48 protein-coding genes (1 of these 48 running past the window's edge) are annotated in these 56936 nt (G+C 66.0%); 30 read left to right on the top strand and 18 right to left on the bottom strand.

Features of this window, described 5'->3' with window-relative positions; all coding sequences use genetic code 11:
* The 4 genes from HNP46_RS03005 to HNP46_RS02990 form a co-directional block, all read left to right on the top strand.
* Positions 1 to 392, top strand: the 3' portion of a protein-coding gene (locus HNP46_RS03005) for a ferritin-like domain-containing protein (RefSeq protein WP_184586039.1). The gene continues 43 nt to the left of window position 1, outside the view; only the last 392 of its 435 coding nucleotides appear in the window; its start codon lies off the left edge, out of view; the stop codon is at positions 390 to 392.
* A gap of 276 nt (positions 393 to 668) precedes the next feature.
* Positions 669 to 980, top strand: a complete 312-nt coding sequence (locus HNP46_RS03000) for a hypothetical protein (RefSeq protein ID WP_184586038.1) — start codon at positions 669 to 671, stop codon at positions 978 to 980.
* Between the two features lie 160 nt (positions 981 to 1140).
* Positions 1141 to 1302 (top strand): DUF1328 domain-containing protein, encoded by a 162-nt coding sequence (locus tag HNP46_RS02995; protein WP_184586037.1) that lies wholly within the window; start codon positions 1141 to 1143, stop codon positions 1300 to 1302.
* Positions 1303 to 1345: 43 nt separating this feature from the next.
* Complete coding sequence (locus HNP46_RS02990) at positions 1346 to 1816, top strand: inhibitor of vertebrate lysozyme family protein (protein WP_184586036.1); 471 nt, start codon at positions 1346 to 1348, stop codon at positions 1814 to 1816.
* A gap of 289 nt (positions 1817 to 2105) precedes the next feature.
* Here the strand turns inward: HNP46_RS02990 and HNP46_RS02985 are convergent, their stop codons facing one another.
* On the bottom strand, positions 2106 to 2765 hold the full coding sequence (locus HNP46_RS02985; protein WP_184586035.1) for a DUF3313 domain-containing protein: 660 nt from the start codon (positions 2763 to 2765) through the stop codon (positions 2106 to 2108).
* A 688-nt stretch (positions 2766 to 3453) separates the two neighbouring features.
* On the opposite strand from HNP46_RS02985, the gene gltP reads away from it, so the two are divergent.
* Positions 3454 to 4803, top strand: coding sequence for a glutamate/aspartate:proton symporter GltP (gene gltP, locus HNP46_RS02980; RefSeq protein ID WP_184586034.1), 1350 nt, complete (start codon positions 3454 to 3456; stop codon positions 4801 to 4803).
* Positions 4804 to 4911: 108 nt separating this feature from the next.
* Positions 4912 to 6141, top strand: a complete 1230-nt coding sequence (locus HNP46_RS02975; RefSeq protein WP_184586033.1) for a nucleoside recognition domain-containing protein — start codon at positions 4912 to 4914, stop codon at positions 6139 to 6141.
* Here HNP46_RS02975 and HNP46_RS02970 read toward each other — a convergent pair.
* Positions 6123 to 6782, bottom strand: coding sequence for a serine protease (locus tag HNP46_RS02970; RefSeq protein WP_409372394.1), 660 nt, complete (start codon positions 6780 to 6782; stop codon positions 6123 to 6125). The two genes, HNP46_RS02975 and HNP46_RS02970, sit on opposite strands and share 19 nt — an antisense overlap.
* Before the next feature lie 429 nt (positions 6783 to 7211).
* Here HNP46_RS02970 and HNP46_RS02965 point away from each other — a divergent pair, with 429 nt between their 5' ends.
* Together HNP46_RS02965 and HNP46_RS02960 are read left to right on the top strand one after the other, a co-directional pair.
* On the top strand, positions 7212 to 8504 hold the full coding sequence (locus HNP46_RS02965; RefSeq protein ID WP_184586032.1) for an MFS transporter: 1293 nt from the start codon (positions 7212 to 7214) through the stop codon (positions 8502 to 8504).
* Positions 8505 to 8630: 126 nt separating this feature from the next.
* Positions 8631 to 9182 carry a GNAT family N-acetyltransferase gene (locus HNP46_RS02960; RefSeq protein ID WP_184586031.1) on the top strand — a complete coding sequence of 184 codons (552 nt, stop codon included), beginning with the start codon at positions 8631 to 8633 and terminating at the stop codon, positions 9180 to 9182.
* 22 nt (positions 9183 to 9204) lie between these two features.
* On the opposite strand, the gene HNP46_RS02955 is transcribed toward HNP46_RS02960, so the two are convergent.
* Positions 9205 to 10578, bottom strand: coding sequence for a M16 family metallopeptidase (locus HNP46_RS02955; RefSeq protein ID WP_184586030.1), 1374 nt, complete (start codon positions 10576 to 10578; stop codon positions 9205 to 9207).
* A 208-nt stretch (positions 10579 to 10786) separates the two neighbouring features.
* Here HNP46_RS02955 and HNP46_RS02950 point away from each other — a divergent pair, with 208 nt between their 5' ends.
* A complete protein-coding gene (locus tag HNP46_RS02950) occupies positions 10787 to 11743 on the top strand; it encodes an NAD-dependent epimerase/dehydratase family protein (RefSeq protein ID WP_184586029.1) in 957 nt (318 codons plus the stop codon).
* A gap of 75 nt (positions 11744 to 11818) precedes the next feature.
* Here the strand turns inward: HNP46_RS02950 and HNP46_RS02945 are convergent, their stop codons facing one another.
* A complete protein-coding gene (locus HNP46_RS02945; RefSeq protein WP_184586028.1) occupies positions 11819 to 12853 on the bottom strand; it encodes an AraC family transcriptional regulator in 1035 nt (344 codons plus the stop codon).
* Positions 12854 to 12952: 99 nt separating this feature from the next.
* Positions 12953 to 14677: a Na/Pi cotransporter family protein gene (locus HNP46_RS02940; RefSeq protein WP_184586027.1), complete on the bottom strand. Its 1725-nt coding sequence runs from the start codon at positions 14675 to 14677 to the stop codon at positions 12953 to 12955.
* 325 nt (positions 14678 to 15002) lie between these two features.
* Here HNP46_RS02940 and HNP46_RS02935 point away from each other — a divergent pair, with 325 nt between their 5' ends.
* A complete protein-coding gene (locus HNP46_RS02935; protein WP_184586026.1) occupies positions 15003 to 16310 on the top strand; it encodes a PQQ-dependent sugar dehydrogenase in 1308 nt (435 codons plus the stop codon).
* Positions 16311 to 16330: 20 nt separating this feature from the next.
* A complete protein-coding gene (locus HNP46_RS02930; RefSeq protein WP_184586025.1) occupies positions 16331 to 16810 on the top strand; it encodes an LEA type 2 family protein in 480 nt (159 codons plus the stop codon).
* Positions 16811 to 16892: 82 nt separating this feature from the next.
* On the opposite strand, the gene HNP46_RS02925 is transcribed toward HNP46_RS02930, so the two are convergent.
* The 4 genes from HNP46_RS02925 to HNP46_RS02910 form a co-directional block, all read right to left on the bottom strand.
* The gene (locus HNP46_RS02925; RefSeq protein ID WP_184586024.1) at positions 16893 to 17651 is read right to left on the bottom strand and encodes a TerC family protein; all 759 of its coding nucleotides are present in this window, start codon (positions 17649 to 17651) and stop codon (positions 16893 to 16895) included.
* 32 nt (positions 17652 to 17683) lie between these two features.
* Positions 17684 to 18988 carry a CitMHS family transporter gene (locus HNP46_RS02920; RefSeq protein ID WP_184586023.1) on the bottom strand — a complete coding sequence of 435 codons (1305 nt, stop codon included), beginning with the start codon at positions 18986 to 18988 and terminating at the stop codon, positions 17684 to 17686.
* A 408-nt stretch (positions 18989 to 19396) separates the two neighbouring features.
* Positions 19397 to 20371 carry an AEC family transporter gene (locus HNP46_RS02915; RefSeq protein ID WP_184586022.1) on the bottom strand — a complete coding sequence of 325 codons (975 nt, stop codon included), beginning with the start codon at positions 20369 to 20371 and terminating at the stop codon, positions 19397 to 19399.
* A gap of 78 nt (positions 20372 to 20449) precedes the next feature.
* Positions 20450 to 22840 carry a carbohydrate-binding family V/XII gene (locus tag HNP46_RS02910; protein ID WP_184586021.1) on the bottom strand — a complete coding sequence of 797 codons (2391 nt, stop codon included), beginning with the start codon at positions 22838 to 22840 and terminating at the stop codon, positions 20450 to 20452.
* Positions 22841 to 23162: 322 nt separating this feature from the next.
* On the opposite strand from HNP46_RS02910, the gene HNP46_RS02905 reads away from it, so the two are divergent.
* The 4 genes from HNP46_RS02905 to HNP46_RS02890 all read left to right on the top strand — a co-directional run bounded on the left by HNP46_RS02905 (position 23163) and on the right by HNP46_RS02890 (position 27686).
* Positions 23163 to 24137, top strand: a complete 975-nt coding sequence (locus HNP46_RS02905; protein ID WP_045213838.1) for an ABC transporter substrate-binding protein — start codon at positions 23163 to 23165, stop codon at positions 24135 to 24137.
* Positions 24138 to 24192: 55 nt separating this feature from the next.
* Positions 24193 to 24999: an ABC transporter permease gene (locus tag HNP46_RS02900; protein WP_024764976.1), complete on the top strand. Its 807-nt coding sequence runs from the start codon at positions 24193 to 24195 to the stop codon at positions 24997 to 24999.
* The gene (locus HNP46_RS02895) at positions 24987 to 25820 is read left to right on the top strand and encodes an ABC transporter ATP-binding protein (protein ID WP_184586020.1); all 834 of its coding nucleotides are present in this window, start codon (positions 24987 to 24989) and stop codon (positions 25818 to 25820) included. The genes HNP46_RS02900 and HNP46_RS02895 overlap by 13 nt, the downstream gene beginning before the upstream one ends.
* A 237-nt stretch (positions 25821 to 26057) precedes the next feature.
* On the top strand, positions 26058 to 27686 hold the full coding sequence (locus HNP46_RS02890) for a GMC family oxidoreductase (RefSeq protein WP_184586019.1): 1629 nt from the start codon (positions 26058 to 26060) through the stop codon (positions 27684 to 27686).
* Between the two features lie 259 nt (positions 27687 to 27945).
* Here the strand turns inward: HNP46_RS02890 and HNP46_RS02885 are convergent, their stop codons facing one another.
* Positions 27946 to 28416 carry a DUF1348 family protein gene (locus tag HNP46_RS02885; protein WP_184586018.1) on the bottom strand — a complete coding sequence of 157 codons (471 nt, stop codon included), beginning with the start codon at positions 28414 to 28416 and terminating at the stop codon, positions 27946 to 27948.
* Between the two features lie 432 nt (positions 28417 to 28848).
* Positions 28849 to 29808 carry a GlxA family transcriptional regulator gene (locus tag HNP46_RS02880; RefSeq protein ID WP_184586017.1) on the bottom strand — a complete coding sequence of 320 codons (960 nt, stop codon included), beginning with the start codon at positions 29806 to 29808 and terminating at the stop codon, positions 28849 to 28851.
* Positions 29809 to 30028: 220 nt separating this feature from the next.
* Between HNP46_RS02880 and HNP46_RS02875 the strand changes: the two genes are divergently transcribed.
* From HNP46_RS02875 to HNP46_RS02850, 6 genes are all read left to right on the top strand, one after another.
* Positions 30029 to 30967, top strand: a complete 939-nt coding sequence (locus HNP46_RS02875) for a choline ABC transporter substrate-binding protein (protein WP_184586016.1) — start codon at positions 30029 to 30031, stop codon at positions 30965 to 30967.
* Positions 30968 to 31040: 73 nt separating this feature from the next.
* On the top strand, positions 31041 to 31925 hold the full coding sequence (locus tag HNP46_RS02870) for a 3-keto-5-aminohexanoate cleavage protein (RefSeq protein WP_184586015.1): 885 nt from the start codon (positions 31041 to 31043) through the stop codon (positions 31923 to 31925).
* Between the two features lie 294 nt (positions 31926 to 32219).
* Complete coding sequence (locus tag HNP46_RS02865) at positions 32220 to 33185, top strand: L-carnitine dehydrogenase (protein ID WP_184586014.1); 966 nt, start codon at positions 32220 to 32222, stop codon at positions 33183 to 33185.
* An 82-nt stretch (positions 33186 to 33267) separates the two neighbouring features.
* Entirely contained in the window at positions 33268 to 33741 is a 474-nt protein-coding gene (locus tag HNP46_RS02860; RefSeq protein WP_184586013.1) for a thioesterase family protein, read from the top strand.
* A gap of 7 nt (positions 33742 to 33748) precedes the next feature.
* A complete protein-coding gene (locus HNP46_RS02855) occupies positions 33749 to 34681 on the top strand; it encodes an alpha/beta hydrolase (RefSeq protein WP_184586012.1) in 933 nt (310 codons plus the stop codon).
* Between the two features lie 355 nt (positions 34682 to 35036).
* On the top strand, positions 35037 to 35285 hold the full coding sequence (locus HNP46_RS02850) for a hypothetical protein (RefSeq protein ID WP_184586011.1): 249 nt from the start codon (positions 35037 to 35039) through the stop codon (positions 35283 to 35285).
* Between the two features lie 238 nt (positions 35286 to 35523).
* Here HNP46_RS02850 and HNP46_RS02845 read toward each other — a convergent pair whose 3' ends face one another.
* The 3 genes from HNP46_RS02845 to HNP46_RS02835 form a co-directional block, all read right to left on the bottom strand.
* Positions 35524 to 36981, bottom strand: a complete 1458-nt coding sequence (locus tag HNP46_RS02845; RefSeq protein WP_184586010.1) for a hypothetical protein — start codon at positions 36979 to 36981, stop codon at positions 35524 to 35526.
* A 164-nt stretch (positions 36982 to 37145) separates the two neighbouring features.
* Complete coding sequence (locus HNP46_RS02840; protein WP_184586009.1) at positions 37146 to 38252, bottom strand: GlxA family transcriptional regulator; 1107 nt, start codon at positions 38250 to 38252, stop codon at positions 37146 to 37148.
* A gap of 386 nt (positions 38253 to 38638) precedes the next feature.
* Positions 38639 to 40015, bottom strand: a complete 1377-nt coding sequence (locus tag HNP46_RS02835) for an L-serine ammonia-lyase (RefSeq protein WP_184586008.1) — start codon at positions 40013 to 40015, stop codon at positions 38639 to 38641.
* A 350-nt stretch (positions 40016 to 40365) separates the two neighbouring features.
* On the opposite strand from HNP46_RS02835, the gene HNP46_RS02830 reads away from it, so the two are divergent.
* From HNP46_RS02830 to choV, 4 genes are all read left to right on the top strand, one after another.
* A complete protein-coding gene (locus HNP46_RS02830) occupies positions 40366 to 41304 on the top strand; it encodes a choline ABC transporter substrate-binding protein (protein ID WP_184586007.1) in 939 nt (312 codons plus the stop codon).
* Between the two features lie 238 nt (positions 41305 to 41542).
* Positions 41543 to 42484, top strand: coding sequence for a choline ABC transporter substrate-binding protein (locus HNP46_RS02825; protein ID WP_184586006.1), 942 nt, complete (start codon positions 41543 to 41545; stop codon positions 42482 to 42484).
* A 66-nt stretch (positions 42485 to 42550) separates the two neighbouring features.
* A complete protein-coding gene (choW, locus tag HNP46_RS02820) occupies positions 42551 to 43390 on the top strand; it encodes a choline ABC transporter permease subunit (protein ID WP_184586005.1) in 840 nt (279 codons plus the stop codon).
* A 5-nt stretch (positions 43391 to 43395) separates the two neighbouring features.
* Complete coding sequence (gene choV / locus HNP46_RS02815; protein ID WP_184586004.1) at positions 43396 to 44574, top strand: choline ABC transporter ATP-binding protein; 1179 nt, start codon at positions 43396 to 43398, stop codon at positions 44572 to 44574.
* A gap of 422 nt (positions 44575 to 44996) precedes the next feature.
* Here the strand turns inward: choV and HNP46_RS02810 are convergent, their stop codons facing one another.
* The 4 genes from HNP46_RS02810 to HNP46_RS02795 all read right to left on the bottom strand — a co-directional run bounded on the left by HNP46_RS02810 (position 44997) and on the right by HNP46_RS02795 (position 49973).
* Complete coding sequence (locus HNP46_RS02810) at positions 44997 to 46007, bottom strand: alpha/beta fold hydrolase (RefSeq protein WP_184586003.1); 1011 nt, start codon at positions 46005 to 46007, stop codon at positions 44997 to 44999.
* Positions 46008 to 46299: 292 nt separating this feature from the next.
* Positions 46300 to 47169: a helix-turn-helix transcriptional regulator gene (locus HNP46_RS02805; protein ID WP_184586002.1), complete on the bottom strand. Its 870-nt coding sequence runs from the start codon at positions 47167 to 47169 to the stop codon at positions 46300 to 46302.
* A gap of 53 nt (positions 47170 to 47222) precedes the next feature.
* Positions 47223 to 48641: an aminotransferase gene (locus HNP46_RS02800; RefSeq protein ID WP_184586001.1), complete on the bottom strand. Its 1419-nt coding sequence runs from the start codon at positions 48639 to 48641 to the stop codon at positions 47223 to 47225.
* Positions 48642 to 48869: 228 nt separating this feature from the next.
* Positions 48870 to 49973 (bottom strand): polyamine ABC transporter substrate-binding protein, encoded by a 1104-nt coding sequence (locus HNP46_RS02795; RefSeq protein WP_184586000.1) that lies wholly within the window; start codon positions 49971 to 49973, stop codon positions 48870 to 48872.
* A gap of 197 nt (positions 49974 to 50170) precedes the next feature.
* On the opposite strand from HNP46_RS02795, the gene HNP46_RS02790 reads away from it, so the two are divergent.
* From HNP46_RS02790 to HNP46_RS02770, 5 genes are all read left to right on the top strand, one after another.
* The gene (locus HNP46_RS02790; RefSeq protein ID WP_184585999.1) at positions 50171 to 50818 is read left to right on the top strand and encodes a TetR family transcriptional regulator C-terminal domain-containing protein; all 648 of its coding nucleotides are present in this window, start codon (positions 50171 to 50173) and stop codon (positions 50816 to 50818) included.
* A 110-nt stretch (positions 50819 to 50928) separates the two neighbouring features.
* Complete coding sequence (locus HNP46_RS02785; RefSeq protein WP_184586354.1) at positions 50929 to 51678, top strand: response regulator; 750 nt, start codon at positions 50929 to 50931, stop codon at positions 51676 to 51678.
* Positions 51679 to 51783: 105 nt separating this feature from the next.
* The gene (locus HNP46_RS02780) at positions 51784 to 52545 is read left to right on the top strand and encodes a substrate-binding periplasmic protein (protein WP_184586353.1); all 762 of its coding nucleotides are present in this window, start codon (positions 51784 to 51786) and stop codon (positions 52543 to 52545) included.
* Positions 52542 to 54785, top strand: coding sequence for an ATP-binding protein (locus tag HNP46_RS02775; protein ID WP_184585998.1), 2244 nt, complete (start codon positions 52542 to 52544; stop codon positions 54783 to 54785). The genes HNP46_RS02780 and HNP46_RS02775 overlap by 4 nt, the downstream gene beginning before the upstream one ends.
* Before the next feature lie 599 nt (positions 54786 to 55384).
* The gene (locus tag HNP46_RS02770; RefSeq protein WP_184585997.1) at positions 55385 to 56812 is read left to right on the top strand and encodes an amino acid permease; all 1428 of its coding nucleotides are present in this window, start codon (positions 55385 to 55387) and stop codon (positions 56810 to 56812) included.
* Positions 56813 to 56936 lie beyond the last annotated feature (124 nt).

Below are 56936 nucleotides of genomic sequence, written 5' to 3'. Positions count from 1 at the left end.
CCCGCGACGGCGAGCGCTTCTACCAGCACGCCATCCACGAAGTGAAGGATCCGCGCCTGCAGCAGCTGTTCCAGTCCACGGCCCAGGCCAAGACCGACGTGATCAATGCCCTGGCCGGCAAGGTCGCGGCCAACCACGACGATCCCGCCACCGGCGGCACCCTGCTCGGCAAGTTGCGCCAGGTGTATGCCGATACCCGCGCCAGCCTGGCCCACGACGAAGGCGCCACCTATGTCGCGCAACTGGAGGAGACCGAGGATCGCATCCTGCACGCCTTCGAGGACGCCCTGCAGAACGGCACGCCAGAGACCCAGGCGCTGTTGCGCGCCGAACTGCCCAAGGTGCGCGCCTGCCACGACCAGATGAGCGAGCTGAAACATTCGCTGAAGTGACGCAGTTCACGGTGGCGCAGGGACGCGCTGCGGGTCGGGATTGCAAAACGCACGGCCCGTCCCGGCCCATCGTGCAGGATGCGGTGAAGAGGGACTTTGGTACTATGTTCAAGTTATTGATTTTAAACGAGAAAAAAGAATTATCGAGACTGGCATGGGCCCTGCAATCTTCCAGGCAAAGCCAGTCAACAAACCACCCGCGGCGGCACCGGGCCAGGTCCTGAGAGAAGGACCCGAGGTTCGACAGAGCAACCACCGATGGGCAGGAGAGCGGAAATGGACAACGCCACCAACAGCCAAGTGCGAGTCGTACGGATCGATGCATGGAGCCGGATTTTCTTCGCCGCTGCCCTGCTGCTGCTGTTGATCAACCAGGTGCAGCTGCAGATGCAGGTCTCCCAGGCTGCCAGCGCATCGGTTGCCTATGTCCCGAGCGCAGCCAGCGCTCCAGGTCTGTACCGCGAAGCGTCGCGCTTCCCGCAGCCGGCGCAGAGCCAGGCTCGCGTCGCGCCGGCCCCGCAGGCACAGACCCAGGCCCAGGTCGAGGTCCAGCCGATGGCGCGGACCCAGGCGGGCTGGGTGTTCTGAATCGCCGGCGGGCCGCCGGTCCGCCCGATAGGTCCGTAGTGCCCGGAAGCGCCCGGGCGGACAAGCCTTGCGGAGACTGCCTTGCGATGACTCCGCCGGCTATCACTGGAGCAGGCACCTGGAGCGGTGCCGAACCGACAACGAGAAGAGGAGAGACCCCATGCTTAGCTGGGCACTGACATTTCTGATCATCGCCATCATCGCCGCGGTCCTGGGCTTCGGTGGTATCGCCGGCGCGGCTACCAGCATCGCCAAGATCCTGTTCGTGATTTTCCTGGTGTTGTTCGTCGTGTCCTTCTTCATGGGCCGTCGCCGAGGCTGACCTGGGTCGGATCGGCTGAAGAAGTGGAACAAGGAGCGTAGTGATGGGTGTGACCCGCAATCTGCTGCTGTCCTTCGTGCTGCTGGGCGCCGGGGTTCACGCCCTGGCAGCCGAGGCGGACAAGGACGCGCAATACCGCCTCAACGAGCTGATCGCCAGCGACGAGCAGTACCGCGACACCTGGCAGTCGGTGATCAAGGACGAGAGCCGCCTGCCGGACTGGGTGATGAACCTCAGCGGCACGGCGACGCCGATGCAGGCGGTGGACGAGCAGGGCGACAAATACCTGGTGGGTGAATTGTGCGAGCCGCACAACTGCAGCGCCCATCGGTTGTACGTGGCCTTCACCTGGGACAAGGACAAGGCCTATGCGCTGTACGTGCAGGTTCCCGAGAACCTGCCGGCGGACAAGTCGCCGAGCAAGCACGCCAGCTTCCGCTGGCTGGGCGAGCCGGACGATTCGGTCAAACGGATCCTCGATGACCAGCTCAAGAGCGATCCGAACTGGTACTGAGCACTCAGCTACCGAAATGAAGATTCAGAGATTCGCGTAGCCAGAAGGCGTACGCAGGACCAGGGGGCCGGGATGTTCGGGATGCGTCATGTCCTGAATGACCCAGGGGTACAGGGGGTACCTCCGCTTTGGCGGGCCGGGTCAGGCAAGGCCTTCGGAACCGGCGCGGTGACGCCGCGCCGGTTTCGGAGTGCCACATTTCCTTACAGAACACTGCCTTTCAGTACATTCCTTTCCGCTTCAACACTTACCGATTCAACATCCGCCTGCAGACGAAAAGCCTTCGGGATCAGGGCTTGAAGTTGGCCGCGTCCCGCGCCCAGCCATCGAGCACCGGTTTCAGGTCGTCCAGGGTCAGGTGCGTGCTGGTGTTCTCCAGCGTCTTGCCAGCGCCCTTGCGCACCACCTTGGCCACCGGCTTGCTGGTCGCGCCATCCAGCGCCTCGAACTCCACGAATACCTCGGTATCCTGATCGCGGGTGCCCATGGCCGTCGTGGTTGCCGCCACCACCAGTGCCACCGGGATGACTTCGTAGGCCTTCAGCCCTTCGGTGGAGATGTTCACCCCGGTAATGGCGGTGCGCAGTACCAGGGTGTCGCGGTCGGCCTGCTGGACGATGCGGTAGCGGTTACCCAGTTGCAGCTCCACCTGCTGCTTCAGGTAGTCGGGGATGGCATCGAGGGTCTTCTGGTCGATGTTCTGGTTGGGGCTGGGGGATGGGTAGTACACCGGCCGTTCCACCAGTACCGAGCTGTAGTTGGCCAGCTTCAGGCCGGGATCGGTCCAGCGCAGCACCGGCTGGCCGCTGGGGGAGGTGGCGGGCTTGAGTTGCGAGTAGTCGCCGAGGAAGCCGGAGTACTGCGAGGCGTCCGGTTTCTGGCTGGAGCAGCCGGCCAGCGCCAGGGCGCCGGCGAAGAGCAGGGTGGGTACTACGTAGCGTCGCGTCATAGAGCTTCCTTATTCTGAGTGTCACCGCGTTGTGCTTGCACCACATCGAACGAGCCGTCGCTGGCCCGCTTGTCACGGTCGCGGCAGGGTAGCCGCACGCTGGCTCGAAGCCGGTCGAACTTCACTGACGTCAGTCAATTCGGAGTGTTGTGGAAAGGTCTTACAATCACCCGCCGATTCCCGTCAGCCGATTTCCTTGGGCCTGACAGGTCGGCAGCCACCGCAACCATCGAAACAATGAAGAGCGGAATCCGGCGACTTATCCACAGGACGCCCGCTTTCCCGCCAGCCATGCCGCCGAAGGGCTATTCGCTCGCCCCCGGCCATCCCAGACGGTCCCAGAGGGCGACCGTACATCCGGTAACAAGAAGTCGGACCGATGCGTCCCGGGCTTCCTGACCGATCAATCCGGGCCATAGATGGCCGATCAGCAGCAAGCCTAGACGGCTTTGAAGAGCGCTGCGTGACAGGCGTTGAGGAACCTGTGTCATGCAGAAAATCAAGGGTCTCGCGACCTGGAACCAAGGTTTCAGATGCCTTTTCCTATGCCGATTGTGCATGGGGTAGGCGTTTCCGGCATTAGACGGAGAAGGGGTGGGTCGGAATCATGCGCCCCTTTTTTCGCCAGCCTTCGGCATCCCGATGGTTCGGCGACCCCGACTTCCACAAGAATCAAGGGTGACTCACTATGGGCAAAGCCAAGCTCAGCCTCGCCTGGCAGATCCTCATCGGCCTGGTACTCGGAATTGCACTGGGCGCCGCGCTCAATCACTTCAGCGCGGAAAAGGCCTGGTGGATCAGCAACATCCTCCAGCCAGCGGGTGACATCTTCATCCGCCTGATCAAGATGATCGTCGTCCCGATCGTCATTTCCTCGCTCATCGTTGGCATCGCCGGCATGGGAGACGCGAAGAAGCTCGGACGGATCGGTCTGAAGACCATCATCTACTTCGAAATCATCACCACCGTCGCCATCGTGGTCGGCCTGCTGCTGGCGAACATCTTCCAGCCGGGCGCCGGCATCGACATGAGCACCCTGGGCACTGTGGATATCTCCCAGTACGCGCAGACCGCCAAGGAAGTCGAACACCACCACGCGTTCATCGAGACCATCCTCAACCTGATCCCGTCGAACATCTTCGCGGCCATGGCCCGTGGCGAGATGCTGCCGATCATCTTCTTCTCGGTGATGTTCGGCCTGGGGCTGTCCTCGCTGCCGGCACCGACCCGCGAACCGCTGGTGAAGATGTTCCAGGGCGTGGCCGAGGCCATGTTCCGCGTCACCCACATGATCATGCGCTACGCCCCCATCGGTGTGTTCGCCCTGATCGCGGTGACGGTCGCCAACTTCGGCTTCGCCTCGCTGCTGCCGCTGGCCAAGCTGGTGGTGCTGGTGTACTTCGCCATCGCCTTCTTCGCCTTCATGGTGCTGGGCCTGGCCGCACGCCTGTTCGGCTTCTCCATCCTCAAGCTGATGCGCATCTTCAAGGATGAACTGGTGCTGGCCTATTCCACCGCCAGCTCCGAAACCGTGCTGCCGCGCATCATCGAGAAGATGGAAGCCTATGGCGCACCCAAGGCGGTGAGCAGCTTCGTGGTGCCCACCGGCTACTCGTTCAACCTCGATGGCTCGACCCTGTACCAGAGCATCGCGGCGATCTTCATCGCCCAGCTCTACGGCATCGACCTGTCCATCGGCCAGCAGCTGATGCTGGTGCTGACCCTGATGGTCACCTCCAAGGGCATCGCCGGCGTGCCGGGCGTTTCCTTCGTGGTGCTGCTGGCGACCCTGGGCAGCGTGGGCATTCCTCTGGAAGGCCTGGCCTTCATCGCCGGCGTCGACCGCATCATGGACATGGCGCGCACCGCACTGAACGTGATCGGCAACGCCCTGGCCGTGCTGGTGATCTCCAAGTGGGAAGGCGTGTACGACGCGCAGAAGGGCGCCCGTTACTGGGAAGCCATGCGCAACGGTCGCGTCGAGGCGTTCCTCGAAGGGGAAAGCCCGGACGGCAAGGAAAGCGCCGCCGCCCGCTGATCCCGGCAGGTTATCCACAAGGCCCCGGCACTGTCCGGGGCCTTGTCGTTTCTGGCGTCGGAGGCGCCCGTGCCGCTATCATCGCGGCCATTCCAAGGGGGACATCGCATGCTCAACGGCCTGTGGCTGGGCTTTTTCATCGTCGCGGCAATCACCGCGCTTTCCCGCTGGCTGCTGGGTGGCGAGGCCGACGTGTTCGCCGCCATGGTGGAAAGCCTGTTCGCCATGGCCAAGCTGTCGGTGGAAGTCATGGTGCTGCTGTTCGGCACCCTCACCCTGTGGCTGGGCTTCCTGCGCATCGCCGAGAAGGCCGGGCTGGTGGAAAAGCTCGCGGTGCTGCTCGGCCCGCTGTTCCGCCGCCTGATGCCGGAAGTGCCCGCCGGCCACCCGGCCATCGGCCTGATCACCCTGAACTTCGCCGCCAACGGCCTGGGCCTGGACAACGCGGCCACGCCCATCGGCCTGAAGGCCATGAAGGCGCTGCAGGAGCTCAACCCCAGCAGCACCACGGCGAGCAACGCGCAGATCCTCTTCCTGGTGCTCAACGCCTCTTCGCTGACCCTGCTGCCGGTGACCATCTTCATGTACCGCGCCCAGCAGGGCGCGGTGGACCCGACCCTGGTATTCCTGCCGATCCTGCTGGCCACCAGCGCGTCGACCCTGGTCGGCCTGCTCAGCGTGGCGGTCATGCAACGCCTGCGGCTGTGGGACCCGGTGGTGCTGGCCTACCTGATTCCCGGCGCGCTGGCGCTGGGCGCCTTCATGGCGCTGCTGGCCGGGCTGTCCGCCACGGCGCTGGCGCACCTCTCCTCGCTGCTGGGCAACCTGACGCTGTTCGGCATCATCATGCTGTTCCTCGTGGTCGGCTGGTTGAAGAAGGTGCCGGTGTACGAAACCTTCGTCGAAGGCGCGAAGGAAGGTTTCGACGTCGCCAAGAGCCTGCTGCCCTACCTGGTGGCGATGCTCTGCGCCGTCGGCGTGCTGCGCGCCTCCGGGGCGCTGGAGATGGCCCTGGACGGCATCCGCTGGCTGGTCGAGGGCGTCGGCTGGGATACCCGCTTCGTCGACGCTTTGCCCACCGCGCTGGTCAAGCCGTTCTCCGGCAGCGCCGCGCGGGCGATGCTGCTGGAGACCATGCAGTCCCACGGCGTGGACAGCTTCCCCGCCCTGGTAGCCGCCACCGTGCAGGGCAGCACCGAAACCACCTTCTATGTGCTCGCCGTGTACTTCGGCGCCGTCGGCATCCAGCGCGCCCGCCACGCCGTGGGCTGCGCGCTGCTGGCCGACCTGGCCGGCGTGCTGGCCTCCATCGGCGTCTGCTACTGGTTCTTCGCCTGAAGATTGGCCTGGGCGCCCTTGTGCGCCGCCTGTGCCTGGAACAGCAGCCACTCGCGCTGGATCACGCTGTAGGGCACGAACACGCTCAGGCGTGACATGCCGGCCAGCTCCGGCCGCTGCGGCGGCGGGGTGAAGCCGGTCTGGTAGCCGATGTTGATCCCCAGCACCGCCCCGTCGCTGGCCAGCAACGGGCCGCCGGACATGCCCTTGGCGATGGCCGCGTCGTGTACGCCGTAGCGCTCGGCACTCGGCGAACCGGAATCGATAAAGGGCACTGGCCAGACCTTCCCGGTCGCGCTCATGGGGATCAGCAGCGTGCTGCTGCCCAGGGCGGTGACGGACTCTCCCGAACGGAATTCCCGCCATTGCGGCAGCGCGCCGGTGGCCTTGTGGGCGATGAACAGCAGGTCGCAGCCGGTGCTGCAGCGGTAGGCCTTGTTCAGCAGGAAGGGCGTATGGGCGGCGGTCACCGCGTAATCGGCATTCCACTGCACCGCGGAGGCGACGATCATGCCGGGCAGCGGCGGCCCGGAGAACACGGTGAAGTAGCGGTCGGTCAGGCCGGCGTCGGTCTCCGGCGAAACCCAGCCATTGCAGCCGGAGAGGCCGAACACCAACGCCAGGATCAGGATGATTTTCACGGGTTAGCTCTCCCTGTTGTTTGTGGGAAAAGCTAACTATTAATTAAGGAAATTTCTTATATAAAAATAAGATTCTTAACTTGGGACCTTTCTCGTTAATCCATCTTGATTGGCGAAAGTTTCCTACATTTATGTAGGAAGTATATTGGTTATACGAAAAGTAAAATGGATTAACTGGATTTCAAAAGTTATAAACGAAACTGCGAGACAGTTTGCAGAAGTTGGCTATCTGACGAACGGTATCGAAGCTTTCACCAAGCTTTCAAAACCAGTCAATATGGGCCTTTCAGGCAATTTTCGATTGTCGAACAGGCGCTTTTACACATAGGGTTACAAATAAGTCGTCTGCCCAGGGCCTGCCTGCCGTGGAGAGCGACCTCCGGTTTCCCTGACGGAAATCCCCGTGTATCAGCCCTGAGTGATGTTCTTATGGCCTCGAACAATTCCAAAGCCAAAGCCGTCTTCCGCGTGGTGAGTGGCAACTTCCTCGAGATGTACGACTTCATGGTGTATGGCTTCTACGCCACCGCCATCGCCAAGACCTTCTTTCCCGGCGACGATCCCTTCGCCTCCCTGATGCTGTCGCTGGCGACCTTCGGCGCCGGTTTCCTGATGCGCCCGCTGGGCGCCATCTTCCTCGGCGCCTATATCGACCGCCACGGCCGCCGCCAGGGCCTGATCATCACCCTCGGCCTGATGGCGATGGGCACCCTGCTGATCGCCTTCGTGCCCGGTTATGCCACCCTGGGCGTCGCGGCGCCCCTGCTGGTGTTGTTCGGCCGACTGCTGCAGGGCTTCTCCGCCGGGGTCGAACTGGGCGGCGTGTCGGTGTACCTGGCGGAGATCGCCACTCCCGGCAAGCGCGGCTTCTTCGTCAGCTGGCAGTCGGCCAGCCAGCAGGTCGCGGTGGTCTTCGCCGGCCTGCTGGGCGTGCTCCTCAACCACTGGCTGAGCCCGCAGGACATGGGCGAGTGGGGCTGGCGCGTGCCGTTCTTCGTCGGCTGCCTGATCGTCCCGGTGCTGTTCATCATCCGCCGCTCACTGGAGGAAACCCCGGAATTCCAGCAGCGCAAGCATCGCCCGACCCTGAGCCAGGTGCTGCGCTCCATCGGCCAGAACTTCGGCCTGGTGCTGGCAGGCACCGCCATGGTGGTGATGACCACGGTGTCCTTCTACCTGATCACCGCCTACACCCCGACCTTCGGCAGGAACGAACTGCACCTGTCGGACTTCGACAGCCTGCTGGTGACCGTTTGCGTGGGTCTGTCCAACTTCATCTGGCTACCGGTGATGGGCGCCGTGTCCGACCGCATCGGACGCAAGCCGCTGTTGCTGGCGGCCACCGTGCTGGCGCTGGTCACGGCCTATCCGATGCTCTCCTGGCTGGTCGCCGAGCCGAGCTTCGCGCGCCTGCTGGAAGTCGAGCTGTGGCTGTCCTTCCTCTATGGCAGCTACAACGGCGCGATGGTGGTGGCGCTGACCGAGGTGATGCCGGCGGACGTGCGCACCACCGGCTTCTCCCTGGCCTACAGCCTCGCCACCGCGACCTTCGGCGGCTTCACCCCGGCGGTCTGCACCTGGCTGATCCACGTGCTGGACAACAAAGCTGCCCCCGGCATCTGGCTCAGTGGTGCGGCGGCGCTGGGCCTGCTCGCCACCCTGGTGCTGTTCCGCAAGGGCGCCCGTGTGCGCGAGGGCGCGCTGCTCGCCAGCGGTGCCTGAACCCAGGGGCTGCGACGTTCTGCCCCAGCCGGGTTGCGGGCGGCATTGACCCAGGTCAGGCCCGCCCGGCGCTGGCGGGAGAGGATAGGGTCAACCCAATCCCTCTTCGCCAGCGGAGAACGCGTCATGATCACCCACCCCACCACCGAGCTCGCAGCCCTCGGGGCTGTTGGCGCCGATCACTGGATAGAAACCCTGGAAGACGGCAACCACGTGCTGATCCGTCCGTTGCGCGCCGAAGACCGCGAGCGCGAGCGCCTGTTCCTCGAACGCCTGTCCCCCATGACCCGCAAGTTCCGCTTCCACGGTGAAGTGAAGATCGACGACAGGCTGCTCGACCGCCTGATGGACGTGGACTACCAGACCACCATGGCCTTCATCGCCCTGACCCATGTGGATGGCGAGCTGCGCGAAGTCGGCATCAGCCGCTACGCGGCTGTGGATAACCAGCAGTGCGAGTGCGCGGTGACCATCGCCGACGACTTCAAGCAGCTGGGCCTGGACGTCGCGCTGATGCGCCACCTGATCGACGTGGCCAGGCGCAACGGCTTCCACCAGATGTATTCGATCGACTCGTCAATGGACCGCGACATGCGCGACATGGCCCGCGAACTGGGCTTCCGCGCCCAGATGGACCCGGACGATTCCTGCCAGGTCATCCGCCGCCTCGCCCTCTGAGACTGCAACGCCGCGGCGGGGCTCAGCCCCGCCGGCGCCATAGCGCCAGTCCGAGCAGGGCCGCCAGCAGCAGCGTGCCCAGCGCCGCCAGGGGATAGACCATGTCGTCGTCCAGCAGCGGCTCCTCGATACGCAGATAACCCTCGTCCTTGAACAGGTGCTGGGCCACTTCGTTGGCCTGCTTCAGGCTGACCTTGGCCAGGCGCTTGTCCTCGTCGGGGAATTTGCCGTCGTCGAAGTCCGCCAGCGCACCCCAGTAGTAATCCGCCAGCGTCGAGTTGCCCGGTGTGCTCCAGGCCAGTTGCGCCCGCGCCACCCGCTGGATGCGGGCGAAACGCTGCGGGTCGAGACCGTCGTGGCGGATCTTCTCCAGCAAGTCCTGCATGGCCTGCCGGGTGACCCGCAGGTCCTCGCGTTCGACGTCTGCATTGAGGCTCATGAAACCCTGGTTGGCCCAGGCCGTGCGCTCGCTCCAGGGCCCGTAGGACAGCTCGCGGCGGACCCGCAGCTCGGTGTACAGCGCGTCGTTCAGGTAGGCCTGGAGCAGGTCGAGGGTGGCGCCGTCGGCATCCTCCGGCTCGGGGAATATCCAGTGCAGCACGGCGCTTTCGCCGAACAGGCCGCTGGTGAGGTTGCGCTCGCGCTTGGCCGGGCCCTTCAGGGTTGGCAGGTCACGGCGTTGCGGGGTGTCGTGGTCGACCAGGGCGCCGTAGGTGCGGCCGAGGTAGACCGGCAGGCGCGGGTCGAGGTCGCCGACGATGATCAGGGTCATGTTGCTCGGCACGTACCAGTTCTTGCGCAGCTGCTCGAGCTGGGCCTGGGTGAGGTTATCCACAGGCGCGCGCTCGGCGCAGGCCAGACCGAGTTCCACCGCCAGCTGCTCCTGGCCGGCACGGCTGACGTTCTGGTGATCGAGCCAGCGCTGCAGGTGCGAGTAATGGCCGCCGTCCTCGCGCACCAGCACCTGCTTGGTGGATTCGATCCTGCGCGCGTCGAGCTGGGTGCGGGTGATGATTTCCAGCAGCAGGTCGAGCACCTGGCGCTGGGTGCTGGCGGGGGATTCGACCACGAAGGCAGTGTCGCCCTCGCTGGTGAAGGCGTTCCACTGGCCACCCAGGGCCTGCATGCGCGCCTCCAGGTCGGCCTCGTCGCCGCCGTCCAGGCCGCTGAAGAACAGGTGTTCCATGAGGTGCGGGAGTTGCCGCTCAGCGCAGGCGAAATCGCTGAAGCCGACACCGACGATCAGCCGGATCGACACGTGGCCCTTCTCGCGAGTGGGCTTGAACAGCACGCCCATGCCGTTCTCCAACTGGTAGGCCTCGACCGTCTGGCGCTGGTCGGCGAAGCAGCCGGCGCTGAGCAGGAGGGATAGCAGGGGGAGGTACAACCAACGCATGAGCGGTGTGCCTGAACGCAAAGCCGTGAGGATAGCGGATTGACCCGCGCGAACCTACCGCGTTCAACCCGGATCGCTGGCATCTTTGGTCACGGCACTGGCTTGCGCGGTCACTGTCGGTGCTGGCGCCTTGGAACTACGCTGCAACCAATCACCCCCCGAAGACGTCCCCGACGTTCACTCCACGCCTGAGCGATCTGGAGGTTCCATGCGCGTCCTGATCACCGGTGCCGCCGGTTTCCTCGGGCAGAGTCTGCTCAACGATCTGGCCATCCAGCACCTGGACTGGACCTTGATCGCCGCGGACACCAAGCGGCTCAATCCCCAGGGCCTGCGGCCGAACATCGAGCCGGTGCTGCTGGACCTGGGGATCAGCGCGCAGACGCGAGCCTGCGTGGAAGGTTGCCGGCCGGATGCGATCGTGCACCTGGCCAGCGTGGTCAACCCACCGCCGGGGATGTCCGCCGACAAGCACCATGCCATCGAAGTCGGTGGCACCCGCACGCTGATCGAGGCGGCGCAGGAAAGCGGCGTGCAGCAGCTGATCGTCACCAGTTCGGCCACCGCCTATGGCTTCCATCGCGACAATGCCGAATGGATCGACGAGAACCAGCCGCTGCGGGGCAATCCCGACCTGCTTCACGCTCGCTACAAGCAGGAGATCGAGCAGCTGCTGGCCACCGCACGGAAGAGTTATCCACAACTCAAGCAGCTGATCCTGCGCCCCGGCACCATTCTCGGCCGCCGTGTGCATAACCCGCTGGCCGAGCTCTTCGCCCGTCCCAGCCTGGTCGGCGTGCTCGGCCATCGCAGCCGCTTCGTGTTCATCTGGGATCAGGACGTGGTGAACGTCATCCGCCAGGGCCTGGAACGTGGCAGCGAAGGCATCTACAACCTCGCCGGCGATGGCGCCCTGTCGCTGCGCGAGATCGCCGGCCTGCTCGGCAAACCCTATCGCCCCTTGCCGGCAGGCCTGATGCGCGCGGGCCTGGGGCTGCTCAAGCCGCTGGGGCTGTCGCGCTTCGGTCCGGAACAGGTGGACTACCTGCGCTATCGCCCGGTGCTGGACAACCGCCGGCTGAAGGAGGAGTTCGGTTACCAGCCGCGTTACTCCAGCCGCGAAGCCTTCCTCGCCTACCTGGCCGCCCGGGGGCTGCAGAGCTGAGCGGAAAAGCTGTGGACAGACTGTCGATAAGTCTGTTGAAAAGCGCCTGCAAGCAGACCCGTCGAACGATCCTGGCTAATGCTCCGCCTGCCGGCGACGCTGGCGGAACTCGCCCGGCGTCAGGCCCGTCCAGTGGCGGAAGGCGCGGAAGAACACGCTGGGTTCGGAGTAGCCGAGCAGGGCGGCGATGTCCGTGGCCGGCAGGTTGCCTTCGCCCAGGTAGCGCTCCGCCAATTGCCGGCGGGTATCGGCCAGCAGCTGTTGATAACTGCTGCCTTCCTCCGCCAGGCGCCGCTGCAGCGTGCGCTCGCTCAGGCCCAGTTCGCTGGCCAGCGCGGCGCGGCCGGGTTCGCCGTGGGACAGCTGTTCACCGAGCAATGCGACTACCCGGCCACTGATGCTGGCGCTGGGCAGGCGCGCCAGCAGGCCTTCGGCATGCTGGCGCAGCAGGTCGCGCAGCGGCGGATTGGCCTGTGGCAGCGGGGCGTCGATCAGTTTCGCGGGCAGGCCGAGGGCATAGCTGGCGGCGTCGAACTGCAGGGGGCAGTCGAAGGCGCTGACATAGTCGTCGAGCGCCTCCGGCTGGCTGTGCATGAAGCGGCAGCCGGCCAGTTGCAGGCCGCTGAGCAGCGCCTTCAACTGGCGCGCCCAGAAACCCAGCAGTGCCAGTGCCCGCGCGCGGGTGGCGGGGCGTTCGGGGTTGAGTGGGCAGTAGTTGACCCAGACGACCTCGGCCTGGACCTCGATGGCGACCTTACCGCCTTCGCCGACCAGGCGCTGGTAGCGCAGCGCCGACTCCAGCGCATCGCCCAGCGTGGCGCTGGTCTGCAGCAGGTAGCCCAGCGCGCTGAAGGACGCCGGTGACAGGGCGCGGCCCAGGGCGATACCGGGTTCGGCGGCCGGCAGGCTCGACTGGATCGCTTGCCAGACCAGTTCCTGGCAGCCGAAGTCGATGCGCGCATCGGGATCGCTGAGCTGGGATTCCTGGATGCCGCTGGCCGCCAGCAGCGCAGCGCGGTCCAGACCCAGACGCGTGGCTGCCAGCAGGATGGCCTGGGTCAGGCTGGCGCTGACCGAGGGGGGACGTTGGGAGTGAGTGCATGCTTCCATGGCGGCGGATTCTGCCCTAACCCTGGGCGTGGCGATATCGGGACTTTGTAGGGGGCCGGAAAACGCCTGGAGCGGGAGATTCTCCGGTCCCGGTCTGGTTCAACCCGTCGCGCTGGAGCCGGGTGGGGACGACCGCGGGCGCTCCTGCGCCGCCTCGACTTCGCGCTCGACGAAGTCCACGTCTTCCTCCGGTTCCTCGGCTGCCGAACTGCTGGCATCCGGGTTGTCCAGAACAGCATAGGCGATGGCGCAGAACAGCGAGTTCAAGCGCTTCATGTCGCTGATCAGGTCCAGGTGCAGCGAGCTGGTCTCGATGCTCTGCACCACCTGCTGGCGCAGGCGGTCGACGTGGGAATGGGCAAAGCGCCGCTCCTGCAGGCGGAAGCGCTGCTTGGCGCGGCGCAGGCGCTTGGCGCCTTCCTGGTCGCCATTGAGGAACACCGACAGCGACAGGCGCAGGTTGGCCACCAGCTGGCCGTGCAGCACGGTGATTTCCTCCAGGCCGTTATCGGAGAACGAACGGCTGCGCGAGGTCTTCTTGTCCTGCACGGCGCCGAGCATGTGCTCGATGATGTCGCCGGCCTGCTCCAGGTTGATCGCCAGCTCGATGATCTCCGCCCAGCGCCGGCTGTCGGCCTCGCTCAGGTCCTCGCGGGGCATGCGCGCCAGGTACAGCTTGATCGCGGTGTAGAGGGCGTCGACGTCATCGTCCTGCTTGCGGATCTCCTTGCCCAGCAGCGGGTCGCCGCTGTGGATAACCTGCATCAGGTTGTTCAGCATCTGCTCGACGATATCGCCCATGCGCAGGGTCTCGCGCACCGCGTTGACCAGCGCCAGGCTCGGCGTATCCAGCGCGCCGGGGTCCAGATGGCGCGGGCGCACGGTATCTTCCGGCGAATGGCGATCGGGCATGATGCGGGTGCAGAAGGCGGCCATCTGCCCGGTCAGCGGCAGGCAGGCGAGGCAGCGGGTGGTGTTGTAGAGGACGTGGAAGGCGATCACCAGTTCGGCGGTGCTGAATTGCCAGTGGTCGATCCAGTCCGCCAGCGGCCCCACCAGCGGCAGCACCAGGGCGCAGCCGGCAACCTTGAACAGCAGGCTGCCCAGCGCCACGCGGCGGCCGGCGGCGTTCTGCGAGGAAGCGCTGATCATCGCCAGGATGCCGCTGCCCAGGTTGGCGCCGATCACCAGGCACAGCGCGACCTTCAGCGAGATCACCTTGGACGCCGCCAGCGTGGCGGTGAGCAGCACGGCGGCCAGGCTGGAATAGGAAATCATGGCGAACAGCGCGCCGGTCAGGGCGTCCAGCATCACATCGCCGGTCAGGCTGGAGAACAGCACCTTGACGCCCTTGGCCTGAGTCATCGGTTCCGCCGCGGCGACGATCAGCTGCAGCGCGAGGATGATCAGGCCGAGGCCGATGAACACCCGGCCCAGTTGCCCGAGCCGGGATTTCTGCCGGCCAAGGAAGAAGATCACGCCGAAGAAGATCAGCAGCGGCGACAGCCAGGACAGGTCCAGGGTCAGCACCCGCGCCATCAGCGCCGTGCCGACGTCCGCGCCGAGCATGATCGCCAGCGCCGGCGCCAGGGCCATCAGCCCGGTGGCGACGAAGGAGGTGGCCAGCAGCGCGGTGGCGTTGCTGCTCTGCACCAGGGCGGTGACGCCGATGCCGGCGGCGAAGGCCAGCGGGCGTTTTTCCACGCTGCGGCTGAGGATTTTTCGCAGGTTGCTGCCGTAGACCCTGAGGATGCCGGTGCGGACGATATGGGTGCCCCACACCAACAGGGCGACGGCAGAGAGCAGATCGAGCAGTTTGAGCATGTCGGGCCCCCTTACACGCAAGCGGGCCCGTGGGCGCAGTAAGTCGTCGACGGACCCTGTAACGACCTCGCCCGCGGCTCCGAACATGCAGCGCGGAGGGCCGAGAAGGACACGGCAACACTCAGGCGATTGTCACAAGACTGTCATGGTAGACCCTCGTTCTTCCCTGAGGGTTCGCCAAATCGCTGATTTGCCGAGATTCCTGTCTGTCAGTAAAGCCGATCAAAAGCGGATGCGAGAGCCTTCGCATCGGTTATTTCGCACGGCTGGGACCGCTTGTATGTCTAGAATCCGTCTTTTAGTGCTCAGGCCGAGGAGAAGTCGCATGCGTTGGTCGTTCCCCGTCATAGCCCTGCTGGCCCTGGCCGGTTGTGGAGACAAGTCTTCCCTGCCGTTCACCGCCGGCACCGGCCCGCAACCACAATTGCCCGAGCCGCAGAGCAGCTTACTGCCGACGGTGAACATCGCCACGGCCATCGGCTGGCCCGCCGGGCAGATGCCGCGCGCCGCCGAGGGCCTGGAAGTGCAGCGTTTCGCCGACCAGCTCGAACACCCGCGTTGGCTCTACGTCCTGCCCAATGGCGATGTGCTGGTGGCGGAAAGCTCGGCGCCGCCCAAGGAAGAGTCCGGCGGTCTGAAGGACTGGGCTGCCGGCAAGGTCATGGCCAAGGCGGGTGCATCGGTGCCCAGCGCCAACCGCATCACCCTGCTGCGCGATGCCGACGGTGACGGCGTGCCGGAGCAGCGCAGCGTCCTGCTGGAAGGACTCTTTTCACCTTTCGGCATGGCCCTTGTGGATAACTGGCTGTACGTCGCCAACGCCGACGCCGTGGTGCGCTTCCCCTACAAGACTGGCGACACCACGATCAGCGCCAAGGCGGAAAAGGTCGTCGACCTGCCGGGCGGGCCGATCAACCACCACTGGACCAAGAACATCCTCGCCAGCCCCGATGGTCGCTACCTCTACGCCACGGTCGGCTCCAACAGCAACGTCGGCGAGAACGGCCTGGATGCCGAGAAGAACCGCGCGGCGATCCTGCAGATCGACCTGGCCAACCGCAACGTGCGCGTCTTCGCCTCGGGTCTGCGCAATCCCAATGGCCTGGGCTGGGAGCCCAACAGCGGCGCCCTGTGGACAGCCGTGAACGAGCGCGACGAACTGGGCAATGATCTGGTGCCCGACTACATGACGTCGGTGAAGGACGGTGGCTTCTACGGCTGGCCCTGGAGTTACTACGGCCAGCATGTGGATAAACGCGTCGAGCCGCCGCGCCCGGACATGGTCGAGAAGGCGCTGGCGCCGGATTACGCCCTCGGCGCGCATACCGCCTCCCTCGGTCTGGCCTTTTATCAGGGCAGCCTGCTGCCCGAGCGTTATCGTGGCGGGGTGTTCATCGGCCAGCATGGCTCGTGGAACCGCAAGCCGCGCAGCGGCTATCAGGTGGTGTTCATCCCCTTCGGCGACGGCAAGCCCAATGGTCAGCCGGTGACGGTGCTGGACGGCTTCGTCAACGACAAGGACGAAGCCATGGGCCGGCCGGTCGGCGTTGCTGTGGATAAGTTCGGCGGCGTGCTGGTGGCCGATGACGTGGGCAATACCGTGTGGCGGCTGCGCCCGGCGACGGTGAAGTGAGACATCGACGAGGAGAAAGCATGGCCATCGCCCGCCGCATCATCCTTCTGACCCTGCTGCTGGCGCTGGGCGCCTGCAGCAGCCTGTTCGGCACGCGCGACCCGCTGCGCATCGACCTGGTCGGCCTGGAACCGGCCACCGGGCAGGGCATGGAGGCGCGCTTCCTGGTCAAGCTGCGGGTGCAGAACCCCAATGAGCAGGCCATCGACTACACCGGCATCGCCCTGGACCTGTCGGTTAATGGCCAGCCGCTGGCCAGCGGCGTGAGTGATGCCAGCGGTCAGGTGCCGCGCTTTGGCGAAAAGGTGATCAGCGTACCGGTGAGCATCTCGGCGTTCTCCGCCATTCGCCAGGCCTGGGGCCTGTCCGGCGGGCCACCGCGCAAGGGCATGCCTTACGAGATCAGCGGCAAGCTGGCCGGTGGACTGTTCGGTACGGTGCGCTTCAACGACAAGGGCGTGCTGAACTGGCCGGGGCCGGCAGCGCAGCCTGTGAAATGAGGCGCTGTGGATAAATAGCGGCTCACAGGAAAACCGGGCATCTGCGCCCGGTTTTTCCTTGCCTGTGGATAATCCCTGTGGGCTATTGCCCCGGAATGTCCTTGCGCAGTTTCACCGGATCTTCCTTCCTGCCGCGCGCGGTGCGCATGCGGATGTTCAGCGCTTCCACCGCCAGCGAGAAGGCCATGGCGAAGTAGACATAACCCTTGGGCACGTGGACTTCGAAGGCTTCGGCGATCAGCACGGTGCCGACCACGATGAGGAAGGACAGCGCCAGCATCTTCAGCGACGGGTGCTTGTCGATGAAGTCGCTGATGGCGCCCGCGCACAGCATCATCACCAGCACCGCGACGACGATGGCCGCGACCATCACCGGCACGTTGGAAACCATGCCCACGGCGGTGATCACCGAGTCCAGGGAGAACACGATGTCGATGATGGCGATCTGGATGATGGTGCCGATGAAGCCGCCCATCACGCTCTTGGGTTCGCTCTCGGTTTCGTCCTCGCCTTCCAGGCCATGGAAGATCTCGCTGCTGCTTTTCCACAGGAGGAACAGGCCGCCGAAGAACAGGATCAGGTCACGCCCGGAAATGCCCTGGCCGAACACGTGGAACAGATCGGCGGTGAGGCGCATCACCCAGGTGATCGACAGCAGCAGCAGGATGCGCGTGACCATCGCCAGCGCCAGCCCGAAGAAGCGCGTGCGCGGCTGCATGTGCTTGGGCATGCGGCCGACGAGGATGGAAATCATGATGATGTTGTCGATGCCCAGGACGATTTCCAGGGCGGTCAGGGTGAAGAACGCAATCCAGATTTCAGGGCTGGTGAGCCATTCCATTTAGCGGTACTCGAGGTCAGTCGTTGAACTGTTCAGTGCTTGAACAGGGGAAACAGGCCCAGCAGCAGGGCCGCGGCGAGGATCGCCAGGCACACCAGCACGGCCCACTTGAGAGTGAAGCGCTGGTGGTCGCCGAAATCCACCTTGGCCAGCCCCACCAGCAGGTAGGTTGACGGCACCAGTGGGCTGAGCAGATGGACCGGCTGGCCGACGATGGAGGCGCGGGCCATTTCCACCGGCGTGATGCCGTACTGCGCGGCGGCCTGGGAGAGTACCGGGAGCACGCCGTAGTAGAAAGCGTCGTTGGACATGAAGAAGGTGAACGGCATGCTCACCAGCGCCGTGATGGTCGCTAGATACGGCCCCAGCGCTGGCGGGATTACCGCCAACAGGCTTTTCGACATCGCTTCGACCATGCCCGTTCCCGACAGGATGCCGGTGAATACCCCGGCGGCGAAGATCAGCGAGACCACCGCCAGGACGTTCTCGGCATGGGCGCCGATACGCTTCTTCTGCTCGAAGATGCAGGGATAGTTGACGATCATCGCGATACCGAAGGCGATCATGAACAACACCGGCATCGGCAGCAGGCCGGCGATCAGGGTGCCCATCAGGATCACCGTCAGCACCGCGTTGAACCACAACAGCTTCGGCCGACGCGCCTCCGGATACTGCGAAACGCTGACCTCGGCCATCGACTCCTGGTCAGTGGGCAGGTGCAGTTCACCCAGGCGGGCGCGCTCACGTTTGCCGTAGACCCAGGCCAGGCCGAAGATCGCCGCGATGCCGGCGAGCATGGCCGGGATCATCGGCACGAAGATGTCCGCCGGGTCCACGTGCAGCGCGCTGGCCGCGCGGGCGGTCGGGCCGCCCCAGGGCGTCATGTTCAGCACGCCGCTGGACAGCATGATCAGGCAGGCCATCAGCAGCGGGCTCATGCCCAGCCGGCTGTACAGCGGCAGCACGGCGGCCACGCAGATCATGTAGGTGGTCGAGCCGTCGCCATCCAGCGAGACGATCATCGCCAGCGCGGCAGTGCCCATCGACACCTTCAGTGGGTCGCCCTTCACCAGCCGCAGGATGCGCCGCACCGCCGGGTCGAACAGCCCGGAGTCGATCATGATGGCGAAGTAGAGGATGGCGAACATCAGCATCACCCCGGTCGGCGCCAGGGTACGGATGCCGTCCAGCATCATCGGCCCCAGGCCCTTGGCGAAGCCGCCAAGCAGAGCGAAGGCGATCGGCACCAGAATCAGGGCGATCAGCGCCGACAGCCGCTTGGTCATGATCAGGAACATGAAGGTCGCCACCATGGCGAAGGCGAGGAAGGTCAGCATGGGGATAACTCCGGTCGGTGCGGGGACTTCAGCAGCGGCTGTGGATAAGCACACGCGGTGCGGGCGGAGTCGGGGCGGGGAGGGACAGGAAACGGGGCATGAGCGATCACCGATTGTTGTTCTTGTACGCTGCGCGAACGCAGGTTCGGCCGGGAGGACCGAGGCGGCGATGCTAGGGGGTCAAGCTTTCAGCAGGCTTTCGCAGATGATGCCCACTGATCGATAGGAGTTTTTTGTAGGAGCGAGCCTTGTCCGCGAAGGAATGGCCACGCGCCGGCCTGTCGGCCGGATCGCGGATAAATCCGCTCCTACCGGGGCGTCCTTGTGGATAAATACCCGGGAGCGTAGGAGCGGACTCCGTCCGCGATCGGTTCGCCCGCGCGCGGACTCCATCGCGGACGAACAGATTCAACCTTGCGCCTGAATCAGCCCCATCACCAGCAGCAGGCTGGCCCCGGCCAGCAACGTCTGCAGCGTGATGATTCCCGCCATCAGCCCGCTTTCGCCGCCCAGCTGGCGGGTCAGCACATAGGCGGTGGGGGCTGTGGGTAAGGCGAAGAACAGCACCAGCAGCGCGCTTTCCAGTGAGGGCAAGGCGAGCAGGCGGGCGATGGCGAAGGCCAGCAGCGGCATGGCCAACAGGCGGATGGCGCAGTTCCAGCCCAGAGCCGAAACCTCCGCGCGCAGTTCCTGGGGTTGTAGCGCTGCGCCCACGCAGAGCAGGCCCAGCGGCAGGCTGGCCACGGCCAGCAGGTTGAACAGCCGGTCGGTGCCACCGGGCAGGCCGATGCCCGTCACGTTGAGCAGGGCGCCGGCAACGCAGGCAAGGATCAGCGGATTCTTCACGATCGGCAGCAGCAGCGAGCGCAGGCTGATGCCGCGCTCGGCGGTCAGTGCCCACACCGACATCACGTTCACCGTCGGCACCATCAGCGCCAGCATCAGCGCGGCCAGGGTCAGGCCCGGCTTGCCGTACAGGCTGCCGACGGCGGCGAGCCCCAGGTAGGTGTTGAAGCGCAGCACGCCCTGGGCGATGGCGCCGAAGCGGGCGGCGTTCCAGCCGCGCAGGCGCTTGGCGATCAGCAGGGCGATCCAGGCGATGCCCAGGCCGAGCACCACCGCCAGGGCCTGGCGGGCCAGGCCGGGATCGTTCAGCGGTGCGCTGGCCAGACTGCTGGCCAGCAGGGCGGGGAACAGGATGAAGTAGTTGAGCCGCTCGGCCGCCGGCCAGAAGGCATCGCCGGGGAATCCTTTGCGGCGCAGCACGAAGCCGCCGACGATCAGTGCAAACAACGGCCAGAGGGCCTGGAACAGAGCGGTCACGGCAACCCCGCGAGGGTGGTGGGAGCGGGCATCTTGCCGAGGAGGAGGGCGCGAGGGCAAGGCTTGTGGGTAACTTCCTGATCCGGCCCGGTGAGGTTTTCCACAGCCGAACGGCTGTGGAAAACCTTGTCCACAAGGTCAGCGGCGCAAGCCACCGCCGCCGAAATGCCCGCCCCCGGCGCGGCCGCCGCCACCCCACTGGCGCTGGGTCTGGCTGAAGCGCTGCTGGCCGACCTGACGCGACTGGTACTGCTGGTTGAGCTGCTCGCGGATCTGCTGCTGATTGGCCTGGTTGGCCTGCACCGGCTGCCAGCCGTTGTCGGTGTGCTTCTGCCAGCCGCCGTCCTGGGTGTGCTGGTAGACGTTGCCATCGTGGCCGGCGTAGACGTCGCCGTTCTTCCAGGCCACGGCGTTGCCCGTACGGCGGTTGTAGCTGACGCCCTGGTGTTCGTGCTGATAGCTGCCGCGGCCTTCGTCGACGTCGCCTTTGACGCCCCCTTCGGCGAGGGTGGTGCGGCCGGTCTGGGCGTTGTGCGTGGCCACCTGGTGCCCGGCGACGAAGTCACCACTGTCGGTGTGCGCGGCAACGCCACTGCGGCCCGCGCCGGAGATGCCGGTGGAGGCGTTGGAGAAGGAGCCGCGGCGGCCGGCGGCAGCGTTCTCGGTGTAGGGGTTGAACGCGGCGCCGCGTGCGCCCTGGAACTGCGTACCGGTGCGCGGGTTGTAGCCCACGGCCGTGCTGCCCTGCCAGCGGCTGCCGCTCCAGGCGTCGTAGCCGTAGGCGTGGGTCACGGTGCCCTGGCCCCAGCGCCCGTAGAAGTTTGCCTGGTTGATGTTGGTGTAGCTCCAGCCGCCATGCGGATAGGGGCCCCAGTACGGTCCCCAGTAGGGTTGCGGCGAGCCCCAGTAGCCGGCGGCATAGCCGAAGGCGAAGCCGGTCAGCGCGCCCACGGCGAAACCGGCGCCGTAGCCGTAGGTGGGCGGATAGCCGTAGTAGACCGTCTGGCTGACGTAGGCCGGGTAGCTGTAGCCGGTGCCGTAGACCACCGTGCCGCTGCTGTTGACCACCACGCCCAGGTAACCCGGCGTGTAGCCGACCACCACGGTCTGCGGGGTCACCGAATAGATGTGCACGTAGGTCACGTAATACACCGGCGAGCTGGGCGGAATGCCGTAGATCGCCGCGGGCAATTCGGTCGCCACTTGCCAGGCGCCGGTCGGGCTGGGGGCAACGAACCAGACGCCGTTGCTCACCGCGTAGAACTGGTTGGGCGCCACCTCGATGACCGGCGTCGGCGTATTCACCGCGTATTGCAGAGCCGTATCGGTGATCGGCTGGAAGTTCGGCGCGCCGTCGTAGCTGACCTTGAGCGTCGCCTTGCTGCGCGAGACGGACGCCGTCTGCGGAATGTTGGCGGCGATGGCGGCCTCCCTGGCCTGCGGCGTGCCGGGCACCGAGACCAGCACGTTGGCCTTCGGGTCCTTCGGTGAAATCTTCGCGAAGTCGGCGGGCAGGTCCTTGCCGTCGACGAACTGCCACGGGCCCTTTTCGCCGGACCCGCTGAACCAGCGCCCGGACACCAGCACGTACCAGGTGTTATGGGTGGGATCGACGAACACTGCGTGATCGGCGTTGTTCATGCTCAGCAGGCTGACGCCATCCACCGGCGCCATCTGCGCAGTGCCGTCGCTGACGATCAGTTCGGTGGGCTGGGTGGCCACCAGCAGCGCCGGTGCCTTCGCCGGCTTCTTGCCGTCCTTGGGCAGCAGAGCGTCCACCGGTCCGGCCTTCTCGGCCAGCTGCTGCGCGGTAACCAATGCCTTGGGCGGTTGGCTCAGCACCAGCCAGTTGCCGTCCAGCGTCTGCGAGGTGTACCAGTTGCCCGCAGCGTTCAGGTAATGGTTGCCCTGGGCATCGCGCAGGACCAGCGCGCGGCTGTTGATGACCCGCTCGAAGTCACTGCCTTTCAGGGCTTGCCATTGCGCTTGGCCATCGATCATCACCAGCACCGTGGGCGTGCTGGCGAAGACGATCTGCGGCGCGTCGTTCTTCACTTCGACATGGCGCAGCTTGTCCAGCTGCTGGTTCACCGCGTAGCTGGCCTGCAACTCGTCCAGGGAAGCCGTCATTCCCTGCTTGGGGAGCCGCGCGACGATGGCGTCGCGCACCTTGTCGGCGCTGTCCGGGGCGGTGGGGACTTCGACTTTCTCGATGCGCAGGTCGGTGAGTTGCACCAGGCCGCTGGCCTTGTCGATGGCGGCGGCGGCCGAGAACAGCGCCACGCCGTAGGTCGGCGCGCCATTGGCAGGCCCCACGGCGATAGCCGCGCGGCCGCTCATGCGGGTGCCGTCCCAGCCTTCGATCTGCGGCTGGAAAATCTGCACGTGCTGCTCGCCCAGGGCGAAGTCCCGCGGCCATTTCAGCTCGGCGGCAGCAGGCGCCTGTGGCTCGGCGGCTTGGATGGCGAAGGGCTGCAGGGCCAGTCCGATGGCGAGCGCCAGGGCCGGCAGAACGGAGCGAGGGGGCATGATGGAAACCTTCCTGGGGGGAGAGCTGCGTTCAACGATAGTGCAGCGCGGACCAACCCGCGCGACCGGCTTTCTCCCCCTGCGCCATGCTGGTGCAATTTCGCCGGCAAGGCAGCTTTTTCTTATGGCGCAACGACATATTTAATAATTTTCCGAGCCTCCCGCTTCCGCCACCATCGGTCTGTCAGACATGTCGCGAGACAAAGCCTTCAGACGCTAGAGCCATATAGAGCTCAATGCCGCCCATGTCCCGGTTCTACCGGCCTCCTGGCCACTGCCGCAGTAAATCAACAAAAAAGCCAACCGGCTGTGGGAGTGCTTCATGATCAAGTCCTTGCTCGTGCGTTCCATCGCGTGTTCCGCCCTGGCTCTCGCCGCCGTTTCTGGCGCGCAGGCCGGCACCCTGTCCATCGGCCACACCACCTGGGTCGGCTACGGCACCCTGTACCTGGCCCGTGACCTCGGCTACTTCAAGGAGCAGGGCCTGGACCTGCAGCTGACCACCATCGAGGAAGCCTCGATGTACATGGCGGCGCAGGCCTCCGGCCAGTTGTCCGGCTCCGCCTCCACCATCGACGAAATCCTCAAGTACCGTCCCAAGTTCTGCTTCAAGGCCGTGGCCGCGCTGGATGACAGCCATGGCGGCGACGGCGTTCTGGTGGGCAAGGACGTCACCTCCCTGGCCCAGCTCAAGGGCCAGGAAGTGGCGGTGAACGAAGGCTCCGTCTCGCAGTTCTGGCTGGCCTACCTGCTCAAGCACGCCGGCATGAGCATGAGCGACATCAAGGTGCAGAACATGACCGCCGATGACGCCGCCAGCGCCTTCATCGCCGGCCGCGTGCCCGCCGCCGTGACCTGGGAACCGCACCTCTCGCTGGTGCGCGAGAAGCAGCAGGGCAAGGTGCTGGTGGACAGCTCCACCACCCCCGGCGTGATCGTCGACGTGGTTGCGCTCAACTGCGACGTCATCGAGAAGCAGCCCGAGGACGTCAAGGCCCTGGTGAAAGGCCTGTACAAGGCCGTGCAGTACACCAAGGAGCACCCGGACGAGGCCTACGCGATCATGGCCAAGGGCGTCGGCGGCTACCTCGCCGATCCCAAGGCCCTGGCCGACGCCGCCAAGGGCGTGCGCTTCTACGACAAGGCGATGAGCGAGCAGCTCATTGGCACCCCCGGCAAGCCCGGCGACATCAAGGGTCTGATCCGCCTCGCCAACGAGACCTGGAGCGGCCTGCAGGGCAAGCGCCTGGAAGTCAGCTACGACGACCTGGTCGACCCGCGCTTCGTCTCCGAGTAACCGTCTCTCTTGTCCCCGCGGGCGGCCGCGCGCCGCCCGCCTGGAGGAATCCGCGATGCCTCGTCGTTCGCAATCCTGGCTCAGCCGTTGCCTGACGCCCAAGGTCGACCTGCCGCTGAAGCTGGTCTGGTCCGCCGGCACTTTGTGCTGGCTGCTCGTGTTCGGCCTGTGGGCCGGGCTTTCCTACGGCGGCGTGGTGCCGGCGATGTTCCTGCCGACCCCCGACGCGGTACTCGCCGCCGGCGTGCGCCTGGCCAGCGACGGCACCCTCGCCACTCACGTCATGGCCAGCGTCAAGGTGGTGATGATCGGCTTCATCATCTCCTCGCTCGTTGCGGTGCCGCTGGGCCTGCTGATGGGCAGCTTCCGCATCGTCCAGGCGTTCCTCGAACCGCTGGTGAACTTCATCCGCTACCTGCCGGTGACCTCCTTCGTGCCGCTGTTCATCCTGTGGATCGGCATCGGCCTGGAACAGCGCGTCACCGTGATCATCTTCGGCGTGTTCTTCCAGCAGCTGGTGATGATCGCCGACGTCTCCCGCGGCGTCGCCAAGGACCTGGTGAACGCCTCCTACACCCTGGGCTGCAACCGCCGCGACGTGGTCCTCCACGTGCTCGGCCCGGCTTCGCTGCCCGGCGTGCTCGACACCCTGCGCGTGACCATGGGCTGGGCCTGGACCTACCTGGTGGTCGCCGAACTGGTCGCCGCCTCCAGCGGCCTGGGCTACATCAGCCTCAAGGCCATGCGCGGCTTCCAGGTCGACGTGATCTTCCTGGCCATCGCCATCATCGGCCTGCTGGGCCTGATCACCGACCAACTCTTCCGATTCATCCGACTGAAGGTGGCGTCATGGGCGCAGTAGCGATCAAGCAGGAAGAACCCGCCGTGACCGGCCAGCAACCTGCCAACCCGGCCCGCCTGCGGGTGGAGAACGTCAGCCTGCGCTACCGCACGCCGGATGGCGGCACCTTCAGCGCACTGGAGAACGTTTCCTTCGAGGTGCCGGACCAGCAGTTCGCGGTGATCGTCGGGCCCTCCGGTTGCGGCAAGTCGAGCCTGCTCTACCTCACCGCCGGGCTGTCCGAGCCCACCGAAGGCGACATCTACGTCGGCGGCCAACTGGTCGACGGCCCCGGCGCCGACCGCGGCATGGTGTTCCAGAGCTACACCCTGTTCCCCTGGCTCACCGTGCGGCAGAACGTCGAGTTCGGCTTGAAGCGCCGCGGCATGCCGGCGGCCGAGCGCCGCGAAATCGTCGACTACTACCTCGACGAAGTCGGCCTGCGCCGCATCGAGAACAACTACCCCAAGCAGCTCTCCGGCGGAATGATGCAGCGCGTGGCGATCGCCCGCGCGCTGGCCAACGACCCGCAGATCCTGCTGATGGACGAGCCTTTTGGCGCCCTCGACAGCCAGACCCGCATGCAGATGCAGCAACTGCTGCTGCGCGTGTGGGACCACAGCAAGAAGACCGTGGTGTTCGTCACCCACGACATCGACGAGGCCATCCTGCTGGGCGACCGCGTCTACGTCATGGGCGCTCGCCCCGGCCGTATCAAGCAGATCCTCGACGTACCCATCGAGCGCCCGCGCTCGCTGGACATGGTCATGGATCGCCAATTCATCGAGATGAAGCGCGAGATCCTCGGGCTGCTGCACGACGATCTGGAAGAAGCGCACTGAAAGCCTGACACCGCCCAGCCCTCCACTGAGCAGAGGGGGCCTGCGGAGCGCGGCTACTGCTGTAGTCGGCCGGCGAGCGCGGTGCTTTTTGCAGGAGCGAGCTTGCTCGCGAACCGCCCAACGCTGGATCTGCCGGTGAGTTTGTTCGCGAGCAAGCTCGCTCCTACAGGTTGGGTGTTGCGGCGGGGTGTGAGCTTGCCCCTCAACCCTTCACGCCACACTCCAAAGGGAGCCCCCATGTCCTCCTCCAACGACTCCACCTACGACTACCTCATCGTCGGCGCCGGTTCCGCCGGCTGCGTCCTGGCCAACCGCCTGAGCGCCGACCCCGCCGTGCGCGTCTGCCTGCTGGAGGCCGGCGGCAGTGACGCCAGCCCGCGCGTGCAGACTCCGGCTGGCACCATCACCCTGTACAAGAGCAAGGTGTTCAGCTGGAACTTCTTCTCCGCGCCGCAGAAGCGCCTGAACAACCGCTCGCTGCACTGCCCGCGTGGCAAGGCGCTGGGCGGTTCCAGCTCGATGAACAGCATGATCTACATCCGCGGCCACGCCTCCGACTACGACCGCTGGGAAGCCGAAGGCTGCCCTGGCTGGGGCTGGCAGGACGTGCTGCCGTTCTTCAAGAAATCCGAGCGCAACATGCTCGGCCAGGACCCGGCGCTGCACGGCACCCTGGGCGAGTTGCTGGTGGACAAGCCGCGCGATCCCAACCCGCTGTCCAGCCTGTTCATCAAGGCCGCTGAACGCATCGGCCTGCGCCGCAACGATGACTTCAACGGCCGCGAGTTCGAAGGCGTCGGCATCTACAACCTGACCCAGAAGGACGCCAGGCGCCTGAGCAGCTACCGCGCCTTCGTCGCGCCGCTGCAGCGGCCGAACCTGACGGTGCTGACCGACCGCCAGGTGGGTCGCCTGCTGCTGGAAGGCGAGCGCGTCACCGGCATCGAACTGCGCAGCGGCGAACGCCTGCTGGCGCGTCGCGAGGTGATCCTCTCGGCCGGCTCCCTGGGTTCACCGCAGATTCTGCTGGCCTCCGGCATCGGTCCGGGCGAGGAATTGAAGGCCGCCGGCATCCCGGTGAAGCACGACCTGCCCGGCGTGGGCAAGAACCTCCAGGACCACCTCGACGGCCTGGTCACCGTGCGTTCGCCGAGCCCGCTGAGCCTGGGCTTCTCCCTTGGCTCGCTGCCGCAGATCCTGCTCTCGCCGTTCAAGTACCTGCTGGCGAGGAAGGGCTGGCTGACCACCAACTACGTCGAGGCCGGCGGCTTCGCCCGCACGCCGCTGGCCGATTCGCTGGCCGACGTGCAGTTCCACTTCGTCCCCGGCTACCGCAGCCACCGTGGCCGCCTGTTTGAATGGGGCCATGGCTACGCCGTGCATACCTGTGTGCTGCGGCCGAAAAGCATCGGCGAGCTGCGGGTGAAACCCGGTGGCGATATTGAGATCGACTACAACTTCCTCGCCGATGAGGAAGACGGCCGCGTGCTGGTGGAAGGCGTGAAGCTGGCGCGCAAGATCCTCGCCCAGCCGGAGTTCGACAGCATCCGCGGCGCCGAGATGCTGCCCGGCCCACAGGTGCAGACCGACGAGCAACTGCTGGAGCACCTGCGTGAATACGCCGCCACCGTGTTCCATCCGGTGGGCACCTGCAAGATGGGCCAGGACCCGCTGGCGGTGGTCGACCTGCGCCTGCGCGTGCATGGCCTCAAGGGCCTGCGCGTGGTGGATGCGTCGATCATGCCGACGCTGATCAGCGGCAACACCAACGCGCCCTGCATCATGCTCGGCGAGCGGGCGGCGGCGATGATCCTGGAGGAAAGCCGCGCGACCTCGGCCGCTCCGGCCCAGGCAGTCCCGGCCTGATCGGCAAATCGTAGGGATTTGCCTCCCCGTAGGAGCGGACTCCGTCCGCGATCGGCCACCGGCGCGACGCGGACCTATCGCGGACGGAGTCCACTCCTACGACAGCCAATCCGGCACTGTGGATAACGTCTACAGATCGGTCGTAGGATGGGTGGAGCTTGCGATACTCATCGGCGGTCTTGCGGGTGAATGATGGGTATCGCTGCGCTCCACGCCATCCTACGGTGTGCCACGGGCGTGCTCCTGTGGATAACCGCCCTTACAGCCCCAGCTCGCTCAGCGACGGATGATCGTCCGGCCGGCGCCCCTGCGGCCAATGGAACAGGCGCTCGTCCTCGCTGATCGGCAGGTCGTTGATGCAGGCGTGGCGCTCGAACATCAGGCCGTTCTCGTCGAACGCCCAGTTCTCGTTGCCGTAGGAGCGGAACCAGTTGCCCGAGTCGTCGTGCCATTCGTAGGCGAAGCGCACGGCGATACGGTTGTCGGTGAACGCCCAGAGCTCCTTGATCAACCGGTACTGCTGCTCGCGCACCCATTTGGCGGCGAGGAACGGCACGATCTGCTTGCGGCCCTGGACGAAGGTCGCGCGATTGCGCCAGCGGCTGTCCGACGTGTAGGCCAGGGAGACGCGATGCGGATCGCGGCTGTTCCAGCCGTCCTCGGCGAGGCGGACTTTCTCGATGGCGGTTTCGCGGGTGAAGGGCGGCAGAGGGGGACGGACTTCGTTCATGGTGATCTCCGTAAGGCAGTGAGAGGTGGGTGCCTGGGGTCCATACTCCGCCTCGGCGCGGATGGGGTAAATGACGGTGATCCCACAGATATTGCCAATCGTTGGCGGGTGCTTTTGCTCTTCGTAGGAGCGAGCTTGCTCGCGAACGCAGTCCGCCAAAAGCTCCGGCGTTGGGTGGTTCGCTTCTGAAAGGAAACTCCAGCGCTCGGTTCTGCCCTCTCCCAAAGGGAGAGGGAACCGTTCGGCGCAGGCGGAAGCTTCAATATCAGCCGGCACATACTGCCCGCTCTCCCTTTTGGGAGAGGGCTGGGGTGAGGGAGTGGCCCGGGCGCCGAATCACGCCTGTGGCAGTTACGTAGGGCGAATAATCCGGAACGGTTTATCCGCCATGGCGGCGCATAACGCCCTAGGCGTTATGCGCCCTACAGGGCGTCAGGCCTTGGCCACCACCTTGCGCAACCCCACCCGATCCTGGCTCGGGCACACGCCGAACTTCGCCCGGTAGCTGCGCGACAGGTACGAAGGCGTCTCGAAGCCGCAGGCCACGCCGATCTCCAGCACGCTCATGTCGGTCTGGCGCAGCAGCTGGCGCGCCTTGTCCAGGCGCAGGCCGAGGTAGAAGTTCGACGGCGTGTCGTTCAGGTGCAGGCGGAACAGGCGCTCCAGCTGGCGCCGGGTGACCTGGATGCGTTCGGCCAACTCCAGGGTGGTCAGCGGCGGCTCGGTGTGGCGCTCCATCTCGCCGATCACCTGCACCAGCTTGCGGTTGGAAACGCCATAGCGGCTGGCGACCTGCAGGCGCTGGTGATCCTGGCGCGGGCGGATGCGCCCGACCACGAACTGCTCCGACACCTGTACCGCCAGTTCCGGCCCGTGGGCCTGGGCGATCAGGTCGAGCATCAGGTCGATGGACGCGGTGCCGCCGGCGGAGGTGATGCGCGGCCCATCGATCTCGAACAGCTCCTGGGTCGCCTGCACCTGTGGATAAGTCTCTCGGAAGGCCTCCAGCGCCTCCCAGTGCACCGTGCAGCGCTGGCGCTGCAGCAATCCCGCTTCGGCCAGCACGAAGCTGCCGGTATCGATGCCGCCCAGGGTCACGCCTTCGCGGTCCAGGCGCTTGAGCCACTGCAGCAGCGCCGGGGTGCAGGCGCGCAGCGGTTCGAAGCCGGCCACCACCAGCAGCGTGTCGCCTTCGCGCAGCGCCTCCAGGCTGCTGTCGGCATTCATCGACATGCCGTTGCTGGCCAATACCGGGCCACCGTCCAGACTCATCAGGTGCCAGCGATACAGCTCGCCGTGAAAGCGGTTGGCCACCCGCAGCGGTTCCACCGCCGAGACGAAGCCCATCACCGAGAAACCGGGCAGCAGCAGGAACCAGAAGTCTTGGGACATGGCGTTTACCGTGCGATCGGGGCGAGCGGTGCGCTGGCGTTGTGTTGGCATAGTGCAATTGCTCCTGCCTGGCAATGGGGGAGGTCGCTGCTGTGCAAGAGCCGGTCGCCACTGTGCGATTCACGCCGCGCGCCGCTGCGTAACTTGGATGCCAGCCCCCGTGAGGGCCATGACGTACAACAACGATAACCAACGCCGCAAAGGCCTTGAGGGAGAAGTCATGAAGCTATCGATCCAAGCGCTCGGCTGTGCCGCGCTCCTGCTCGCCGCCAGCACCAGTTGGGCCGCCGAGCCCGCCCAGTGCCAGAACGTGCGCATGGGCACGGTGAACTGGACCGACGTGGTGGCCAGCAGTGCCGTGGCCGAAGCCGTCCTCGACGGCCTGGGCTACAAGGTCAAGCAGACCAGCGCCTCGCAGCAGATCATCCTCGCCGGCATGGCCGACAAGCAGCTCGACGTCTTCCTCGGCTACTGGCAACCGACCATGCAGCCGGTGGCCAAGCCCTACCTGGACAAGCAGCAGATCGACGTGATCACCCCGCCGACCCTGCCCGACGCGCAGTCGACTTACGCGGTGCCCAGTTACGTCTACGACGGCGGTCTGAAGACCTTCGCCGACATCGCCAAGTTCAAGGACAAGCTGGGCGGCAAGATCTACCTGATCGAGCCGGGCAGCGGCTCCAACCGCATCACCGCGAAGATGATCGCTGACGACAAGTTCGGCCTGAAGGGCTTCCAGGTCGTCGAATCCAGCGAGGCCGGCATGCTCACCGCGGTCAAGCGCGCCATCAAGCGCCAGCAGTGGGTGGTGTTCTTCGGCTGGAAACCGCACCCGATGAACCTGCAGATCGACATGAAATACCTCACCGGCAGCGACGACGTGTTCGGCCCCGACGAGGGCTCCGCCACCGTCTCGATCATGACCGCCGGCGGCTACCAGGCGCAGTGCGGCAACCTCGCCAAGCTGCTGCACAACCTCAAGTTCAGCAGCCAGCAGGTGAGCCAGGTGATGGTGCCGATCCTCGACCGCAGCCAGCCGGTGGATGCCGCCAAGGCCTGGCTGAAGCAGAACCCCGAGCCGCTCAAGGCCTGGCTCGACGGCGTGACCACCTTCGATGGCAAGGACGGCCTCGCCGCCGTCCAGGCCTCGCTCAAGTAACTCCCAACCAGAAGACCCCTGCGCGTCGCCCGGCGCGCAGAGGGTTCGTTCGACCTCAAGAAGGACAGCCACCGTGAACTACGAAGTGATCGTCACCTGCGCGGTGACCGGCGCCGGCGACACCGTCGGCAAGCACCCGGCCATTCCCGTCACCCCCAAGGAAATCGCTGCCGCCGCCATCGAGGCCGCCAAGGCCGGCGCCACCGTCGCCCACTGCCATGTCCGCGACCCGCAGACCGGCAAGCCCAGCCGCGACGTGAACCTCTACCGCGAAGTGGTCGAACGCATCCGCGAGAGCGACACCGACGTCATCATCAACCTCACCGCCGGCATGGGCGGCGACCTGCAGATCGGCCAGGGCGAACAGCCGCTGGAGTTCGGCTCTGGCACCGACCTGGTCGGCCCGCTGGAACGCCTCAAGCACGTCGAGGAACTGCTGCCGGAAATCTGCACCCTGGACTGCGGCACCCTGAACTTCGGCGACGGCGACTTCATCTACGTCTCCACCCCGGCCCAGCTGCGCGCCGGCGCCAAGCGCATCACCGAGCTGGGGGTGAAGGCCGAACTGGAAATCTTCGATACCGGCCACCTCTGGTTCGCCAAGCAGATGCTCAAGGAGGGCCTGCTGGAAGACCCGCTGATCCAGATCTGCCTCGGCATCCCGTGGGGCGCCCCGGCCGACACCACCACCATGAAGGCCATGGCCGACAACATCCCCGACGGCCTGACCTGGGCCGGCTTCGGCATCGGCCGCTCGCAGATGCCCATGGTTGCCCAGGCCATGCTGCTGGGCGGCAACGTGCGGGTCGGCCTGGAAGACAACATCTGGCTGGATCGCGGCGTGCATGCCACGAACGGCCAACTGGTCGAACGCGCCATCGAGATCATCGAGCGCCTGGGCGGCCGCGCCCTGACCCCGGCCGAAGGGCGCAAGAAGATGAACCTCAAGGCCCGCTGATCCCGAACCGTAGAGCGAATAACCCGTAACGGGTTATCCGCCGCCGAACCTGATCGGCGGATAACGCTGCGCGTTATGCGCCCTACAACTGAAACACCTGTGCACGTGCTTTCCCCTCACCCCCACCCTCTCCCAAGGGAGAGGGAGCTGTCCGTACCGGTTGATGCCACGGTTTCAGCCTGCACAGAACGGTTCCCTCTCCCGCTTGCGGGAGAGGGCTAGGGTGAGGGGCTCTTGATCCTGGAGCGATCCGCGCCAACGGACTACTCCTCCCCACACCTCGCTGGAGTCGCCATGTCCTTCATCACGAATATCAAAACCTTCGCAGCCCTGGGCAGCGGCGTCATCGGCAGCGGCTGGGTCGCCCGTGCCCTGGCCCACGGCCTCGACGTCGTCGCCTGGGACCCGGCGCCCGGCGCCGAAGCCGCGCTGCGTGCCCGCGTCGCCAATGCCTGGCCGGCGCTGGAAAAGGCCGGCCTCGCCCGCGGCGCCTCGCAGGAGCGCCTGCGCTTCGTCGCCACCATCGAAGAGTGCGTGCGCGATGCCGATTTCATCCAGGAAAGCGCCCCCGAACGCCTCGACCTGAAATGCGAGCTGCATGCCAAGATCAGCGCCGCCGCCAGGCCCAACGCCCTGATCGGCTCCAGCACCTCGGGCCTGCTGCCCAGCGAGTTCTACGCCGACGCCACGCACCCCGAACGCTGCGTGGTCGGCCACCCGTTCAACCCGGTCTACCTGCTGCCGCTGGTGGAAGTGGTGGGCGGCGCGAAGACCGCGCCGGAAGCCGTGCAGGCGGCGATCAAGGTCTACGAATCCCTCGGCATGCGCCCGCTGCACGTGCGCAAGGAAGTCCCCGGCTTCATCGCCGACCGCCTGCTCGAAGCGCTCTGGCGCGAGGCCCTGCACCTGGTCAACGACGGTGTCGCCAGCACCGGCGAGATCGACGACGCGATCCGCTTCGGCGCCGGCCTGCGCTGGTCCTTCATGGGCACCTTCCTGACCTACACCCTGGCCGGCGGCAACGCCGGGATGCGCCACTTCATGGCCCAGTTCGGCCCGGCGCTGCAACTGCCCTGGACCTACCTGCCGGCTCCGGAGCTGACCGACACCCTGATCGACCGCGTGGTGGAAGGCACCAGCGAGCAGCAGGGCTCGCGCAGCATTGCCGAGCTGGAACGCTACCGCGACGACTGCCTGCTGGCCGTGCTCGGCGCCATCAAGGACACCAAATCGAAACACGGCTTCGCCTTCGCCGACTAACCTCACGGTTCATCACTCGCTCCGAACCGCCCCCTCTCCCTCTGGGAGAGGGTCGGGGTGAGGGCCTCACGGACGCAACGCCATGCACGCCCTGAAAACCTACGAAACCCCCATCCTCGCCGAGTGGACCGACTACAACGGCCACCTGCGCGACGCCTTCTACCTGCTGCTGTTCAGCTACGCCACAGACGCCCTGATGGACCACCTGGGGCTGGATGCCGACCACCGCGCCGCCACCCAAGATTCGCTGTTCACCCTCGAAGTGCACCTCAACTATTTGCACGAGGTGAAGCAGGGCGAGAAGGTCGAAGTGCGCACCCAGCTGATCGCCCACGACCGCAAGCGTCTGCACGTTTTCCACAGCCTGCACCGTGCCGGCGAAGACCTCGCCCTGGCTGCCAGCGAACAGATGCTGCTGCACGTGAACCTCGAGGGTGGCGCGCGTTCGGCGCCCTTCGAAGGCGTGGTGCTGGAGCGCGTGCTGACGCTGGCCGAAGCCCATCGCCCGCTGCCGCGCCCGGACTACGTCGGCCGCGTCATTGGCCTGCCGGGTTGATCGCTGCATGACGCGGCGCTATCCGCTGTCCGATGCCATGCAGGCCTTCGTCGCCGAGACCGAGGCCCACCCGCTGGAAGGCCCGACGGTGGACGCCCAGCGGGAAAACTACGAACGCATGGCCGCCGCCTTCGCCCCGCCGGTACCTGCGGGCCTGCTGGTGCGCGATGTGCAGCCAGACGGCCTGGTCCCGTTGCGCCTCTACCGTCCAGACGGTGCGCCACCGGCGAACGGCTGGCCCGTGGTGTTCTACATCCACGGCGGCGGCTGGGTGCTGGGCAGCGCCCGCAGCCACGACATGATCTGCATTCCCCTGGCCGCCGAACTCGGTGCGCTGGTGGTTGCCATCAGCTATCGACTAGCGCCCGAACATCCCTATCCCGCTGCACTGAATGACTGCCTCGATGCCTGGCGCCGGATTTACCAGGACGGCCTCGGCGAGCCTGTGGATAAAGCGCGCATCGCGGTGGCTGGCGACAGCGGCGGTGGCAACCTCGCTGCCGCGTTGTGCCTGGCCCTGCGCGACAGCGGCGAGAACCTACCGTTGACCCAGGCGCTGGTCTACCCGGCGCTGGGAAACCTCGACACACCCTCGCGGACCACCTGTTCGGACGCGCCACTGATGACCAGTGCTGCCGTCGACGACTACCTCGCCGCCTACCTCTCGCGCCCGGCCGACTGGCGCGACCCGCTGGCGCTGCCGCTGCTCGCCGAAGACCTGAGCGGCCTGCCGCCGGCGTTCATTGCCGTGGCCCAGTTCGACCCCTTGCGTGACGATGGCGCGCTGTACCGCGACCGCCTGCGCGAGGCCGGCGTGGCGGTGGATTATTTCCCCGGTGCCGGGTTGGTCCACGGCTGCCTGCGCGCCCGTCGCGTGGCGGAAGTCGACGCGCTGCGCGGCGCGCTGATCGCCGCATTGCGCCGCAGCCTGAGCCGCTGATCGCCCAATTGTAGGAGCGAGCTTGCTCGCGAACGGCTTTGACCGCAGTGCTGAAGGTGGATGGTTGGTGAGCAGGCTCGCTCCTTCAGCAACGCAAAAAAATCCCCTGCGGCGCCCGACGCGCGGCAGGGGACAAATCGAGCCGATTCGGGCTCTCAGTGTGCGAGGCCCCACAAGCGGCGCCGGTGCCGCTCGTGGGGTATGGAGCCAGTCTGCGCGTCGCGTCGCCGCTTCGGTTAGCCGAAAACGACCTGCGCTTGCCCGCCGCGGACATTCCGTCGGCTGGGTGCTTGCCGCGCCCCTCCAGGCTTACCAGAATCGATGCAGCCACCAGCCGCTCCCAAGGAGAACCGCGATGATGCACGCCGACCTGATCGACCAGGACGATTTCCGCGAACGCCTGCAGGCGCTGGGCTTCGCCGTGCCGCCGGACGTCACCGCCGAACAGGCCTGCGAATACGCCGTGCGCGGCCTGACCCCGGAGCGCTCGCTGGCTTTGCGTCGTCTGGTAGAGGAAATGCTCGCCGGCAATGCCACCCTGCTGCCCGCCGTGCGCGAGGCGATCTCGCGGCAGTTGCTGCCGGCGCTGGTGCCCAAGGCCTGAAGAAGCCGAACATCTCCCCCAAGGGCCGCGATGCGGCCCTTTTTTCTGCCCGATCAGATCAAGGGCAGTCGGCCTTCGTGCCAGTCGAGCCTGGCGCCGCAGGCGTAGTTGCGTGAAGAGCAGGCTGTTCGCGAGCAAATTCGCTACTCCGTCGGTGATCCCAGACTGTAGGAGCGAGCTTGCTCGCGAACCGGCATGGCGTTGAACTCGCCTGGATACTGGTAGGCATGGCCGGCGCCTACAAAGGCGATAGATCAGGTTCCATCACCAGCGGGGTGAGCGCGAAGACGTCTGCTTCGGCTGCACCGAGCAGTGCAAGGAAGCGCCCGGAGGGGTGCTCAACGGCGACCTTGCGCCCGGGTTCCAGGGGCAGCGAGGGGCAGAGCACGCGTTGGCCGCTGGCATCGTCGAAGAGAAGCGCGTGATGGGCGGCGCTTTCCCGGGTCTTCCCGCGCAGGGTGATTCGGCACAGCTGCGGCTGGCTCGCCAGCCAGGTGCCGTGCAGGCGGAGGGCGCCGCTGGCCATGGTTTCGACGCTGACGGCGCGGGCCAGGCCCCAGGGCATATCGCTTGCCGTGCGCACGCCGAGCCAGTCGCCGTTGGATGGGGGTAAGCCGTTTCCCCAGACGCCGCTGAAGTGCCGAATACCCGGCAGAACTTGCGTCAGCCGGTGGACTGTCGACGCGGCGACGATGGCAGCGGCGGGGGCGAATTCGATGGCGCTGTGGTGTGGCACCTGTTCGTCCAGCCCGCCGCGCCCGCTGTCGTGTTGCGACCAGATGTCCTGCTGCGATTGGCGCTGGAAGTGTCCGGCATCGAGGCCCGGTTCTTCCCGTGCGCCGAGCTGGGCCAACAATGCCTGGAGGCCGCAGCACACCTGCCAGGTTTGCTCCTCGGCGGGGTTCCAGCAGGCCAGCAGGTGGGCATTCAGATCGAAGCCGGGGGTGTCGCCGTTGGCCTGGTTTAAGCGGTTGAGCAGGCCAGGGAATTCAACCAGCTCCAGGGCGTAGCCATCGGCTGGAGCTGAAGCTGTATCGCGGAACGGCTGGTCCTGCGCCAGGGCCAGCAACCAGCGGCTTGCGTTCTGTGCCTGATGAACGCGCGCCACGGAGGTGAGTATGCGGGTCGATTCAATCAGTGCTGGCAGGCTGTCCGGTGGTACGTCCAGCGGTTGTGAGCCGGCCACCAGCAGTGCATGCAGATAGGCGTCGGCGACACTCTGGTTGTGCGTGTCGAAGGCCTCGCCGTCGTCGACCGCAAGATGTTGCACCTGCAGGCGGCAGGCATGGCGGTGGACGCGGTGCAGCAGGCTCCATAGACCCGGTGGGGCATCGTGGCGGTTGAGCAGGCAACTGAAGTAGATTTCCTGGGCACTGCGGGCCACGCGCTGCATCAGCAGGGCCGCGGTCTTGCCTTCGCAGCGCCGCGTGCGCAGCAGGCGCGAGTATCCGAGGATCAGCCGGCGGTGCAGGGCCAGGATGAGCTTTTCCGCCTTGTCCGCACGTGCCTGTCCGAGAGCGCTGGCGTGCTCGCCGAAGAGGTCGGTGAGGTGGCGGCTGACGTCGAATATTTCCGGGCGCAGGCGCTCGAGCTGGCGCAGCTGCTGCAGGCCGCTGAGCTTGAGGTGTTGCAGGTCGATGGCCGTGCGGTAGAGATCCCGCGTTCGCTGGGCCAGGTATTCCAGGGCGGTGTCCATCTATCCCGAGGCTCCAGGGCGCTATGAAACGGGGAACGCCTGCGAGCCTGCGGGATTGATGCGGGTTTGCGATTCAGACGTATCTGAATGAGGGGATGCAATGCGTCACAGAAACGAAAAAGGGAGGCCCGGCGGCCTCCCTTTTCGTTACCGGCGCGCCGTGCTCAGAGCACCCGCACACTGGCGAAGGTGGATTCGCCCTGGGCCTGGCTGAGGGCCGAGATGGCCGAGGAGTTGGGCATGAGGGCGAGGTCCTGCGGGATCGGCATGACCATCACCGGCTGGCCGATGGGCTGGCCCTGGCGCTCGTCGCGCGGCGGGATGCCGAAGTACTCGCGGTAGCACTTGGAGAAGTGCGGGGTGGAGACGAAGCCGCAGACCGAGGCCACTTCGATGATCGACATGGAGGTCTGCTTGAGCAGCTGGCGCGCGCGGATCAGGCGCAGCTTCAGGTAGTAGCGCGACGGCGAGCAGTGCAGGTACTTCTGGAACAGGCGTTCGAGCTGGCGGCGCGAGACGTTGACGTAGACCGCCAGTTCATCGAGGTCGATGGGCTCCTCGAGGTTGGCTTCCATCAGTGCGACGATTTCCTGCAGCTTGGGCTGGTTGGTGCCGAGCATGTGCTTGAGCGGCACGCGCTGGTGGTCCTGTTCGTTGCGGATGCGCTCGTAGATGAACATCTCGGAGATCGCTGCCGACAGCTCGCGGCCGTGCTCGCGGCCGATCAGGTGCAGCATCATGTCCATCGGCGCGGTGCCGCCGGAGGAGGTGAAGCGGTTGCGGTCGATGGAGAACAGGCGGGTGCTCATGGCCACGCGGGGGAAGGCTTCCTGCATGGCGGCCAGGCATTCCCAGTGCACCGAGCAGTCGTAGCCGTCGAGCAGGCCGGCGCGGGCCAGGGCCCAGCTGCCGGTGCACACGGCGCCGAGCTTGCGGCCCAGGCGTGCCTGGGCCTGGAGGAAGGTGGTGTGCTCGCGGGTGACGCTGCGCTGGATGCCGACGCCGCCGACCACGATCAGCGTGTCCATCTGCGGGGCGCTGTCGCAGGCCGCGTCCGGGGTGATCTGCAGGCCGTCGCTGGCCCAGACCTGGCGGCCGTCCAGGCTCAGGGTGTGCCAGCGGTAGAGTTCGCGGCCGGACAGCTGGTTGGCCATGCGCAGCGGTTCCACCGCCGAGGCCAGGGAGATCAGGGTGAAGTTGTCCAGCAGCAGGAAGCCGATGGACTGCGGAGCCCGGTTCTGCGGCGCAGCTCCGTTGTTGAACGAATTCATGTTCGATCTCCTCACGCTAGTCACAGTCGCCTCACGGGAGGCGTTTCTTATGCTTGTTGTTCTGTTCGGGACGTCGGCTCCGGGGCGGGCCCGGGCTGTTCCTCTTTTATCGCTGCAATTAGCAAGGCAAATGCCGTGCCTAGGTTGAATGGCCGTTCAAGTAAAAAAGAAAACGGCAGGGGAATGCCGTTTTTGCAGGCTTGGAATGCGACGCCTCGAAGGTCGCAAATACGCATGGATCGGGGCCTGGGGCTTTTGGTAGCACTCACCGGTCACGAAAGCGGCGCTGCTGTGCGCGGAACGGTAACGCCCCTGGGATTGTCGGGGTCAGGCGCAGCGCTTGCGCCATCCAGGGGCGCCGGGCGCCAGGCGTGGACGATAGCGGGTCAGCACTCGATGATGCTGACCGCCAGGCCCCCGCGCGAGGTTTCCTTGTACTTGTCGTGCATGTCGGCGCCGGTGTTGCGCATGGTGCGGATCACCTGGTCGAGGCTGATGAAGTGCTGGCCGTCGCCGCGCAGGGCCATCTGGGCGGCGTTGATGGCCTTCACCGCGGCGATGGCGTTGCGCTCGATGCAGGGCACCTGGACGAGGCCGCCGACCGGGTCGCAGGTGAGGCCCAGGTTGTGCTCCAGGCCGATCTCGGCGGCGTTCTCCACCTGTTCGGGGGAGGCGCCGAGCACTTCGGCCAGACCCGCCGCGGCCATGGCGCAGGCGGAGCCGACTTCGCCCTGGCAGCCGACTTCGGCGCCGGAGATGGAGGCGTTCTTCTTGCACAGGATGCCGACGGCGGCGGCGGCCAGGAAGTAGTTGGTGACGTCATCGTCACTGGCGTCGGGGTTGAAGCGCATGTAGTAGTGCAGCACCGCCGGGATGATGCCGGCCGCGCCGTTGGTGGGCGCGGTGACCATGCGCCCGCCGGCGGCGTTTTCCTCGTTCACCGCCAGGGCGAAGAGGTTGACCCATTCCATGGCCGACAGCGTCGAGCCGATGACGTTGGGCTTGCCGATTTCCTGCAGGTTGCGGTGCAGGCGTGCGGCGCGGCGCTGCACGTTGAGGCCGCCGGGGAGGATGCCTTCGTGGCGCAGGCCGTTGTCGACGCAGTCGCGCATGGCCTGCCAGATGACCTTGAGGCCTTCGCGGATGTCGGTTTCGCTGCGCCACATGCGCTCGTTGGCCATCATCAGCTCGGACACGCGCAGGTTGTGGCGGCGGCAGAGCATGAGCAGTTCGGCGGCGCTGGCGAAGTCGTAGGGCAGCACGGTGTTGTCGGTATCCAGGCTGCCGGATGCGGCCTGTTCCTCGTCGACCACGAAGCCGCCGCCGATGGAGTAGTAGGTGTCACTGTGCAGCACGTGGTCGCCTTCGATGGCGGTCAGGCGCATGGCGTTGGGGTGGTAGGGCAGGTTCTCTTCGAGCAGGCGCATGTCGCGGATCCAGTCGAAGGCGATCTTCCGGCTGCCGGCCAGCAGCAGTTCGCCGGATTCCCGCAGCGCGGCCATGCGCGGCTCGATCTGGCGCGGATCGATGCGATCCGGCCATTCGCCCATCAGGCCCATGATCACCGCGCGGTCGGTACCGTGGCCGACGCCGGTGGCGGACAGCGAGCCGTACAGGCGCACTTCCACGCGTGTGGTGCGTTCGAGCATCTGCCGTTCGCGCAGGGCGCCGACGAACAGCGCGGCGGCGCGCATGGGGCCGACCGTGTGCGAACTGGAAGGGCCGATACCGATCTTGAACAGGTCGAACACACTGATTGCCATGCCGGACTCCGGGCGAGCTGCACATCCATGAAAAAGAGGCATCCCTTGAGGGGGTAAGCAGGCACGTCCCTGTGCCCGCGATGCCCGGTCATGATCGACCCAAGTCCGGCGCCGGCTGCGTCCATCGGCGACGCGGCCGTATCCAATAACGCCGCTGGCGCACCCTGCCGGTGCGGGGCGCGGGGCCGCCTGTTCCGGCGCCGACGAAAGCTTGCCTCTTTACGACGCGAGCGCCGCGAACCACGACCGGTCGATAGGCGCGCGGCGCCGTGCTGTTCCATGATCCGCCACCGACGAACGGCCGCGTTCGCCCGTATCCACCCCCTTCTCCGCAGTCAGAGGCTGGCCTCATGAAGAGTCTTGTGTCGTCGCTGTTGGCGTTATCCGTGGTGCTTCCAGGCGCTGCGCGCGCCGCCGAACCCGAGTCCTGCGCCGTGGTGCGCTTCGCCGATGTCGGCTGGACCGACATCACCGTCACCACCGCGGTGACCCGCCTGGTGCTCAGCCACCAGGGCTACCGCACGCAGGTGGTGCGGCTGTCCGTGCCCGATACCTACAAGGCCATGGCGGAGAAGCGCATCGACGTGTTCCTCGGCAACTGGATGCCGAGCATGGCGAACGACATCAAGCCCTTCGCCGACAAGGGCCAGGTGGAGACCGTGGGCGCCAACCTCGAAGGCGCCAAGTACACCCTGGCGGTACCGCGCTATGCCTACGAGGCGGGCCTGAAGACTTTTGCCGATATCGCAAGATTCAAGGAGCAGCTGGGCGGACGGATCTACGGCATCGAGCCGGGCAACGACGGCAACCAGCTGATCCAGAAGATGATCAAGGAAAAAGCCTTCGGCCTGGGCGACTTCAAGCTGGTGGAGTCCAGCGAGGCCGACATGCTCGCCTACGTCAAGCGGGCCGGGGCCTTGAAGCAGCCCATCGTGTTCCTGGGCTGGGAGCCGCACCCGATGAACACGCGCATCCAAATGAACTATCTGGACGGAGGGGATTCCTACTTCGGTCCCAATTATGGCGGTGCGACGGTCTTCACCAACGTCAGAGCAGGCTATCTTCAGGAGTGCCCCAATGTTGCGCGGCTGCTGAAGAACCTGAAATTCGACCTGGCGATGGAGAACCAGCTGATGGATGCGGTGCTCAACGAGCGACGCAATCCACGCCAGGCCGCCAAGGGTTGGCTCAAGGCCAATCCGCAGGTTCAGGACGGCTGGTTGCAGGGCGTCATGCCGCTGGCTTCGGCGCCGTCGCCAGGGGGACAGAAAACCAGCGCCAAGGAGTGATCCCGGCCTCTGGAAGTCGCTCCCACAGGGCCTCCTGGCTGGATGCGACATGCCTGGTGCTGAATACGACTTCGCCTGCACTGGATGCGACCCACCCGGTAGGCGACGAAATTTTCCTGCTCCATGATCGTTTACGAAATGACAACAAAAGGACCCGCCGTTCCAGGTCCCACCCATAAATGACCGCCGCGCCCCAAGCGGGCAGCGCCGGCGCCCCACCCCGCAGAGGAGTACGCTCATGAAAGGTTGCAAGTCTTTGCTGCTGGCTGCTGTGTCCGTTTGCGCACCGCTGGCGGTTCAGGCCGCTGAACCTGAGTCGTGCGGCACGGTACGCTTCTCCGACGTCGGCTGGACCGACATCACCGTGACCACCGCTACTACCCGAGAGGTGCTGGAATCCCTTGGCTACAAGACCAAGGTGACCATGCTCTCCGTGCCGGTGACCTACAAGTCGCTGGCGAACAAGGACCTGGACGTCTTCCTCGGCAACTGGATGCCGAGCATGGCCAACGACATCAAGCCCTACGCCGACAACGGCTCGGTAGAGACGGTGAAAGCCAACCTCGAGGGCGCCAAGTACACCCTGGCCGTCACCCAGGCCGCCTACGACGGCGGGCTGAAGTCCTTCGCCGATATCGCCAAGTACGCCGACAAGCTCGACAGCAAGATCTACGGTATCGAGCCGGGCAACGACGGCAACCGCCTGGTCCAGGGCATGCTCGACAAGAACCAGTTCGACCTGGGCAAGTTCAAGCTGGTGGAGTCCAGCGAGGCCGGCATGCTCTCGCAGGTCGGGCGCGCCGACCGCCGCAACCAGTGGATCGTGTTCCTGGGCTGGGAACCGCATCCGATGAACACCCGCTTCAAGATGAAGTACCTCGAAGGCGGGGATGACGTGTTCGGTCCCAACTACGGCGGCGCGACCATCTACACCAACGTCCGCAAGGGCTATCTCCAGGAATGCCCGAACGTGGGCAAGCTGCTGAGCAATCAGACCTTCACCCTGGACATGGAAAACAAACTCATGGACGCCGTGCTCAACGGAGGCAAGAAGCCCGAGGAGGCGGCCAAAGCCTGGTTGAAGGACCATCCGGAACTGCTCGACGCCTGGCTCGCCGGCGTGACCACCCGTGACGGCAAACCGGCCTTGGCGGCAGCCAAGGTGGCATTCGCGAAATAAGTGCCGAAATAGATGCCGAAGTAATTGCCGTTGGCCAATTCCCCTAGCTTCTGATGGGCCCGCATTATGTTTCTGACTGACCACAAGCTTCCGCTGGGCGAGCATATCGCCGCCTTCGTCGACTGGCTCACGCAACATGGCGCGTCGGTGTTCGACAAGATTTCCGACACCCTCGAGTTCCTCATCCATGGCGTCACCAACAGCCTGCTCTGGTTCAACCCGCTGGCGCTGATCGCGATCATGGTGTTCCTGGTGTTCTACATCCAGCGCAACTGGGGATTGGCGGTATTCGCCCTGGCGTCGCTGCTGCTGATCCTCAACCTGGGGTACTGGCAGGAAACCATGGAGACCCTGGCGCAGGTGATCTTCGCCACCGTGGTGTGTATCGCCATCGGGGTGCCGCTGGGCATCCTGGCGGCGCACAAACCCTGGTTCTACACCGGGCTCAGGCCGCTGCTCGACCTGATGCAGACCGTGCCCACCTTCGTCTACCTGATCCCCACCCTGACGCTGTTCGGTCTGGGCGTGGTTCCGGGTCTGATCTCCACGGTGATCTTCGCCATCGCCGCGCCTATCCGCCTGACCTGCCTGGGTATCCAGGACGTGCCGGCGGAACTGCTGGACGCCGGCAAGGCCTTCGGCTGCTCGCGCCGGCAACTGCTGCTGCGCATCGAGCTGCCGCACGCCATGCCGAGCATCGCCGCGGGGGTCACGCAATGCATCATGTTGTCGCTGTCGATGGTGGTTATCGCCGCGCTGGTGGGTGCTGATGGCCTCGGCAAGCCGGTGGTCAACGCACTCAACACGGCGGACATTTCCCTCGGCTTCGAGGCCGGTCTGGCCATCGTCCTGCTCGCCATCCTGCTCGACCGGGTGTGCAAGCAACGTTCGCTGCGGGGGAGGTAAGCACTATGTCGGCGATTCGATTCGAACACGTGGATGTGATTTTCGGCACCCACACCAAGGAAGCGCTCAAGCTGCTGGACCAGGGCCTGGGCCGCGAGGAAATCCTCAAGCGCACCGGCCAGGTGCTGGGTGTCGAGGATGCCTGCCTGGACGTCGACCGCGGCGAGATCTGCGTGATGATGGGCCTGTCGGGTTCGGGCAAGTCCAGCCTGCTGCGTTGCATCAACGGCCTCAACCGGGTCAGCCGCGGCAAGCTGCTGATCGAGCACGAAGGCCAGCAGGTGGACATCGCCAACTGCTCGCCGGCGACGCTCAAGACCATGCGCACCAAGCGTATCGCCATGGTGTTCCAGAAGTTCGCGCTGATGCCCTGGCTGACCGTGGCCGAGAACATCGGTTTCGGCCTGGAGATGCAGGGCCGCCCGGCCAACGAACGCAAGAAGGTGATCGACGAGAAGCTGGAGCTGGTGGGCCTGTCGCAATGGCGCGACAAGCGCCCGGATTCGCTTTCCGGCGGCATGCAGCAACGTGTCGGCCTGGCCCGCGCGCTGGCAATGGATGGCGACATCCTGCTGATGGACGAGCCCTTCTCCGCGCTCGACCCGCTGATCCGCCAGCAGCTGCAGGACGAGCTGCTGGTGCTGCAACGCCAGTTGCACAAGACCATCGTCTTCGTCAGCCATGACCTCGACGAAGCGCTGAAGATCGGTACGCGCATCGCGATCATGAAGGACGGCCGCATCATCCAGCACGGCAAGCCCGAGGAAATCGTGCTCAGCCCGGCGGACGACTACGTGCGCACCTTCGTCGCCCACACCAACCCGCTCAACGTGCTGTGCGGCTCCAGCCTCATGCGTGGCTTGGACCAGTGCCGCCGCCAGGCCGACGAGGTGTGCTTCGACCAGGGTCGCGACTGCTGGCTGGGGCTGACCGAGACCAACCAGATCAAGACCGCGCGCCAGGGCAGCAACATCATCGACCTGCAGCAATGGCGCCCGGGCGACGCGGTGGAAAAGCTCAAGCACGAGCCGACCCTGGTGGACGTCAACATCCGCATGCGCGACGCGCTGCAGATCCGCTACCAGACCGGCCACAAGCTGGTGCTGCAGGAGCAGAGCCGCGTCGTCGGCGTGCTCGGCGACAGCGAGCTGTACCACGCGCTGCTGGGCAAGAACCTGGGCTGATCTCTACCGCCCGAGTGAACAACGCCGGCTTCCTGTGAGGGGGGCCGGCGTTTTTGCTGGGGCTGGCGCCGTGTTTCTTGTAGGAGCGAGGGGGACGCCTAGTTCTTGCTCGCGATTGGATTTCCCGGCGACTCGGGTGCTGGGCGGTTCGCGAGCAAGCTCGCTCCTACAATTAGATCAGGTCGGTGCCACGGCGGGCCCTCACCCTAACCCTCTCCCAGGGGGAGAGGGGACTGTCCTCTGCGCTCGGGAAACGTCGAGCTCGCCGGCTGAGTTTGTGACATCCTCGCGCTGCGAACGGCGCCCTCTCCCTCTGGGAGAGGGCTGGGGTGAGGGCAAACCCCACGCCGAAGCCCCTGGCAAACGTAGGAGCGGACGCCGTCCGCGATCGCTCACCGCCGGCGCAGATCACCGACAAGACCTCAGTGCTTGAAGTCCGCCAACCCCTTGAGCAACGCCTCGTGGAAGCGCTTCGGGTCCTGGATCTGCGGCGCGTGGCCCAGGTCGTCGAACTCCACCAGGGTGGCGTTGGGGATGGCCTTGGCGGTGGCCTTGCCCAGCTCGGCATAGTTGCCCAGCTTGGCTTTCAGCTCGGCGGGGGCGATGTCCTTGCCGATGGCGGTGTTGTCCCTGGTGCCGATCAGCAGCAGGGTCGGCATCTTCAACTGGCCGAATTCGTAGACCACCGGCTGGGTGAAGATCATGTCGTAGAGCAGCGCCGAGTTCCACGCCACGCGTTCGTGGCCGGCGCCGTTGAACAGGCCGGCGAGCATGTTCACCCACTTGTCGTACTCGGGCTTCCACTGGCCGGCGTAGTAGGTCGCCTGCTCGTACTGGCGGATACTTTCGGCGCTGGTCTTCAGCTCGCGCTCGTACCACTGGTCCGGGGTGCGGTAGGGCACGCCCAGGGCTTTCCAGTCTTCCAGGCCGATGGGGTTGACCATGGCTAACTGCTCGACCTGCTGCGGGTACATCAGCGCATAGCGGGTGGCGAGCATGCCGCCGGTGGAGTGACCGACCAGGGTGACCTTGCCGATCTTCAGGTGGTCCAGCAACGCGTGGGTGTTGGTCGCCAGCTGCTGGAAGCTGTACTGGTAGCGCTCGGGCTTGGTGGATTTGCAGAAACCGATCTGGTCCGGCGCCACCACCCGGTAGCCGGCGTCGCTCAGGGCGGCGATGGTGGTTTCCCAGGTGCCGGCGCAGAAGTTCTTGCCGTGCAGCAGCACCACGGTGCGGCCGTTGGGCTGCTTCCTGGGCTTCACGTCGAGGTAGGCCATGTGCATGTGGTGGCCCTGGGACGCGAAGCTGTAGTGGCCGACCGGGTAGGCGTAGTTGAAACGCTCCAGTTCCGGGCCGTAGGTGGGTTTGGATTCGGCGGCGTGCAGCGGCAGGGCGGCGGCCAACAGCAAGGCGGGTAGCCAGCGTCGGGACATCGGGGAGCTCTCCTGGTGGTGGGGCACGGGTCTGACAGCGGTCAGCGCCATAGGTTGGCAGATTTTTCCGGCGAATGCCGCATTGGCGCTTGGGCTTCTCGTAGGAGCGAGCTTGCTCGCGAATCGCTTCGTTTCGTGCCCGCTCGGTTCGCGAGCAAGCTCGCTCCTACAAGAGCCACGCTCACCGGTGGGAAGAACCGTAGGATGACGTGGAGCGCAGCGATACTCATCGATACCGCGCGACCACCGCATGGGTATCGCTGCGCTCCACTCACTCCTGCGAAGAGCAGGTTCAGGCGGCGCTGGCGTCGCCAGTGAGCCAGTCGATGAACAGCGAGAACAGCTCCGCCTGGGAGTTGATCTCGAGTTTGGTGTAGAGGTGCTTGCGGTGCATGCGCACGGTTTCCGGGGAGATATCCAGCACCCGCGCGCTGGATTTCACCGAGTGGCCGCGCAGCAGCAGGTGGGCGATTTCCCGCTCGCGCTCGGTGAGCTTGTCGGCGCCGAAGTTCATGAAGGCCGCGCGGATATGCCGGTTCAGTGGCGCCTGGGCATCCTGCAGGCTGACCTTCACGCCGCGCCCGGCCAGCAGCAGGTCCAGCCCGCCATTGCGCTCGAACTGGCGGAACAGCTCGCGCACCAGTGGCAGGGCGGTAGCCAGTAGGTCCAGCTGGGTTTCGCTGAAACGTGCGCCGCTCTCGCCCTGGTACAGGCATAGCGAGACCTTGCGCGCTTCGCCCAGGTCGATGATGAAGTGGCAGTCCTCTGTGCAGCCGAACTTGAGGTAGTAGGTCTTGTAGTACTCGCTGGCGAAGAAATCGTCCGGGGCGATGTCGGCCAGCGGGTAGAAGCCCTCGGTGAGGCCGTCTTCCATGGCCAGGCAGAACGGGTCGAGCAGGTAGCCGCGGGCATAGTAGCGGTCGACCAGGGCCTCGTGATGCTCCGGGTGGACGCCGCGCTGGTACAGCGGTTGCGGCGGCTGGCCGCGCTGTTCCAGGCCGAGCATCACCGACTCCACCGGCACCAGGCAGCCCAGGGCGTCGGCCAGGCGTTCGACGAAGACGACTTCGCCGACGCTGGCCAGGGCGCGCGCCAGCCCCGCATGCCAGGCATGCAGGGCCGGTGCGTCGGACGTTTCGCTCAGTGCCTGGGATTCGCTCATGTCCGGCAGCATAAAGGGCCGCCGGGGTGTAGGCAAAATCCTCGGATCGATCATCAGTGCCCCGCGTAATCACCGCTGCGCTTGAGGTCGTCGGCGGCCTCGAGGATCGACTCGCGCAGGGTGTCGACGATCTCGTCGACCTGCTCGCGGGTGATGGTCAGCGGCGGCGACATCACGTTCAGGTGCACGATCGGCCGCACCAGCAGGCCCTTGGCCTGGGCGCGGAGGTGGATCTTCTCGCCGATGTTCAGCTCCTCGGGGAACAGCACCTTGCTGCGCTTGTCGGCGACGAATTCGACGCAGGCCATCAGCTTCTGGCAGCGCACGCTGCCCACCAGCGGCAGCTCGGCCAGTTCCTGCAGGCGCTGCTCCAGGTAGCCGCCGACGTCCTTCACGTGCTCAAGAAGATTCTCGCGCTCGATGATCTCGATGTTCTTCAGCGCCGACACGCAGCTCACCGGGTGCCCGCTGTAGGTGAAGCCGTGGGCGAAGCAGCGGCCCTTGTCGGCCTCGCCGATCACCTTCCAGATACGGTCGGAGAAGATGCACGCGCCCAGCGGCAGGTAGCCGGAGGTCAGGCCCTTGGCGGTGGTGATGATGTCCGGCTGCATGCCGAACACGTCCTCGGAGGCGAAGAAGGCGCCGAGGCGGCCGAAGGAGGTCACCACCTCGTCGGCGACGTAGAGCACGTCGTACTTCTGGCACACCTGCCACATGCGCTGGTGGTAGCCCTTGGGCGGGATGATCACGCCGCCCGAGCCCATGATCGGCTCGGCGAAGAAGGCGGCGACCTTGTCTCCACCCAGTTCGAGGATCTTGTCTTCGAACTCCTTGACCAGGAATTCGAGGAAGTCGCCTTCGGTCATCCCTTCCGGCGCGCGGTAGGGGTTGGGGCAGGAGATGTGGTGGATGACGTCCTTGAGGAAGTCGAACTCGGCCGGGTGGTCGGCGACCTTGCCGCCCAGCGACATGGTGAGGAAGGTCGAGCCGTGGTAGGCGTTGATGCGGCTGATGATGTGCTTCTTCTCATGCTTGCCGCGGCAGTTCTGGTAGTACTGGATCAGGCGGTAGGCGGTGTCCACGGCGGTGGAGCCGCCGGTGGTGAGGAACACGTGGTCCAGATCGCCCGGCGCCAGTTCGGCGAGCTTCTCGCAGAGCTGGATGGCGGTGACGTTGGCCATGTCGCAGAAGGGGTTGGAGTAGGCCAGCTGGCGCACCTGCTCGGCGATGGCATCGGCCATTTCCGCGCGGCCCAGGCCGATATTGGTGCACCACATGCCGCCCACGGCGTCCAGGTAGCGATTGCCCTTGGTGTCGTAGATGTAGGCGCCCTCGCCGGCGGCGATGTTCAGCGCACCGTTGACCCGGTGGTCGTCGAACACGTGGTAGCCGTGCATGTAGTGGGCTTTGTCGGCGGCGACCAGCTGCTCGTCGTTGAACTGGGCGAAGTAGGCTGGGGTGGTGGTGGTCATGGTCTGTACCTCGAAATTACGGTTCGTCTTGCGAGTCCTTGCCCTCTCCCTAACCCTCTCCCTGAAGGGAGAGGGGACCGTTCGGTGCGCTTGGCGATTCCGAAGATCATGGTTGGCCCGCCGCCAGTGGAGTCTCAGGAACATGACGTCCTCGAACACCGTTGCGGGCTGCCCCCTCTCCCTTCAGGGAGAGGGCTGGGGAGAGGGGGCTCTTCAAACGACTGAACCTCAGGTCCCGGTCTTCACCGCGTTCCAGGTACGGGTGATCAGGCGGGTGGCCTTGGGGTTCTGCACTTTCTGGGTGAACAGCCGGGCGCGGGTCTCGGCGTCGGGGTAGATCGCCGGGTCGTTGCGCACTTCGGCGGCCAGCAGCGGGGTGGCGGCGGCGTTGCTGGAGGCGTAGCGGATGTAGTCGGCGACGCCGGCGGCCACCTTGGGCTGCAGCATGTACTCGATGAACTTGTGGGCGTTTTCCACGTGTGGCGCGTCGGCCGGGATGTAGAAGTCGTCGAACCAGATCAGCGAGCCTTCCTTAGGCACGAAGTAGCCCAGCTTGACCTTGGCGCCGGCTTCGTCGGCGCGGGCCTGGGCGGTGGCGTAGTCGCCGGACCAGGTCATCGCCATGCACTGGTCGCCGTTGGCCAGGCCGTTGAGGTAGCTGGTGGAGTCGAACTTGCGGATGTACGGGCGGATCGATTGCAGCAGGTCCTGGGCGGCCTTGAGGTCCTCGGGCAGCGCGCTGTTGGGGTCGCGCTTGAGGTAGGCCAGGGCCAGCGGGATCACGTCGGTGGGGGAATCGATGATGGTCACCCCGCAATCGGCGAATTTCGACACGATCTTCGGATCGAACAGCATCGCCAGCGAGCCGATGGGCGCGTCCGGCATGCGCTGCTTGATCTTGTCGATGTTGTAGGTGATGCCGTTGCTGCCCCAGGTGTAGGGCGCCGAGTACTTCACGCCCGGATCGTAGTGGTCCAGGTGCTTGAGCACGTCGGCGTCGAGGTTGTTCCAGCTGGGCAGCTTGGACTTGTCCAGCGGCTGGAACACGCCCGCTTTCAACAGCGGCGGCACCAGGGCGGCGTTGAGCACCACCAGGTCGTAGCCGGAGCGGCCGGGCAGCAGTTTGCCCTGCACGGTCTCGTAGGAATCGAAGGTGTCGTAGACCACCTTGATCCCGGTTTCCTTCTCGAAGTCGGCGATGGTGTGTTCGCCGATGTAGTCGGTCCAGTTGTACAACCGCAGGGTCTTCGCGCCCTCGGCGTCTGCCCCGTGACCCAGTGCCGGCAAGGTCGCCAGCGCCGCGCTGAGTACTGCTGCGAGCGTTTTCTGCATGTCAGTCCCACCTTTGATCTTGTTATGGATTGGTCGAATCGCGGATGAAGCCACTCTCGACCAGGGGCGCCGTCCGGACCATTCCCCGAACGGGTAGGTGCTTTTGCGCAGGGTCGAACGCTTCGCGCAACGGACGGGGGCTGGCGCCTAATCGAACAATCGTTCAGATTGGCCCCCTGAATCTCAGGAGCCCAGGCATGAACGAGGAAGTCCGCTTTACCCGACTGGAGCCGGAGCAGCGCAAGGCGCTGCTGATCGAGGCCACCCTCGCGTGCCTGAAGCGCCATGGCTTCCAGGGAGCTTCCATACGCAAGATCTGCGCCGAGGCGGGCGTCTCGGTGGGGCTGATCAACCACCACTATTCGGGCAAGGACGAGCTGGTGGCCGAGGCCTACCTGACCGTCACCGGGCGGGTCATGCAGCTGCTGCGCGAGGCCATCGCCGAGGCGGCGCCGGATGCCCGCGCGCGCCTGTCGGCGTTCTTCCGCGCGTCGTTCTGCGCTGAGCTGCTCGATCCGCAGCTGCTGGACGCCTGGCTGGCGTTCTGGGGCGCGGTGAAGACCGCCGAAGCGATCAACGAGGCCCACGATCATTCCTACGGTGAGTACCGTTCGCTGCTGACCCAGACACTCACTGAACTGGCGAACGAGCAGGAATGGTCCGATTTCGATGCGGAGCTCGCCGCGATCGCCCTCAGCGCCTTGCTCGATGGCCTGTGGCTGGAGTCCGGTCTGAACCCCAATACCTTCACCCCGGAACAGGGCGTGCAGATCTGCGAAGCCTGGGTGGACGGCCTCCAGCACGGCGGCCGGCAGCGCTTCCGTCGGGCGTCGGGAGCCTGTTGATCGATTGTTCAGCGGACGGTAACCTGCCGCCATCTGCAGGACAGTTCCTACAGCTCTACCTCCACGCATAACAAGAATGGCCCCGCCACGAGCGGCGGCTTCAGCAGGGTATTGCGATGACTTCCCGTGTACTGATCGTTGACGACGATCCGGTGGTGCGCGAGCTCCTCCAGGCCTACCTCGGCGAGGAAGGCTACGACGTGCTGGGCGCCGGCACCGCCGAACAGGCCGAGGCGAGCCTCGCGCAAGCCGAGCTGGCCGGGCAGCCCATCGACCTGGTGATGCTCGACATCCGCCTGCCCGGCAAGGACGGCCTGACCCTGACCCGCGAGCTGCGCGTGCGCTCGGAGGTCGGCATCATCCTGATCACCGGGCGCAACGATGACATCGACCGCATCGTCGGCCTGGAATGCGGCGCCGATGACTACGTGATCAAGCCGCTGAATCCCCGCGAGCTGGTGTCCCGCGCGAAGAACCTGATCCGCCGCGTGCGCCATGCCCGGCAACCCGTCGCTGCGCTCGCCCAGGGCGGCAGCCGGCAGAACCACCGGCGCTTCGCCCACTGGACGCTGGACCCGGACCGCCGCCGCCTGATCGACGCCGGCGGCAGCGAAACCCCGCTGACCCACGGCGAGTTCCAGCTGCTCTGCGTGTTCCTGCGCAACACCGGCCACACCCTGAGCCGCGACCAGCTGATGGACCAGATTCGCAACCGCGAATGGCTGCCCAACGACCGCTCCATCGACGTGCTGGTTGGCCGCCTGCGCCGCAAGCTGCGCGACGATCCGGCCGAGCCGGAGCTGATCATCACCATCCACGGCGCCGGCTACCTGTTCACCGCCACGCCTGCCGACGCCTGAGTTAGCAGGGTGATTTCATGGGGCGCAGGACGGTCCCCTCTCCCTTCATGGGGGGGACGCCTAGTCAGAGGGTTAGGGAGAGGGAAGCCCCCGTTCCGACTCTTCATACCTCTCCTGGCTCTGCTCTTATGCACAGCGCCCCAAGCCGCCCAACCCATCCGCTACTGCGACTACCCCGTCTATCCGCCCATCTCCTGGAGCGACGGCCACGAAGTACGCGGCCTCGCCCCGCAGACCGTGCGCAGCGTGCTCGGCCAGCTGGGCTACGAGGTGCAGACCGTGGTCCTGGGCAACTGGAAGCGCTGCCTGCTGGATGCCGCCGAGGGTCGCGTCGACGTGGTGCTCGCCTACCAGACCCCGCAGCGCGACGACGGCCTGCTGTTTTCCCGCGTGCCCGTGCTGCGCGAGGAAGTGGCGATCTTCTACAACCGCCGCAAACCGGTGCGCTTCGAGCAGCTCAACGATCTTGCGCAGTACCGTGGCGGGCTGCTCTTCGGCGAGAGCTACGGTCCGCAGTTCGACCGCTTCGTCGCCGAGCACGGCAACGTCGAATGGGTCTCCGACAGTCGGCAGAACTTCGGCAAGCTGATCCGCCAGCGCATCGACTTCATCGCCCACGAGCGGCGTACCGGCACCCTGTTCGTCGAGCAGCTGGCCGGCGGCCAGGACATCTTCGCGCTGACCCGGCCGTTGACCGTCGACTACCTGCGCATCGCCGTCTCCCGCCATTCGCCGCTGGCCGCGCGGATGGACGAGATCGATGCGCTGCTCAGGCAGCGGGTGGACGATGGCAGTGTCGACCGCTGGCTGGAACAGAGCGAGCACGACTACCGGGCCCTGCATGCCGGCGATGGGGTGCCGCGTTGAGGTTGCCGGGCGGCCTGGGCCGGCGCCTGCTGCTGCGGGTGCTGCTGTTCAGCCTGTGCTTCACCGTGCTGGCCAGCGCGGTGCAGCTGTACTTCGAATACCGCCGCGAAATGCGCGACATCGACGCGCGCCTGGAGCTGATCCGCGTCGGCTATCTGGCCAGCTTCGAGCGCAGCCTGTGGGACCTCAACCAGGAGCAGCTCAACGTGCAGCTGCGTGGCCTGGCCGACTTCCCCGATATCGCCCAGGTGCGCCTGCGCAGCGCCGACTTCAACCTGGTGCAGGATGCCGAGCACAAGCGCGGCCCGCTGCGCGTCGAGCGCTACGCCCTGGACTTCCAGCCGCCGGACGGCGAGCGGCGCGAGCTGGGCGAACTGCAGATCAGCGTCGACCTCGGCGCCGTCTACCGGCGCCTGCTGCAGGGCGGCCTGACCAACCTGCTGTGGATGGGCGTGTTCCTCTGCGGCCTGGCGGTGGCGCTGAGCTGGCTGTTCCACAGCCTGGTCACCCGCCACCTGCGCGCCATGGCCGATTTCGTCCGCGGGCTCACCGGCGGCGACCTGGGCAGCGAGCTGAGGCTGGCGAAGAAGCGCTCGGGCGAAGAGGACGAGATCGACACCGTCGCCGATGCCCTCGACGGCCTGCGCCGCGCCATGCGGGCCGAGCTGAAGCGCCGCGAGGCCGACCGCGCGGCCTTGCAGAGCAAGCGCGACGAGCTGCAGCGCCGGGTCGAGCGGCGCACCGCCAGCCTGCGCCGCGCCAAGGAGGACGCCGAGGCTGCCAACCGCGCCAAGAGCCGCTTCCTCGCCACCATGAGCCACGAGATCCGCACCCCGCTCAACGGCATCCTCGGCATGGCCGAGCTGCTGCGTGCCGCCCCCCTGGGCGAGCAGGACCGGCGCCGGCTGCAGGCACTGTCCACCGCCGGCGAAGGGCTGCTGGCGATCCTCAACGAGGTGCTGCACTTCGCCAAGCTGGAGGACGGCGCCAGCCAGCCCGAGCCGCTGGACTTCTCCCTGCGCCGCCTGCTCGACGACGTGGTGACCCTGCTGGAGCCGCGCGCCGAAGACAACGGCACCGCCCTGCGCCTGCGTGTCGGAGCGCAGGTGCAGGACGCCTGCCGGGGCGCCGAGCAGTTCCTCCGCCAGGTGCTGAGCAACCTGCTGGCCAACGCGGTGAAGTTCACCGAGGAAGGCGAAGTCCTGCTGGAAGTCGCTCTGCTGGAAAACCGCGAGGCGGGGCAACGCCTGCGCTTCAGCGTGACCGACGATGGCATCGGTCTTTCCGCCGAACAGCAGGAAAGGATTTTCCAGCGTTTCACCCAGGCCAGCGACGAGGTGGCGCGGCGCTACGGCGGCACCGGCCTGGGCCTGGCGATCAGCAAGCGGCTGGTGGAGGCGATGGGGGGTGTGATCGGGGTGGAGAGCCTGGAAGGCGAGGGCAGTACCTTCTGGTTCGAGATCGTGCTGGCGCCGGGCGTGATGCCGCGCTCCAGCGTCGCCGTCGCGCAGGCGCCGGCACTGGACGTGCTTGTGGTGGAAGACGTTGCCCTCAACCGTGAAGTCGCCCAGGCGCTGTTGGAGCGCGACGGCCACTGCGTGCAACTGGCCGACGACGCCGGGCCCGCCCTGGCGCTCAGCGCTGCGCGGCGCTTCGACCTGATCCTGCTGGACATGCACCTGCCGGGCATGAACGGCCTCGACCTGTGCCGGGCGATCCGTGCGCAGGCCGGCGGGCGCAACGCGACCACGCCGATCCACGCCTTCACCGCCAGCGTGCAGCCGGGGATGGTCCTGCGCTATTTCGAGGCCGGCATGCAGGGCGTGCTGGGCAAGCCGCTGCGCCTGGACGACCTGCGCCGCGCGCTGTCCGGCGTGGCCTGGGACCTGCTGCCCGCGGCTGTGGATAACGGCCCGCTGGATCGCCAGGTGCTCGATACCCACCGTCGTCTGCTGGGTGAGCACAAGCTGAATGAGCTGCTGGCCAGTCTTTGGAAGTTGCTCGACGAGCAATGGCCGCTGCTGCTGGAGGCGCTGCGCCAGGAGGACGCCGTCGAGGTGGCGAGCCTGGCGCACCGGCTGGCAGGCAGTTGCCGGTCCATGGGCTTGCGTGGGCTGGGGGATGGCCTGGGTGAGCTGGAGGAGGCGGCGTTGGCGGGAGTGCTGTCCGGCGACTGGATCGGACGGCTGGAGCGGGAGAGGGTGGTTGCCGCTGAGCTGCTGAAGAGTGCTCGGACGTAGGGCGCATAACCTGGAACAGGTTATCCGCCGCCGATGGCTGCGGCGGATAACGCTGGCGCGTTATACGCCCTACGGAGTGCTCGGGCTTGGCTTGGGTGCGCAGGCATGCCCTCACCCCAGCCCTCTCCCGGAGGGAGAGGGGGCCGTTCGGCGTGGGTGTTGGTCGCGGATGCAGCCGGGGAGTGCCGTTATTCAAGCTCGCTGAGGACAGTCCCCTCTCCCTCAGGAGCGGGGCGCGTAGCCAGGGTTAGGGTGAGGGGAAAGCCCGAGCACCGAATTCACCGAGACTTGTAGGAGCGAGGGGGACGCCCAGTTCTTGCTCGCGCAGGTGATTCCCGGCGACTCCAAGGCAGGACGGGTTCGCGAGCAAGCTCGCTCCTACCAGAAGAAAACGCCGAAAGCCCCGCCCCACGCGCCATACACAAAATCCTTACATCTTTCTACAACTTCGATCCCGGCGAACAACCCCGCCTTACATCGCCTTCCAATAATCGGCTGCATCCGTGCCCGAGCCACGGCCTCTGATTGATTGGAGATAACAATAATGATCCAACGTAGAGTTCCGCTCAGCCGCGCCCGCCATTTCCTGGAGGTGCGCCATGTCTGAGACCCATCACGGCCATAGCGGCGAAAAGATTCAGCTGACCCGCGCGCTGAAGAGCCGTCACATCTTCATGCTGTCCCTGGGCGGCGTCATCGGCACCGGCCTGTTCATGGGCTCGGGTGTCACCATCGGCTCCGGCGGTCCCATGGGCGCCATCCTCGCCTACCTGGTGGCGGGCGTGCTGATGTACCTGGTGATGGTCTGCCTGGGCGAGCTGTCGGTGCAGATGCCCGTCTCCGGTTCCTTCCAGGCCCACGCCACGCGCTTCATCGGCCCGGCCACCGGGTTCATGATCGGCTGGGTCTACTGGATGAGCTGGGCTTCCACCGTGGGCCTGGAGTTCACCGCCGCCGGCATGCTGATGACCCGCTGGTTCCCCGAGGTACCGATCTGGCTGTGGTCGGGCTTCTTCGTGGTCGTGCTGTTCTCCCTCAACGCCCTGGCCACCCGCGCCTTCGGCGAGGCCGAATACTGGTTCTCCGGGATCAAGGTGGCGGCCATCCTGGGCTTCATCGTGGTCGGCCTGCTGGTGATCTTCGGCGCCATTCCGCTCAATAGCGGAGAGGCCGCGCCGGGGCTGAACAACCTGGTCAGCGACGGCCTGTTCCCCAACGGCCTGTCCGCCGTGTTCGCGGTGATGATGACGGTGGTCTACGCCTTCCAGGGCTGCGAGATCATGGGCGTCGCCGCCGGCGAGACCGACCAGCCGGAGAAGAGCATCCCGCGCGCCGTGCGCAACGTGGTGTTCCGCGTGCTGATCTTCTACGTGCTGGCGATTGCCGTGCTGTCCTGCATCGTGCCGTGGAAACAGGCCGGGCTGATGGAAAGTCCCTTCGTGCAGGTGTTCGACATGGTCGGCATCCCCTACGCCGCCGACCTGATGAACTTCGTGATCCTCACCGCGATTCTCTCGGTGGGCAACTCCGGGCTGTACGCCTCCACCCGCATCCTCTGGGCCATGTCCAAGACCGGCATGGCGCCGCGCAAGCTGTCAAAACTCAGCGCCCGCGGCGTGCCCCTTTATGCGCTGCTGATCAGCCTGGCCTTCGCCCTGCTGTCGCTGCTGACCAGCATCGTCGCCGCCGACACCCTGTTCATGGTGCTGATGGCGGTCAGCGGGATGTCCGGCACCGTCACCTGGATCGTCATCGCCTACGCCCAGTACCGCTTTCGCCGCGAGCACATGGCCAAGGGCGGCACCGTGGCCGACCTGAAGTACGCCGCGCCGCTGTTCCCGCTGATCCCGCTGGCGTGCATCGCCATCTGCTGCTCGCTGTTCGTCTTCCTCTGGCTGGACCCGACCCAGCGCCCGTCGCTGTACTGGGGCTTCGGCTTCATGGCGGCCTGCTACCTGGCCTACTACGTGCTCAAGCGCAAGCGCGGCCAGGTGCTGGTGGACGAGGCGGTGCCGAGCATCGGTTGAGTCTTGTCACCCCACAGAAGCCCCGCCTTTGAACTGACCCCCAGATGTTGGACACCAACTCTGAGGGGTCCACATGGCAAGGCATGATGGGAAGTTCAAGCTAGAGGTGGCGCGCCACTATGTG

The organism is Pseudomonas nitroreducens, from assembly GCF_014204515.1.
In the GTDB taxonomy this organism is placed as follows: Bacteria; Pseudomonadota; Gammaproteobacteria; order Pseudomonadales; family Pseudomonadaceae; genus Pseudomonas; species Pseudomonas nitritireducens_A.
This window is presented reverse-complemented; position numbering and strand designations above follow the sequence as displayed.

Coding starts and splice junctions, on each gene's coding strand:
- HNP46_RS02795 (WP_184586000.1), bottom strand. CDS start 49,973: ATGCAGAAAACGCTCGCAGCAGTACTCAGCGCGGCGCTGGCGACCTTG.
- HNP46_RS02920 (WP_184586023.1), bottom strand. CDS start 18,988: ATGCTGACCTTCCTCGCCTTCGCCATGGTGGCGACCTTCATGTTCCTG.
- HNP46_RS02830 (WP_184586007.1), top strand. CDS start 40,366: ATGAAGAGTCTTGTGTCGTCGCTGTTGGCGTTATCCGTGGTGCTTCCA.
- HNP46_RS02850 (WP_184586011.1), top strand. CDS start 35,037: ATGATGCACGCCGACCTGATCGACCAGGACGATTTCCGCGAACGCCTG.
- HNP46_RS02975 (WP_184586033.1), top strand. CDS start 4,912: ATGCTCAACGGCCTGTGGCTGGGCTTTTTCATCGTCGCGGCAATCACC.
- HNP46_RS02790 (WP_184585999.1), top strand. CDS start 50,171: ATGAACGAGGAAGTCCGCTTTACCCGACTGGAGCCGGAGCAGCGCAAG.
- HNP46_RS02935 (WP_184586026.1), top strand. CDS start 15,003: ATGCGTTGGTCGTTCCCCGTCATAGCCCTGCTGGCCCTGGCCGGTTGT.
- HNP46_RS02860 (WP_184586013.1), top strand. CDS start 33,268: ATGCACGCCCTGAAAACCTACGAAACCCCCATCCTCGCCGAGTGGACC.
- HNP46_RS02950 (WP_184586029.1), top strand. CDS start 10,787: ATGCGCGTCCTGATCACCGGTGCCGCCGGTTTCCTCGGGCAGAGTCTG.
- HNP46_RS03000 (WP_184586038.1), top strand. CDS start 669: ATGGACAACGCCACCAACAGCCAAGTGCGAGTCGTACGGATCGATGCA.
- gltP (WP_184586034.1), top strand. CDS start 3,454: ATGGGCAAAGCCAAGCTCAGCCTCGCCTGGCAGATCCTCATCGGCCTG.
- HNP46_RS02810 (WP_184586003.1), bottom strand. CDS start 46,007: ATGTCCCGACGCTGGCTACCCGCCTTGCTGTTGGCCGCCGCCCTGCCG.
- HNP46_RS02985 (WP_184586035.1), bottom strand. CDS start 2,765: ATGACGCGACGCTACGTAGTACCCACCCTGCTCTTCGCCGGCGCCCTG.
- HNP46_RS02990 (WP_184586036.1), top strand. CDS start 1,346: ATGGGTGTGACCCGCAATCTGCTGCTGTCCTTCGTGCTGCTGGGCGCC.
- HNP46_RS02995 (WP_184586037.1), top strand. CDS start 1,141: ATGCTTAGCTGGGCACTGACATTTCTGATCATCGCCATCATCGCCGCG.
- HNP46_RS02805 (WP_184586002.1), bottom strand. CDS start 47,169: ATGAGCGAATCCCAGGCACTGAGCGAAACGTCCGACGCACCGGCCCTG.
- HNP46_RS02840 (WP_184586009.1), bottom strand. CDS start 38,252: ATGAATTCGTTCAACAACGGAGCTGCGCCGCAGAACCGGGCTCCGCAG.
- HNP46_RS02910 (WP_184586021.1), bottom strand. CDS start 22,840: ATGCCCCCTCGCTCCGTTCTGCCGGCCCTGGCGCTCGCCATCGGACTG.
- HNP46_RS02890 (WP_184586019.1), top strand. CDS start 26,058: ATGTCCTCCTCCAACGACTCCACCTACGACTACCTCATCGTCGGCGCC.
- HNP46_RS02900 (WP_024764976.1), top strand. CDS start 24,193: ATGCCTCGTCGTTCGCAATCCTGGCTCAGCCGTTGCCTGACGCCCAAG.
- HNP46_RS02800 (WP_184586001.1), bottom strand. CDS start 48,641: ATGACCACCACCACCCCAGCCTACTTCGCCCAGTTCAACGACGAGCAG.
- HNP46_RS02965 (WP_184586032.1), top strand. CDS start 7,212: ATGGCCTCGAACAATTCCAAAGCCAAAGCCGTCTTCCGCGTGGTGAGT.
- HNP46_RS02930 (WP_184586025.1), top strand. CDS start 16,331: ATGGCCATCGCCCGCCGCATCATCCTTCTGACCCTGCTGCTGGCGCTG.
- HNP46_RS02855 (WP_184586012.1), top strand. CDS start 33,749: ATGACGCGGCGCTATCCGCTGTCCGATGCCATGCAGGCCTTCGTCGCC.
- HNP46_RS02770 (WP_184585997.1), top strand. CDS start 55,385: ATGTCTGAGACCCATCACGGCCATAGCGGCGAAAAGATTCAGCTGACC.
- HNP46_RS02845 (WP_184586010.1), bottom strand. CDS start 36,981: ATGGACACCGCCCTGGAATACCTGGCCCAGCGAACGCGGGATCTCTAC.
- HNP46_RS02925 (WP_184586024.1), bottom strand. CDS start 17,651: ATGGAATGGCTCACCAGCCCTGAAATCTGGATTGCGTTCTTCACCCTG.
- HNP46_RS02825 (WP_184586006.1), top strand. CDS start 41,543: ATGAAAGGTTGCAAGTCTTTGCTGCTGGCTGCTGTGTCCGTTTGCGCA.
- choW (WP_184586005.1), top strand. CDS start 42,551: ATGTTTCTGACTGACCACAAGCTTCCGCTGGGCGAGCATATCGCCGCC.
- HNP46_RS02875 (WP_184586016.1), top strand. CDS start 30,029: ATGAAGCTATCGATCCAAGCGCTCGGCTGTGCCGCGCTCCTGCTCGCC.
- HNP46_RS02945 (WP_184586028.1), bottom strand. CDS start 12,853: ATGGAAGCATGCACTCACTCCCAACGTCCCCCCTCGGTCAGCGCCAGC.
- HNP46_RS02865 (WP_184586014.1), top strand. CDS start 32,220: ATGTCCTTCATCACGAATATCAAAACCTTCGCAGCCCTGGGCAGCGGC.
- HNP46_RS02905 (WP_045213838.1), top strand. CDS start 23,163: ATGATCAAGTCCTTGCTCGTGCGTTCCATCGCGTGTTCCGCCCTGGCT.
- HNP46_RS02835 (WP_184586008.1), bottom strand. CDS start 40,015: ATGGCAATCAGTGTGTTCGACCTGTTCAAGATCGGTATCGGCCCTTCC.
- HNP46_RS02955 (WP_184586030.1), bottom strand. CDS start 10,578: ATGCGTTGGTTGTACCTCCCCCTGCTATCCCTCCTGCTCAGCGCCGGC.
- HNP46_RS02960 (WP_184586031.1), top strand. CDS start 8,631: ATGATCACCCACCCCACCACCGAGCTCGCAGCCCTCGGGGCTGTTGGC.
- HNP46_RS02940 (WP_184586027.1), bottom strand. CDS start 14,677: ATGCTCAAACTGCTCGATCTGCTCTCTGCCGTCGCCCTGTTGGTGTGG.
- HNP46_RS02885 (WP_184586018.1), bottom strand. CDS start 28,416: ATGAACGAAGTCCGTCCCCCTCTGCCGCCCTTCACCCGCGAAACCGCC.
- choV (WP_184586004.1), top strand. CDS start 43,396: ATGTCGGCGATTCGATTCGAACACGTGGATGTGATTTTCGGCACCCAC.
- HNP46_RS02880 (WP_184586017.1), bottom strand. CDS start 29,808: ATGTCCCAAGACTTCTGGTTCCTGCTGCTGCCCGGTTTCTCGGTGATG.
- HNP46_RS02895 (WP_184586020.1), top strand. CDS start 24,987: ATGGGCGCAGTAGCGATCAAGCAGGAAGAACCCGCCGTGACCGGCCAG.